Below are 56,323 nucleotides of genomic sequence, written 5' to 3'. Positions count from 1 at the left end.
CAAAGGCGCGCCCACTAACACACCGCCTTCGCCGTGGTCTTTGGCTTCTTTGCGATTGTAGGCAAACGGTACATTTACGCCTTTTTCCGCCAACATCATCGCTGTTGCCGCCGCCAAAATAATGCCTTTATAGGCTGGGCCGAACAACATATCGAACTTCACGCCGCTGGCAATAATGGCCTCAGCGTAAAACTTCGCCAGTTGCAAAGTCGATGCGCCGTCATTGAACAAACCGGCATTGAAAAAATAAGGCGACTGACGGCCGGCCTTAGTTGTAAATTCGCCGAATTTCAACACATTTTGTGCCAAAGCGAATTTAAGGAAGTCTTGACGGAAATCGGACATTTGGGTTCTCCCGAAAGATGTTGATTTATCAAAGAAACGATTATAAAGGATTCATGCGGAAAAATCAGGCCGTCTGAAAACAGGTTCAACCCCGCTTTAAACCGACTTGCCCTATTCCCTTTCAAACCGACAAGGCGGCATTGCCGTCTTATCCCTGCAATCAAAACGGATTATTCCCGATGATACGGATGATTGTGCAAAATCGAAACGGCGCGATAAAGCTGCTCGGTCAATAAAACGCGCACCATGCCGTGCGGCAAGGTCAGGCTGGAAAGGCGCATCATCATGTTTGCCTGCTGTTTCAAACGGTCGGTCATGCCGTCTGCACCGCCGATAATAAAGCAGACGTGTTCGCCGTTTTGCTGCCAGCCTTTCAAATGTTGTGCCAATTCGACCGAAGTCGGCGCTTTGCCGCGCTCATCCAATACCACCAAAAACGCGCCCTGCGGTATGGCTTCCAACAGGCGTTTTTCTTCAGCCGCCATACCCTGAGCCGCATTCACACCCGCGCCGCGTTTCTCTGGCTTGATTTCTTTCAGCGCATAATTGACATCGCGCCCGAAGCGTTTGGCGTACTCGCTGACGGCTTCATCCACCCAACGCGGCATTTTCGTGCCGACAGCCAAGACGGTGATATTCATGGAGTATCCTTTTGTTATCGAATTGTCGGTTGGGGATTATGGTCAAGCAAGTTCTTAACCTTTTCAAACCATGAGCCAATACCCACCTCAACCGACTGAAAATAAAAGGCCGTCTGAAAGCCGAATGTATCCCGTTCGGCTGTTTCAGACGGCCTTTCAATGATTAGCAGTGAACCAGTGTACCTTCGTTTTCGCCGATTACTACGCGCTTGAGCGAGCCTTCTTTAGCAATGCCGAATACCACGATATTGAGCTTGCGTTCACGGCAGAGGGCGAAAGCGGTGGCATCCATCACTTTGAGGTTTTTCAACAAGGCTTCGTCAAAAGTAATGGTTTCGTAGCGTGTTGCAGATGGGTCTTTTTTCGGGTCTGCGGTGTACACGCCGTCAACGTTGGTGGCTTTGAGCATCACGTCGCAGTTCATTTCCGCACCGCGCAATGCGGCGGCAGTGTCGGTCGTGAAGAACGGGTTACCGGTACCGGCGGCAAAAATCACAACTTTGCCTTCTTCCAAATATTGAATGGCTTTAGGACGGGCGTAAGTTTCAGCGATTTGCTGCATAGACAGTGCGGATTGTACGCGCGCTTTGATGCCCAAAGTTTCAAATGCGTCTTTGAGTGCCAACGCGTTCATTACGGTCGCCATCATGCCCATGTAGTCGGCAGTGGCGCGGTCCATGCTGCCTGCTTGTGCAGATACGCCGCGGAAAATGTTACCGCCGCCGACAACAATACCGACTTGCACTCCCATTTTAACGACTTCGGCAATTTCACCGACAGTTTGAACGATGGTATCGTGATTGATGCCGAACGGATCGGAACCCATCAGGGATTCGCCGGAGAGTTTCAGTAATACGCGTTTGTATTTGATTTGCTGTGTCATGGGATACCTTGCTTTCTTGAATGTCGTCGGTCGGAGTTGGGCCGTCTGAATTTCAAACGGTCGGATTAAAATGATATGGTGTGTCGTTCTATTATTGTTTTGTGTTCAGACGGCCTTTATATTCGGCCGTCTTAAAATAGGTACCGTAAACGGTTTTCTCAAAAAAAAGCACCCTGATTCGTTTGGAATCTAGGTGCTTTCTTTTTCATAAGTGCCTTACACTTTAGCAGCGGCAGCAACTTCGGCTGCGTAGTCAACAACGGCTTTCTCGATACCGTCGCCTACTTTGTAGCGTACGAAGCTAACCACTTCAGTGCCGTTTTCTTTAGCGAATTGGGCAACAGTTTGGTCAGGGTTCATCACGAATGCTTGGCCGTTCAGAGTGATTTCAGCCAAGAATTTGCGGATACGGCCTTCAACCATTTTAGCGGCGATGTCGGCAGGTTTGCCGGAAGCGATAGCTTGTTCGGTGTAGATGTGGCGTTCTTTTTCAACGGTTTCAGCATCTACTTCAGCTTCGCTTACGCATTGTGGTTTAGCGGCAACGATGTGCATACCGATTTTGCGTGCTACGTCTTCAGAGCCTTTGAACTCAACCAATACGCCTTCGGTAGCCAAAGCACCGTGGATGTAGGCAACCAGTTGGTTGGCAGTGTCGATCACTTGGAAGCGGCGAACAGACATGTTCTCGCCCAATTTAGCGATGATGGCTTTACGTTCTGCTTCAACCAGTTCGCTCAGTTCTTCAACAGAAGCCGGTTTTTTCTCGGCAGCAGTTTTAGCAACGAAGTTAGCAAATTCTACGAAGCCGGCGTCTTTAGCAACGAAGTCGGTTTCGCAGTTTACTTCAACCAATGCGCCGACATTGCCGTTGATCGCGTAAGCCAATACGCCTTCGGCAGCAGTACGGCCAGCCAGTTTACCGGCTTTCGCACCAGATTTAATACGCAGGATTTCTTCGGCTTTGTCGAAGTTGCCTTCAGCTTCAACCAAGGCTTTTTTGCATTCCATCATGCCCAGGCCGGTAGCGGCGCGCAGGTCGGCAACCATTTTTGCAGTAATTTCTGCCATTTTGAATCTCCTAGATTTTTGGGAACACGGCGATTGCCGTGTTTGGAAATAGTGGCCGTCTGAAACGGATTTCAGAACGGGATTTGAGAAAAGGGGCATAACGCCCCTCTTCTGTGTACCGGATTACTCGGCAGCAGCTTCTTGGGCAGCGGCTACAGTTTCTTGCAGCGCTTGGTTTTTGCCTTCCAAAACTGCGTCAGCGATGCCGCGGCAGTACAGGCGGATAGCTTTAGCGGAGTCATCGTTACCAGGGATAACGTATTTCACGCCGTCAGGGCTGTTGTTGGTATCGACTACGGCGATAACAGGGATGCCCAATTTTTCAGCTTCAACCAAAGTACCTTTTTGGTAGCCGGTATCGATAACGAAAATCGCGTCAGGCAGGCCTTTCATGTTTTTGATACCGCCCAAAGAACGTTCCAGTTTTTCAACGTCGCGTTGCATTTCCAGAATTTCTTTTTTGTTGAAACCGCCTTCAGCAGCGTTTTCCAGGGCAGCAGTTTTTTCTTCCAGGCGTTTGATGGATTGCTTAACGGTTTTGTAGTTAGTCAGCATACCACCCAACCAGCGGTAATCAACGAAAGGCATACCGGCACGGGTAGCTTCTTCGCGGATGATGTCGCGGGCTTGGCGTTTGGTACCTACGAACAATACTGTACCTTTGTTGGCAACCAGACGACGTACGGCTTCTTGCGCCTCTTGGAACATCGGCAGGGTTTTTTCCAAGTTTACGATATGGATTTTGTTGCGCGCACCGAAAATGTATTGAGCCATTTTCGGGTTCCAGAAACGGGTTTGGTGACCGAAGTGAACACCGGCTTCAATCATCTGACGCATAGTAATTTGAGACATGTTATTTCCTTGAAAGGGTTAAAGAGCACACATTCAATCGCATAGAACTTGATAGGCGGCGCCTATTGTCAAGCACCCTTCGGCGAAAGTGGGCATAAGTTTTAAAAATAAAAGAGTGTTTCCGAAATGGAAAACTGACGGATTATAGCGGATAAGAGGCCGTCTGAAAAGGGATTTTATACCTTTCCATCCTGTTTTTCATCCGCCTGTACCGCCTTTTGGCGGGCCGCTTCAAACTCCGCCTGCTCCTGCCGTTTCATCAGGCGGTTGCGGCGGCGGATGGTCACGACGAAGATCGTAAATACAGTGGGCAACACCGCCCAAAAAACCAAATAAATCAACGCGCGCGCAATACTCGGCTGCGCGGCGGAAAACATCACGGCGACAAAAAGATAGCCGATGGCGACAATATGCCACATTGTGTGCGTCCTGTTTGAATGTTAATAAAATCGTTATAATCGCAACATTCTACCGCAATCCCGAAAGGCCGTCTGAAAATGAGGAATCCCGAAAAATCGGCACTACGCAAACAGTTCCGCCGCGCACGCGCCCAAATGAGCGCAGACGAGCGCAACGCCGCCACCGAAACCATCAACCGCCTGCTCAAGCCCTACATCAAAAAAGGACGGAAAATCGGCGTGTATTGGCCGATGGGCAAGGAATTGCGATTGGACGGCTTTGTCCGTGCCGCACAAAAACGTGGCGCAAAACTCTACCTGCCCTATATCGAACCGAACACGCGGCGGATGTGGTTCACCCCCTACCCTGCCAACGGCACCAAACAAGAACGCAAACGCGGCCGCGCCAAATTGAGCGTCCCCCAATTTACCGGCAAGAAAATCCGCGTCCACCAACTCAGCCTGCTGCTGGTCCCCATCGTCGGCATCGACAAACGCGGCTACCGCCTCGGACAAGCCGGCGGCTATTACGACGCCACCCTCTCCGCCATGAAATACCGCCTACAAACCCAAACCCTGGGCGTAGGCTTTGGCTGCCAACTGACCGACACACTGCCGACCGAACCCCACGACCTGCCGCTGGACGGGTTTGTATCGGAGTTGGGCGTGCTGATGTTCAAACATCATTAATCAATAGCTTTCAGACGACCTCAGAGATGCCGTCCGTTAAGACACTATAAATGGTCGTCTGAAAACTCAAACCATCAAATACAAAAGAAGAAACCCCCATGACTGATTTTTCATCCACTCCCGTTTTATCCTTCGACCGCGTCCGTCTCGAACCTTTAACAACGGCACACGAAGCCGGTTTGCGCGAAGCAGTTTGCGACGGCGAAGTCTGGAAGCTCAATGTAACCACCGCGCCCGAACCCGAGCAAGTGGCGGACTATATCCGCACTGCTATGCAAACCCGTCTCGCCTTCGCCGTCATCGACGAAGACACAGGCAAAATTGTCGGCTCGACTTCGCTTTACCACATCGACCCCGCCATCCCACGCCTCTACATCGGTTTCACATGGTATGCCCTGTCGGCACGGCGCACGCGCATCAATACCGCCTGCAAAATCATGTTGCTCGACTACGTTTTTGACACTTTAAACTGCCGTTGCGCCTGCTGGCAGACCGACAACCTCAACACCGCCTCCCAACGCGCCATCGAACGCTTGGGCGCACACCAAGACGGCATCTTGCGCTGCCACAAGCTGCGGAAAGACGGCAGCGTGCGCGATACGGTTGAATACAGCCTGCTGCGTGAGGAATGGCCGCAGGCAAGGGCAAAACTGCTCGAAAAAGCGGCAGCTTACGACGCGTCCTGAAAAAACGTTTTCTTCTTCATTTTTTCATCAGAACACGCCCATCTTGCTGACAATCCGAACTCTTTAAGAAATTAATGAAACAAGGTGCAACACCGTCAATCCCCTGATAAATAAAGGCCGTCTGAAAGTTTCAGACGGCCTTTTTTCGGATTAAACCTTACTTGGCATCTTTAAATCCGCGTTTCAAATGCACCATCAGCAATGCCACTGCCGCAGGCGTTACTCCGGAAATGCGGCTGGCTTGGCCGACGGTTTCGGGTTTGTGCTGATTGAGTTTTTGCTGCACTTCGGCGGACAAACCTTTGACTTTGCTGTAATCGATATCCTCGGGCAGCTTTAGGGTTTCGATGTCGCGGCGGCTGTCAATTTCTTCGTTTTGGCGGTCGATATAGCCTTGGTATTTGACTTGGATTTCGACTTGTTCGACCACGCTGTCGGCAAGTGCGGTTTCAGGTTGTGCGTCGGGCAGGGTCATCAGCGCGGCATAGTCGAGGTTCGGTCGGCGCAGGAGGTCGTGCAGGTTGGCTTCGCGGCTGAGTTTTTGTCCGAACACGCGGATTTGTTCGCTTTCGGGCAGTTTTTGCGGCGTGTACCACGTTGTTTTCAAACGTTGGATTTCACGTTCGATGGCTTCGCGTTTTTCGTTGAACATGCGCCATTGCGCTTCACCCACCAAGCCGATTTTGTGGCCGTCTTCGGTCAGGCGCATGTCGGCGTTGTCTTCCCTGAGTTGGAGGCGGTATTCGGCGCGGCTGGTGAACATGCGGTAGGGTTCGTTCACGCCTTTGGTAATGAGGTCGTCCACCAATACGCCGAGGTAGGCTTGTTCGCGGCGCAGCAGGAGCGGGTCTTGTTCGCGGACGTATTGCACGGCGTTTGCGCCTGCGAGCAGGCCTTGTGCGGCGGCTTCTTCATAGCCGGTGGTGCCGTTGATTTGTCCGGCGAAGAAGAGGCCTTGGATGGTTTTGGTTTCGAGGCTGGCTTTGAGGTTGCGCGGGTCGAAGTAGTCGTATTCGATGGCGTAGCCGGGGCGCAAGATATGGGCATTTTCCAAACCTTTCATGCTGCGCACGAGGGCGATTTGAATATCGAACGGCAGGCTGGTGGAGATGCCGTTGGGGTAGTATTCGTTGGTGGTCAGGCCTTCGGGTTCGAGGAAAATCTGATGGCTGTCTTTGTCGGCGAAGCGGTTGATTTTGTCTTCGATGGACGGACAATAGCGCGGGCCGACGCCTTCGATTTTGCCGGTGAACATCGGGCTGCGGTCGAAGCCTGAGCGGATGATGTCGTGGGTTTGCGTGTTGGTATGCGTAATCCAGCAGGACACTTGGCGCGGGTGCATATCGGCGTTGCCGCGTACGGACATTACGGGAACGGGTGTGTCGCCGGGCTGTTCGGTCAATTGGGAGAAGTCAATCGTGCGTCCGTCGATACGCGGCGGCGTGCCGGTTTTCAGACGACCTTGCGGCAGGTTCAATTCGCGTAAACGGCCGCCCAAGGATTTGGCGGCGGGGTCGCCGGCGCGGCCGCCTTCGTAATTTTCCAAACCGATATGGATTTTGCCGGACAAAAACGTGCCGGCGGTCAACACGACGGCGCGGGCTTTGAATTCCACGCCCATCGCGGTGATTACGCCGCTGATGCGGTCGCCGTCGAGCGTTACGTCGTCAACCGACTGCTGGAACAGGTCGAGGTTTTCTTGGTTTTCCAGCATTTCGCGGATGGCGGCTTTATACAAAATGCGGTCCGCCTGCGCGCGCGTGGCACGAACTGCCGCGCCTTTGCTGGCGTTCAGGCGGCGGAACTGGATGCCGGACTTGTCGGTTGCCAACGCCATCGCGCCGCCCAATGCGTCGAGTTCGCGTACTAAATGTCCTTTGCCGATGCCGCCGATGGAGGGATTGCACGACATTTGTCCGAGGGTTTCGATGTTGTGCGAGAGCAGCAGGGTTTGCGCACCCATGCGTGCGGCGGCAAGCGCGGCTTCGGTACCGGCATGGCCGCCACCGACGACAATCACGTCGTAGGTTTTGGGGTAAATCATGTAAGTCATTTTTATGTGTTCTGTAAAGGTTTCAGACGGCCTTTTGTTGATCAGGCCGTCTGAAAAGTGGAATCAAATCTTAAAACCAAGCTTAAAAGGTATAGCCTGTTTCCAATTCGTCATCGCCGACCAATTCGACCAGCAACGCATACAGCGGCGCCAAATCGTTGTAACGGCGGGATACGCGGCGCAAGTAGTTCAAGAAGCGCGGAATTTCAGGACGGTATTTGCCTTTGCCGTCGCGGTAGTACAGGCGGGCAAAAATACCGGCCACTTTCAAATGGCGTTGTACACCCATCCATTCAAACCAGCGGTAGAACTCGTCAAACTCGGCAGGCACAGGCAGCTGGGCGGCGCGTGCTTTTTCCCAGTAACGGATGACCAAGTCCAATACAAATTCTTCTTCCCATTCGATAAATGCATCGCGCAACAGCGACACCAAATCATAGGAAATCGGGCCGTAAAGCGCGTCTTGGAAGTCCAACACGCCCGGACGGCCTTTCGCCAACATTAAGTTGCGGACAATAAAGTCGCGATGAACATACACTTTGGGCTGCGCCAACAGGGGCGGCAACAGCGTATCAACAGTTTGCTGCCACAACTGGCGTTGCTTGAAGGTCAGCTCACGGCCCAATTCTTTAGCCACAAACCATTCGGGGAACAAGTTAATCTCGCGCAGCATGACTTCGCGGTCGTATTCCGGCAGTTTGCCGGGCTGGCTGGCCTTTTGCAGTTCGATCAGTTCGTCAATGGCTTCGAGCAGCAGGGCTTTATGGGCGGTTTCGCTGTTTTCCTGATTCATGGCGGTCAGGAATGTGGTATTGCCCAAATCGTTCAATACCATAAAGCCCAACGCTTCATCCACATGAAGCACTTGCGGTACATTGACCATGTTAAACAGTTTTTGCACTTTCAAATACGGCGCAACACTCATCTTCTCAGGAGGCGCATCCATACAGATAACGGTCTGGCCGTCTGAAAACGTCGCACGGAAATAACGGCGGAAGTCGGCATCGGCTGCCGCAAAGCTCAATTCGAACGGCTGGTTCGGGTAAACAGACTCCAGCCAGTTTTGTAATTCGGTTTGTCGTTGCATAGCGGTATCGCAGAATTTCAGGTTACAATAACCGCTATTCTAACTGGCAAACCGATTTAAGGGGCGATTTTGGCTCGTTTATTTTCACTCAAACCCTTGGTACTCGCCTTAATTATGGGCTTTGGCGCAACAGCCGTGCGCGCGGAAGATGCTTCTGTTCCGCAGGCGGAAGACTATACCCCTGCCCACACCGCCGAATCCAAACCGGCAAAAACCGGCCAAAGCGAAGCCGATCCGCTTTCCTTGGGCAGCACTTGCCTGTTTTGCGACCACGAAGATGCCAAGCCGGCCGAAACCGCCGAAATCAAACGCAGCGGCGAGCCAGCCCTGCCTGCCGATTACACCCGCGTCAACGCCGATAAAATAGAAGGCCAGACCCAAGTCGGCGTCCGTGCCGAAGGCGACGTCATTGTCGAGCGCAATGCCGATGTTCTCAATGCCGATTGGGCGCAATACGACCAAGCCACCGATACCGTTACCGCCGGCGACCGCTTTACCCTGTATCAAAACGGTTCGACCGTATCCGGCGACCAATTGGTTTACAACCTCAAAAACCAAACCGGTTCCGGCACCGCCGTGCGCCTCAATACCGAACAAGGCGGCCGCCGCCTTCAAAGTGTCAGCGAAAAAGCCGAACTCAAAGGCAAAGGCCTCTATAAACTCATCAATACCAAATTCAACACCTGTTCGCCCGGTGATGCCAGCTGGTATATCCAAGCGCAAAGCATTGAAGCCGATGAATCGACTGGTATCGGCGTGGCCAAACACGCTTCGCTGGTATTCGGCGGCGTACCCGTCCTCTACACGCCTTGGGCGGACTTCCCCATCAACGGCAACCGCAAAAGCGGCCTGCTCGTTCCGACGATTGCCACAGGTTCAGACGGCCTTGAGCTGAGCCTGCCCTACTACTTCAACCTTGCGCCGAATTTGGATGCCACCATCCGTCCGGGCATTATCAGCAAACGCGGCGTGCAACTGGGCGGCCAAATCCGTTATCTGCAACCGAATTACAGCGGCGAAGTCGATGGCGACTGGATGCCGAACGACCAAAAAAGCGTCCACAACAACCGCTACCAGTTCAAATGGAAACACCAGCAGCAGCTGAACAGCAAAATCAGCGGCGGCATCAATTACAACCAAGTTTCCGACGACGATTACTACCGCGACTTCTACGGCCGCGAAGACATCGCGCGCAACGTCAACCTTGACCGTCAGGCATGGCTCAATTACAGCGACAAACTGTTGGGCGGCAGCTTCGACGGCTCGTTGCGCGTACAAAAATATCAAACGCTGGCCAACCAAGACGGTTATAAAGACGAGCCTTATGCCATCATGCCCCGCCTGACCGGCCGTTGGCAAAGCCATTTCGGCAAGGCTCAGCTTAACGTATTAGGCCAACTCACCCGCTTTGACCACGACACCAAGCAAGACGGCAGCCGCGTAGTACTCTACCCGAGCGTCAAATGGGATTTCCACAACCAATGGGGCTACATCCGACCTAAAGTCGGCGTACATGCCACTTATTACAGCCTCAACAGCTTCAACGGTCAAAGCGGCCGCAATGTCAGCCGCGTCCTGCCGATTATCAACGTCGACAGCGGCCTGACTTTCGAGCGCAGGGCCCGGCTCTTCGGCGGGGAATACCTGCAAACGCTTGAACCGCGCCTGTTTTACAACTATATTCCGACCAAGTCCCAAAACGACCTGCCCAATTTCGATAGCTCCGAAAACAGCTTTACCTATTCGCAGCTGTTCCGAGAAAACCTGTATTCGGGCAACGACCGCATCAATTCGGCCAACAGCCTGACGCTGGCCACACAAAGCCGTATCCTCAACCCCAATACCGGTGCAGAACTCTTCCGTGCAGGTATCGGCCAGAAGTTTTATTTCAAAAAAGACAACGTCCTGCCTGACGGCAACGTCAGCAATTATCCGCGCAGCCAATCCGACTGGGTAGCCTTTGCACACGGCAACCTTACTCCGAGTACCCGCATTGATTTGGACATCCACTACAACCAAAACCTAAGCCGTGCCGAAAGCTACGCCGCAGGGATTACCTACAACCCCGAACCCGGCAAAGTCTTAAGCGCGCGCTACAAATACGGACGCAACGAACGCATTTATCTGCAAGCCAACGGCAACTATTTCTACGACAGGCTCAGCCAAGTCGACCTTGCCGCCCAATGGCCGTTGAGTAAAAACCTGTACGCCGTTGCCCGTTACAACTACGAAATCGAAGCCAAAAAACCGCTGGAAATGCTCATCGGTGCAGAATACAAAAGCAACTGCGGCTGCTGGAGCGCAAGCTTGGTCGGCCAACGCTATGTTACCGGCGAAAACAGCCACAAAAACGCCGTATTCTTCAACCTCCAACTCAAAGACTTGAGCAATATCGGCAACAACCCATTCGAAAAACTCCGCTTAGCCATCCCCGGTTACAGCAAAACCAACGAGGTAGTCAAACAATGAACTTCAAACCCCTGATTCTCGTCGCCGCACTCACTCTCGCAGTAGGCGCACACGCCGCCCCTAAAGCCAAAGCGACCAAAGCGCGTGCCAACAAAACCCCAGTCGTCAGCGCCACTACCATGCCTGCCGTACAAAGCGGCGTACATCTTTCAGACGGCATTGCCGCGGTTGTCGACAACGAAGTCATTACCCACCGCCAAGTAGCGCAAGCCGTAGCACAAGCGCGTCAAACCATGCCTAAAGGCACACAAATGGACGCCAACGAGCTGCGCCAACAGGTTTTGGCACAAATGATCAACCAATCCCTGATCCTCCAAGTAGGCAAACGCCGCAACATCCAAGCGACCGATAGCGAAATCGAAGCCGTTATCGCGCACAACCCCAACATCAAAAATCCGTCTGCCGCCGTCCGTCAAGACATCGCCGACAGCATTATTGTTGAAAAAGTGCGCCAACAGGCCATCATGCAAAACAGCCGCGTCAGCGACTCCGAAGTGGCACGTTACATCGAGCAGGCCAAACAACAAGGCGTAACCCTGCCTGAAGCAGACCCTGTGCGCCAATACCATGCCCAACACATCCTCATTAAGGCCGACAACGACAATGCCGCCGTCGGCGCAGAAAGCACCATCCGCAAAATCTACTCACAAGCCCGCAGCGGCGCAGATTTCGGCGGTTTGGCACGCCAATACTCGCAAGACAGCAGCGCCGGCAATGGCGGCGACTTGGGCTGGTTTGCCGACGGCATGATGGTTGCCCCATTTGAAGAAGCCGTCCACAAACTCAAACCCGGCCAAATCAGCGCCCCTGTCCGCACCCAATTCGGCTGGCACATCATCAAGCTGAACGACGTCCGCGAAGCAGGTACGCCTGAAGAGCGCCAACAAAACGCCGTCCGCCAATACCTGTCCCAACAAAAAGCACAACAGGCGACCACCAACCTCCTGCGCGAACTGCACAGCAGCTCATACGTTGACGTACGCTAATCGCGCGTATTGTTAAAAAGGCAGAAATCCGTACAATAAGGCCGTCTGAAATCCATTGTTCAGACGGCCTTTTCTCCTTTTCCTCACGCAACCCATTGATTAAAGCACCCCATCATGCCCATCTGTCCCAACTGGCAAACCGCCACCCTGCTGCAAGCCGAAGAAACCTCCGTTACCTCCGCCCACACCGGCCGCACCTACCGCATTCAAGCCGCGGTACTCGGCGAGCGTCCGGCTGGCGGCTATCCCGTGCTGTATATTCTTGACGGGGATGCCTTTTTCCCCGCCATCCTTAATATGGCGCAATCCCTGCTCATCAACCCCATCACCAAAAGCCATGCCGCCTGTCTGATTGTCGGCATCGGTTACACCGGCGGCACCATCCGCGACTTAAGCCAACGCGCCCTCGACTACACGCCGCCGCTGCCCGACAGCGCGCCCGAATCCGAACGCAAACAATACGGCCAAGCCGACCGCTTCAGCCGCTTTATCGATGACGAACTCTCCGCCCTGCTCGACAGCAAATACCGCATCAATACCCAAAACCAAGCTGTCTTCGGCCATTCGTTCGGCGCCTTATACGGCCTCTATTCCCTGTTCACCCGCCCCGAACGCTTCCGCCATTATTTGCTGGTTTCCCCGTCCATCTGGTGGCAAGATCGCCGCGTACTCGATTGGCTGCCCGACGCTTTGCCGCAAGGAGTCGGCATCCGCCTCAGCGCAGGCGAACATGAAGGCAGAAACAACCGCCCCGACCAAACCAGCCGCGGCATGGTTGCACAAGCCAAAATCCTTGCCGGCACTTTGCACCACCTCGGCGCGGATGTCCGCTTTACCCTCTACCCTAACGCCAATCACGGCAACGCCCCGTTTTACGCCCTGACCGACAGCATCGAATATTTGCGCAGCGCATGGCAGCGTTAAAACAGGTTTGCCAAACATTGAGGCCGTCTGAAACGCAAACACCAAAGCGTATTGAACCTATCGGATCCATTTGAAACCCTCTAAAATTCAATCAAAAAAGGCCGTCTGAAATCCATTGTTCAGACGGCCTTTGATATACGGTTTGCCAATCAGCCACTATCCCTGCTTTTTCCATTCCAAAGCCAAATCATACAGCACCTTTTTATTCTCGCCGGTAATCTTGGCGGCAAGCTCAGCGGCCTGTTTGGTCGGCAACTCGGCCGCAAGGATTTTCATGGTGTTTTGCGCCGCCTCGGGCAAATCGCTGTGTTTCTCTTTCACCGCAGGGTGCAACACCAGCACCATCTCGCCGCGCGTTTGGTTGCTGTCGTTTTTAAGGGCGGCTTGGATTTCGGCAACCGTGCCGCTGAGGAAGGTTTCAAACGTTTTGGTGATTTCGCGCGCCAATGTCAAACGGCGGTCGGGGAACTGCGCGGCCATATCCGCAAGGCTTGCTTCGATACGGTGCGGCGTTTCAAACATTACAATCGGAAAATCGGCTTCCGCCCATTTGGCCAGCAGCTTTTGGCGTTCGCCAGCCTTAGGCGGCAGGAAACCATTGAAATAAAAATCGGATTCCGTCACCCCGGCCACGCTCAACGCCCCCATGACCGCGCTTGCGCCGACCACAGGCACCACTTTAAATCCGGCTTCGCGCACGCGGGCGGCAAGTTTCGCACCGGGATCGCAAACCGCAGGCGTGCCCGCATCCGAAACTTGGGCGACGCTCAGGCCGTCTGAAAGATGGGCGATGATTTTATCGGCCATTTGCTGCTCGTTGTGTTCGCGCACGCTCACGAGTTTGCCCTGAATGCCGTACGCACTCAAAAGCTGGGCGGTAACACGGGTGTCCTCGGCGCAGATAATATCGGCCTTTTGCAGAACGGCCAGCGCGCGCAGCGTTATGTCGGCTAAATTGCCGATGGGTGTGGCGACAACGTATAATGTCTGTTTTTCGATGCTGTCGACGGCTTTTTGCAGGTGTTTTGTGTACATAGATTCAAGGCCGTCTGAAACGGCGTCTCTTTAAAAACAATGATTATATAACGGGTAAACTTTTCATGCGCTTAAACCACAAACAGGGAGTGGCGGCCGAAGATGCGGCGCTGGCATTCCTGCTGGGCAAAGGCTGCTCTCTGCTGGCGCGGAACTGGCATTGCGCCTACGGCGAAATCGATTTAATCGTCAAAAACGGCGGTACGATTGTGTTTGTTGAAGTAAAATACCGCAAAAACCGAGGTTTCGGTGGTGCCGCATACAGCATCTCGCCGTCCAAATTATTGAAATTGCAACGAAGTGTAGAGTATTATCTGCAAAAGCACGGGTTAAACCATGCGCCCTGCCGCCTGGATGCGGTACTGATTGAGGGCGACGGCCAACCCGAATGGATTCAAAATATTACAGGTTAACCTCATGACAACATTACAAGAACGCGTTTCCGCGCATTTTGCCGAGAGCATCCGCGCCAAGCAGGAAGCCGAAAAAGTACTGGTCGAGCCGACCGTACAGGCTGCCGAGCTGATGCTGCAATGCCTGATGAACGACGGCAAAATTCTGGCCTGCGGCAACGGCGGTTCGGCTGCCGACGCGCAGCACTTCGCCGCAGAAATGACCGGCCGTTTTGAAAAAGAACGCATGGAATTGGCCGCTGTCGCGCTGACGACAGACACTTCCGCCCTGACCGCCATCGGCAACGACTACGGTTTCGACCATGTATTCAGCAAACAAGTGCGCGCACTCGGACGTGCCGGCGACGTATTGGTCGGCATCTCCACCTCCGGCAATTCCGCCAACGTTATCGAAGCCATCAAAGCGGCACACGAACATGACATGCACGTCATCGCCATGACCGGTCGCGACGGCGGAAAAATCGCTGCCATGCTCAAAGATACCGATGTTTTGCTCAACGTCCCTTATCCGCGCACTGCCCGCATTCAGGAAAACCATATTTTGCTGATTCACGCCATGTGCGACTGCATCGACTCCGTCCTGCTTGAAGGCATGTAACCCTTTCTTTTCAGACGGCCCATCCCTTAAAGGCCGTCTGAACACCCAACCGTCCATACCCAAGGAAAAGGATATGAAGAATATCAAACGCTACGCCCTCCCCGTTCTGACTGCGACCCTCTTAAGCCTGAGTCTGAGCGGCTGCGTCGGCGCACTGATCGGCGGTGCAGCCGTCGGCACCAAATCCGCCGTCGACCGCCGCACCACCGGCGCGCAAACAGACGACAACGTTATGGCACTGCGCGTCGAAACCACCGCACGCTCCTACCTGCGCCAAAACAACCAGGTCCAAGGCTACACGCCCAAACTGAACGTTGTCGGCTACAACCGCCACCTGCTCCTGCTCGGCCAAGTGGCTACCGAAGGCGAAAAACAATTTGTTGAACGCATCGCCCGTTCCGAACAAGCCGCAGAAGGCGTTTACAACTACATCACCGTTGCCTCACAAGCGCGTTCGTTCGGCGATGTGACCAACGATACCTGGGGCACATCCAAAGTCCGCGCCTCCCTGTTGGGCCTCAGCCCGGCCACCCAAGCACGCGTCAAAATCGTAACTTACGGCAACGTGACCTATGTGATGGGCATCCTTACACCTGACGAACAAGCCCGCGTGACCCAAAAAGTCAGCACGACCGTCGGCGTACAAAAAGTCGTGACCCTCTATCAAAACTACGTTGCCAACTGATTCACAGGCAACCCGGGGCCGTCTGAATATTCAGACGGCCATTCCTCCAACGATTACCCGACCCATCATGTCCAAGAATAATAAAACCCCTTTCCAACTTAAGCCCAAACACCTAATCCGCGCTTTATTCCTTGTCAGCTTTATCGCCGTCGCCGCCCTTGTTGCCGGCGTATTCAGCACCCTACACTCCGGTAAAACCGACGTACCCGAAAAAAGCCCTGCCGAACAAACCGACACACGCATTGAAGTTTGGCGCCCCAACGGCACAGTCGAACCTGAAACCGTTCAGCCTGCCAAGGACGGCGACGCAAAAACTGCCTCCGGCAATCCTGTCGTCCCACAAAATGAAAAAGGTGAAAAAGCGAAAGAAGGTGTAAAAAACGACCGCGCCGCTGCACACCGCGGCAAACGCACAGAAAACAAACGCACTGAAGCCGACAAATCAGAAAACACACCATCCGACAACAGCAGCCCTGCCGCTCAAAACAAACCTAAAGCAGACAGCCAGCCGGTAGAAAACAAAGCCGCAAGCAACAAACCTGCCGCACAAGCGGTAGAAAACAAACCGGAAAAAGCCAAAGCCCCCGAGTCCAAACCGACTCCGAAAGCCGAGTCTGGGGCAAAACCACAAGCCAAACCGCGCAATAAAGACAATCTCGACAACCTGTTTTAAACAGACGGCACACCCGTCCCGTTCAGATGGCCTCCATGCTGTCTGAAACAAGAAGGAAACCTCATGGACAAAGTCATCATCAAAACCCCCGAAGAAATCGAAAAAATGCGCGAACTCGGCCGCTTGGTCGCCGAAGCCCTCGATTACATCGGCCAATTCGTCAAACCCGGCGTCACCACCAACGAAATCGACAAACTCGTTTATGACTACCACGTCAACGTTCAAGGCGGTTATCCAGCCCCCCTCAACTACGGCAACCCGCCCTACCCGAAATCCTGCTGCACCTCCGTCAACCACGTCATCTGCCACGGTATTCCCGACGACAAGCCGCTGAAAGAAGGCGACATCGTCAACATCGACCTGACCATTAAAAAAGACGGTTTCCACGGTGACTCCAGCCGTATGTTTACCGTCGGCAAAGTCTCCCCGATTGCCCAACGCCTGATCGACGTGACCCACGCCTCCATGATGGCGGGTATAGAAGCGGTCAAACCCGGCGCCACCCTCGGCGACGTCGGCTATGCCTGCCAACAGGTTGCCGAAAATGCCGGCTACTCCGTCGTGCAGGAATTCTGCGGACACGGCATCGGCCGCGGCTTCCACGAAGCACCTCAAGTAGTCCACTACGGCCGCAAAGGTGAGGGCCTCGTCCTCAAACCGGGCATGATTTTTACCATCGAGCCGATGATCAACCAAGGCAAACGCCATCTGCGCATCCTGAACGACGGTTGGACAGTGGTTACCAAAGACCGCTCCCTCTCCGCCCAATGGGAACACGAAGTTTTGGTTACCGAAACCGGCTACGAAATCCTCACCATCAGCCCTGCCAGCGGTAAGCCTTAACCTTGAAAAAACCTTCAGGCCGTCTGAAAACATAGATTCAGACGGCCTGAAGTTTATTCGCATTCTCAATCTAGAAAACCGAATAAAAACTCGAAATTAAGTTTTCACCCAAATTGAATTGTTTAATTATGTAAAAATTTGCTTACGCCATATTTAAGATAAGCACATAATTTAATGATTTATATAATGAAATTTTACTGAAATAATGAATTAAGAAATATTTACACAAATTATGGCAGACAGCGGAAAACTTCTTTCGAATATACTGTCTAATTATCTAGATCAGTCATTTGCAATACGCCCACATATCACCCCAAAAGCCTACAGGAAAGGGATGCCGGCATTCTTGCAGACCCATTTTTATGCCTAGAGGCATGCAACAAATACCACAATAAGGAAGATTCATGAAATCGTTCGAAAAAATTGAAAACATCCGCGATATCCGTAAAAAACTCGGCCTGAACCAAATGGACTTCTGGAGCCGCATTGGTGTGACTCAATCCGGCGGTTCCCGTTACGAATCTGGCCGCAATATGCCTAAACCTGTACGCGAATTGCTGCGTTTGGTACACATCGAGCGCGTAGATTTGGCTAAAGTTAACCGTGACGACTTGGCCGTTGCTTCCCTGCTGAAAAACCGCGACCCTGAGTTGTACGCTTCTCTGAAAAAAGAAGCCAAAGCCGACAAAAGTAAATAATCAAGCTATTCAAAAGGCCGTCTGAAACTCGTTTTCAGACGGCCTTTTTACTTTCTACACCCTAAGGGCATGTCTGCATACATGCCCTTTTCCATTTACGGCTGATACTGTTTGAAATAGTCCAACACGATTTGCGGCAGCCATTGCAGATTCAGACGGCCTTGATCGCGGCTGACAAAACCGACATGCCCGCCGTATGCCGGTTGCAGCAGCGTAACGGCCGAGGACACGTCCCGCCCGGTCGGCAGGGCTTCTGGTGGCAGGAAAGGGTCATTGACGGCATTGAGCAGCAGTAACGGCGTACCCACGCCTTTCAGAAACGGTTTGCAGGAATTACGGCGGTAGTAATCGTGGCGGTCGGCAAAACCGTGTAGCGGCGCGGTAAAGCGGTCGTCAAAGTCGCCAAGCGTTTTGCAGTTTTGCTGGCTTAAGGCCGTCTGAAACTGAGGAATCGCCTGGGCTTTCGGCAACAGCGAATTTAAAAAATAGCGCGTGTAAATCAAGCGCGTCATGCCCTGATCAAATCGCGTACCTGCCGCTACGGCATCAACGGGCGCGGAAACGACGGCAGATGCGCGTGGAACGGCATTACTGCCCTGCTCGCCCAAATATTTGGCCAAGGCATTACCCCCCAAAGAAACGCCGACAGCGTAGATGGTTGAATAGCGTCGGGCCAGCGTGTTGAGCATAAAGGCAATTTCGGGCGTATCGCCGAGGTGGTAGAACACGGGCGCGGTGTTTTCTATACCGCCGCAACTGCGGAAATGGGCAACCACGCCGTTCCAACCGCGCTGCTGCACGGCTTTCATCAGCTCGACTGCGTAATGACTCTCGCTGCTGCCTTCCAGTCCGTGGAACAAAACCACCAACGGCGCATCAGGATTGGCGCTGTCGACAAAATCGTAGGCAACTTGGGTTTTGCCGGTACTGTCGGGCAGAAGCTCGCGGCGGTAGTCGGGCGCCTTGCCTTGCAGTAGCTTGGCAAACAGAGTATCGGCATGGCCGTTTCTGAGCCAATAAGGCGTGTTGGGTGAACGTGTATTCATGATTTATTTCTTCTATTTTTCAGACGGCCTGAAGATGATCATATACACCAGCAATGCAGTCAGCGTGCCGTTTGTCCAGCCTGCCCAAACGTCGGTGGGATAATGCACGCCCAAATAAATGCGTGAAAACCCGGTCAGCAGGGCAAAGGAAATGCCGCCTACCCAAGCAGCACGGCGGTAGCGCGTGCGACGGCAAAGCAATATCAACATGACGGCAATGGCAGCGGAAAACGTACTGTGGCCGCTGGGAAAGGAAAAATTACTCTCCTCAATCAGGCGCGGCCAAAGCAACGGGCGTTCGCGGGCAAACCATACCTTCACAATCAGCATGTTCAAAGTCGGCACCAATGCCGCCAACACGCAAAACAGCGCTTCGCGCTTCTTATCGGCAAAATACAGGGCGGCGGCAACCGCGCCGATCAGCGGCACGGCAATCGCGGTTTTGCCCAGATAGTGCAACACGGTGGCAATCGGATCAAACCATGTGCCCGCGTGGGCATGGACGGCGTGCATCAGCGGCAGCTCAAAAGCGAAGCCGCCATATTGCGCCAGCCAAATGCCAATAATGAGGGTCGGCGGTAAAAACAGCAAAGAGGCAAAAGTCAGTGCGCGTCTGGATTGGGCTGGGGATAAATGCATTATTCCACCGTTTCTTTCAAAGTCGCGCCAATCGCCTGCAAACCCTGCAACGCATCTTCCCACGCCGCATCCAGCAAGCGGCAGGCCTCGCCTTCCGCTTTGATGCCGAACTCGATATGCGGCGGAGTATAACGGCCGTCTGAATCGGTACGGCCCACGGTGGGCAGGCTGTACGAACGGATACCAGCGTAGGTACGCTCAAGATGTTCCATAATCGGCGTAATGCGCGACTCGGGTTGGTCGAACACATACACACTGCGGCTGCCGCGTTCGGTTTGGTTAAAGCGGTCGGCGTAATAAGTTTCCAATACCCATTCCGCCATCGGGTGCGCCATCACAGGGAAGCCGGGGAAGAAATAATGCTCGCGGATGGAAAATCCGGCGATGTTGTTGAACGGGTTGGGCACAAGCTCTACGCCTGCGGGAAAATCCGCCATTTTCAGGCGCTGGGCGTGTTCGGGGGCGTCAAGCGGTTCGCCGCGTTTCAGGGTAACGGTTTCGATGAACTTGGCGGCTTCGGGATGGCGGACGACGGGCAAATCCAAAGCGGCGGCGGCCGCTTGGCGGGTATGGTCGTCGGGCGTGGAGCCGATGCCGCCGGTAACGAAAGTCGGCAGGCCGTCTGAAAAGCTGCGGCGCAGTTGTTTGACCAACAATTCAGGTTCGTCGGGCAGGTATTGCACCTGATTGAGCTTCAGCCCGCGCGATTCCAGCAGGGATTTGAAAAAGGCGAAATGCTTGTCTTGGCGGCTGCCGTGCAGGATTTCGTCGCCGATGATAATAAGGTTAAAAGCGTTCATGATGAGGTTTCTTTAATATGGCCCTCCGAACATTCAGACGGCCTAATTGCTGACAATGTATTCCATTTATAAGATAATGGTTTCAACTTTTCAAGTCTGGAGAAATCCCAATGAGCCAAAACCATACTATTTTACAAAATCTCCCCATCGGTCAAAAAGTCGGCATCGCCTTCTCCGGCGGTCTTGATACCTCTGCCGCACTGTTGTGGATGAAACTCAAAGGCGCACTGCCTTACGCCTACACCGCCAACCTCGGCCAACCTGACGAAGACGACTACAACGCCATTCCCAAAAGAGCGATGGAATACGGCGCAGAAAACGCCCGCCTGATCGACTGCCGCGCGCAGTTGGCACACGAAGGCATCGCCGCCATCCAATGCGGCGCGTTCCACGTTTCCACCGGCGGCATCGCCTACTTCAACACCACGCCTTTGGGCCGCGCCGTTACCGGCACCATGCTCGTTTCCGCCATGAAAGAAGACGACGTCAACATCTGGGGCGACGGCAGCACCTACAAAGGCAACGACATCGAGCGTTTCTACCGCTACGGCTTGCTTACCAATCCCGCGCTGAAAATCTACAAACCCTGGCTCGACCAACAATTTATCGACGAACTCGGCGGCCGTCACGAAATGAGCGAATTTCTGATTGCCAACGGCTTCAACTACAAAATGTCGGTTGAAAAAGCCTACTCTACTGACTCCAATATGCTCGGCGCAACGCATGAAGCCAAAGATTTGGAGTTCCTCAACAGCGGCATCAAAATCGTCAAACCCATCATGGGCGTTGCCTTCTGGGACGAAAACGTCGAAGTCAAACCCGAAGAAGTCAGCGTGCGCTTTGAAGAAGGCGTGCCGGTTGCATTGAACGGCAAAGAATACGCCGATCCTGTCGAACTCTTCCTCGAAGCCAACCGCATCGGCGGCCGTCACGGCTTGGGCATGAGCGACCAAATCGAAAACCGCATCATCGAAGCCAAATCACGCGGCATCTACGAAGCCCCGGGCATGGCGTTGTTCCACATCGCCTACGAACGCTTGGTAACCGGCATCCACAACGAAGACACCATCGAACAATACCGCATCAACGGCCTGCGCCTCGGTCGTCTGCTCTATCAAGGACGCTGGTTTGACAGCCAAGCACTCATGTTGCGCGAAACCGCACAACGCTGGGTCGCCAAAGCCATCACCGGCGAAGTAACCCTCGAACTGCGCCGCGGCAACGACTACTCGATTCTGAACACCGAGTCGCCCAATCTGACCTACCAACCCGAACGCCTGAGCATGGAAAAAGTCGAAGACGCCGCGTTCACACCGCTCGACCGCATCGGCCAGCTTACCATGCGCAACCTCGACATCACCGACACCCGCGCCAAACTGGGTATCTACTCGCAAAGCGGTTTGTTGTCGCTGGGCGAAGGTTCGGTATTGCCGCAGTTGGGTAATAAGAAATAAAGCAACCCTGCCATTTGGGACCGTTTCAAACGGGAAAGGTCGTCTGAAATTTAGTTTTCAGACGACCTTTCTATTTTTCCTCAGATTAGATGGATATTTTATGTTTAATTTTGTAAATCAACATCTTAGGTAAAGGCAACCTCGCACCGACCTCCGCCATGGATCAAGTACAAAACTTTGTACTCGGCGGCATCATCAGCGACGTGATTTACAGCGACAGCATCGGCCTGTTGCAATTTTTCCCCGTACTGATTTTGTGGACGCTATTGGTATTGAGCCTGAAATTCATCAAAAACCACAACCGCTGGGTCAAATCCGTGATTGACGGCAAATCCGTTTGGATCATCGTCAACGGCAAAGTACAAGCAGAAGAATGTATGAAAAACGGCATCAGCGTGCATGACCTCACGTTCAAACTCCGCGCCGCCGGCATCTATGAAATCTCTTCGGTCAAATGCGCCGTCATGGAGCAAAACGTCCAGTTCACCGTCATTCAGTACGGCGACGAAAGCCTACGCTATCCGCTGATTACAGACGGCCAAGTCGACCCCGACATCCTCGAAATCATTAAGCGTGATGAAGCGTGGCTGCAACAAGAGCTTGACCGCCTCCACCTTGAAGCCTCGCAAGTCTATATCGGCGAATACATAGACGGAAAATTGGTGGCACACCGTTATCCTTCTTAATTTGAAAATAGCAGGCCGTCTGAAACCCTGATTTCAGACGGCCTTTTTGCATTCAGCCCAAACACTGATGTTTTAATCGCGGTATTCAAACCTTGCACCCAAAAATTGAGCCAGCGCAGAAACGTGGGAATGTCGCGTATCTTTGACGGCGGTCAGCAGCAGGATATTGCCGTGTTGCCGCTCCAAATCCAACAACTGCTTGATGGCGGCTTGTGCAGTTTCATTGTGCAACTCTTCATGATAACGGCTGACAAAACTGTCGAAATTTTGAGTCGGATTTTCGTGATACCAGCGGCGCAGGTTTGCACTGGGCGTAATGTCTTTCAGCCAAATAGCAGTGGCGAAGACCTCTTTGCGGACGCCGCGCGGATAGAGGCGGTCGATAAAAACGGCGGTCTGTTCGGGATTCGGCTGATAAGCGTAAATGCGTTGTACGGTAAACATTATGTCTGCCTTCAAATCGATTCAGGCCGTCTGAAAATTCAGACGACCTGATGTTTTTTAGGGTTTAAAACAGTTTTTTGACTTCGGCTTCGATATCGTCGGCTCGCATAAAGGTTTCGCCGATCAGGAAAGTATGCACGCCGTGGCTGCGCATGAAATCGACGTCTTCTTTGTTGCGGATGCCGCTTTCGGTTACAACGGTTTTGCCGTTCAATTCAGGCAAGAGGTCGAGGGTTTGTTGCAGGGTCACTTCAAACGTACGCAGGTTGCGGTTGTTGACGCCCCACAACGGCGTGGTCATGTTGCGGCATTTTTCCAGCTCGGACGCATCGTGTAACTCCAACAAGACAGTCATGCCCAATTCGTGGGCAACGGCTTCAAAACGCTCAAGCTGCTCTGCTTCCAAGGCGGCGGCAATCAGAAGAACCGCATCCGCACCCCACGCGCGCGCCTGATAGATTTGGTATTCGTCAATGATGAAATCTTTACGCAAGACCGGCAACGCCACAGCCGCACGCGCCTGTTTCAAATACTCGGGCGAGCCTTGGAAATAAGGTTCGTCCGTCAACACGGACAAACAGGCCGCGCCGGCTTTTTCATAGGCAACGGCGATTTCGGCAGGATGAAAATCAGGACGGATCAGGCCTTTGCTCGGGCTGGCTTTTTTGACTTCGGCAATAATGGCAGACAGATTCTGCGCGTGTTTTTCACGGATCGAGCCGATAAAGCTGCGAACCGACGCAGCAGCCTGCGCTTGGGCTTTGATGTCTTCCAAGGAAACGGCGGCTTTTTGGACGGCCACTTCTTCTGCTTTGGTGGCAAGGATTTTGTTGAGAATATCGGTCATGGCGTTTTTCTATTGGGGCTGATTTCGGGTTTGAATCGTGCAACATGCTGTCGCAGATTAGATTTCAGACGGCCTGAATGCCACTATTTTAATGGTTTGAAAAAAGGCGGGCAAGAATGCCCGCCTTTGTGTCTGCTTCAATTAGTGATGAATACCCAAAACGGTCGCGTTGTGGCTGATGATTTCGTCCGCCAAAGTCGGATTGTCGTTCAGCTTGATACCGTAGCCGGGCACCAATTCTTTCAGACGGCCTGACCATGACTCGATACGGCCAGGGAAGCATTGGTTAATCAGCTTAATCATCAAAGGCACGGCGGTTGATGCGCCTGGGGATGCGCCCAGCAATGCGGCCAGCGAGCCGTCGGCATGAGCGACGATTTCGGTACCGAATTGGAGTACGCCGCCTTTTTTCGGGTCTTTTTTGATAATTTGTACGCGTTGACCGGCGGTAATCAGTTCCCAATTGTCAGGATTGGCTTCCGGATAATACTCTAAGAGCGAATTAAAGCGTTCTTCTTTGGTTTTACGTAATTCGCCCAAGAGGTATTTGGTCAGCGGCATATTAGCCCAACCGGCGCGGAGCATAGGATAGAGGTTGTCCATTTGGATGGACATCGGCAGATCCATGAGCGAGCCTTGTTTGAGGAAGTTGGGGCGGAAGCCTGCATATGGGCCGAACATCAGATGACGCTCGCCGTTTACATTGCGGGTATCCAAGTGTGGAACGGACATAGGAGGCGCGCCAACGGAAGCTTGACCGTACACTTTGGCATTGTGTTGGGCAACGGTTTCAGGGTTGCTGTTGCGGAAGAACAGGCCGGAAACAGGGAAGCCGCCGTAGCCTTTGCCTTCCGGAATACCGGATTTTTGCAGCAGGGTCAGTGCACCGCCGCCTGCGCCGAGGAACACGAAACGGCTGCGGAGGGTCAAATGGTCTTCATGGTTTTCAGTGTTGCAGGTTTTGAGTACCCACGCGCCGTCAGATTCGCGTTTGATGTCTTCAACATGGCGGTTGAATTCCATTTTCACGCCTTTTTCGCGCAGATATTGCACCATTTGACGGGTCAAGTTACCGAAATCAACGTCCGTACCTTCGGCGGAATAGTTGGCGGCAATGGGTTGGCTTTCATCACGACCGTTGACAACCAGCGGCGCCCATTCGGCGATTTTGGCGCGGTCGGTAGAAAACTCCATTTTTTCAAAGAGTTTTTGGTTTTTGAACACGTCGAAACGTTTTTGCAGATAACTGCAATGGTCGGCGTTCATCACCAGCGACATATGAGGGACGGAATTGATGAAAGTGCGGTCGGTCAGTTTGCCTTCTTCGACCAAAGTCGCCCAAAATTGGCGGCTGATATGGAATTGTTCGGCAATATTGAGGGCACGGGTCGGATCGATCGTGCCGTCGGCAGTCAGAGGCGCATAGTTCAATTCGCACAGCGCAGAGTGTCCCGTACCGGCATTGTTCCATGCATTTGATGATTCCAACGCTACATCTTCCAAGCGTTCGATCAGGGTGATTTCCCAAGATGGTTCGAGTTCTTTGAGCAATACGCCCAAAGTGGCGCTCATAATGCCGCCGCCTACTAATACGACATCGGTTGCTTCAGCCATGGTTTTACTCCTACTAAAGTCAGGCATGGTTTGCCTTGTGGTTATCTATCATTATAAACAACTGATTTCAGAGGAATTATTTTGTATTTTATCGTGTGTGAAACTTTTGTTGCCTGCTGAGTTTCCGAGCGTAAATGGCGGAAGGCAGTTTCGGTTTGGGTTCCAGATTTCAGGTCTTTATAATATGTTATTAAGAATTTAGTAGATTTTACGGAGAAATGCAAAGATTTTCTGTTCGGTTCATATAAAAATAATAGATTAGGCCGTCTGAAAACGTTTTCTCACCCTTTATCTACCAATGTTTGCCAAGAAAAAATAATTTTTCATTTCTTTTTTAATTGACTGTTTTTGTCAGCAATTTCGGTGGCAAACTAACGTGAATCAACCGCCGATCTGCTATCATTTCAACTTATTTTCCCAAGGCAAGCTGCCATGTACCTGACTCAAGAAAAGCCCTACCGCCCCCTATTGGTTGCACTGATGTTCCTCACCCTGCCGCTGGCGATGATATTGCACAATATCGTGCAAATTGCCTTTTCAGACGGCCAAGGGCTGTTGGTCACAGTCAAAGACGGCGCGTGGACATGGCAAAGCGGTTGGCAGGATTCCGTCGCATGGTTCGTCTGCGGCATGTTTGCCTTCCTCAACCTGCCTATTGCCGGCGGACTGACCAAGCTGGCGTATAAAAAAATGATGCGCCGGCATTCGCGTTACGCCATCTTCCTTGCCGGTGTCGCAGCGTGTGCCTCGGCGACGGCAGGCTTGATTTTTGAAGTCATCTTAGGCAATGCCGCATTGGCCGGTATGCGCGGACAAGGCGTGTTCTACTACACCCTCTCCGTGTGGATTATCGCCATGCTGACCCTGCCCAAACAGCTCACGCGCGCGCCGGAGCAGCCCATCGTCTTTCACAAGATGAAACGTTGATTCAACAGGCACAAACATTTTCAGACGGCATGCTTTCCGTTACCATTACATCCAACGCGTTTTAACCAATAAGGAATAACAAATGAATCAGGCGCAACAGCTCCGCGACGGCATACAGGCACTGGGTTTGGACATCGACGAAGCCAAACAGGCCAAACTGCTAGACTATGCCGCCCTGCTGCAAAAGTGGAACAAAACCTACAACCTGACCGCCCTGCGCGACCCCGCCCAAACCGTCAGCCACCACCTGCTCGACAGCCTGACCCTCCTGCCCTATATCGAACACGCACAAACCATGCTCGACGTCGGCTCCGGTGGCGGACAGCCCGGCATACCCACCGCCATCTGCCGCCCCGACCTCGACATCACCCTCCTCGATGCCAACACCAAAAAAACCGCCTTTTTGCAACAAGCCGTTATCGAACTCGGCCTTAAAAACGTCCGCGTCATCAGCGGCCGCGTAGAAGCCGCCGCCGACTGCCGCGCCGACGTCATCACCAGCCGCGCCTTTGCCGAACTCGCCGACTTCGTCAACTGGACCGAGCACCTCCTCAAAGACGGCGGCTACTGGGCGGCCATGAAAGGCGTATACCCGCAAGAAGAAATCGACAAACTGCCCGAAAGCGTCGCCGTCGAAAAAGTCGAAGCATTGCACGTCCCCCAACTCAATGCCGAACGCCATATCGTCATCATCCGCAAAAAGGCCGTCTGAAAACAACCCAAGCATACCGAATAACGGTACAATCCAGCCATCCACACTTAACACGACAGCAAAGCACATGAGCGCACAAATCCTCGCCGTCGCCAACCAAAAAGGCGGAGTCGGCAAAACCACCACCACCGTCAACCTAGCCGCCTCCCTGGCCTCCAAAGGCCGCCGCGTCCTTGTCGTCGACCTCGACCCCCAAGGCAACGCCACCACAGGCAGCGGCATCAACAAAGCCACCATCGAAAACGGCGTATATCAAGTTGTCCTCGGCGAAACCGACATCCCCAACGCCGTCGTCCGCAGCAAAGAAGGCGGCTACGACGTATTGGGCGCCAACCGCACACTGGCCGGCGCAGAAGTCGAACTCGTCCAAGAAATCGCACGCGAAATCCGCCTCAAAAACGCCCTGCAGCTCGTTGCCGACGACTACGACTACGTCCTCATCGACTGCCCCCCGTCCCTGACCCTGCTCACCCTCAACGGCCTGGTCGCCGCCAACGGCGTCATCGTCCCCATGCTTTGCGAATACTACGCCCTCGAAGGCATTTCCGACTTAGTGGCCACCGTCCGCAAAATCCGCCAAGCCATCAACCCCAACCTCGACGTAACCGGCATCGTCCGCACCATGTACGACAGCCGCAGCCGCCTCGTCGTCGAAGTCAGCGAACAGCTCAAACAACACTTCGGCAACCTGCTCTTCGATACCGTCATTCCCCGCAACATCCGCCTCGCCGAAGCCCCCAGCCACGGCCTCCCCGCCCTCGCCTACGACGCCCACGCCAAAGGCACCCAGGCTTATCTCGACTTGGCCGATGAACTGATTGCACGGTTGGAAAAATAAATAGGGATATAAATATAAAAAGGCCGTCTGAAAGTTAGGAAATACTTTCAGACGGCCTTTGGTTTGATTGGAAAGAACATTTTAAAAAAACCGCGTGCGTGCGTACCGCACACACCCTACGCATAAATTTCAAATTCTTTGTGATTCATAGGTAGGGTGTGTGCCCGAAGGCACGCACGCGGTTTGATGTAGGCTACAGCTTGCTTATCTGGACTTAGCCGATGAACTGATTGCGCGTTTGGAAAAATAAACAGGAATATGAATATAAAAAGGCCGTCTGAAAGTTGGGAAATACTTTCAGACGGCCTTTGGTTTGATTGGGAAGAACATTTTAAAAAAGACCGCGTGCGTGCGTACCGCACACACCCTACGCATAAATTTCAAATTCTTTGTGATTCATAGGTAGGGTGTGTGCCCGAAGGCACGCACGCGGTTTGATGCAGGCTACAGCTTGCTATTTAGAAAGATCTATTACAAGGTATAGATGAACAGCTTTTTCCTAAAACCCCGCCCGATCTAATTCCTCCAGCAGCGCAGGCCGACGTGGTTTTTCGCTATATCGCTCCCTGATTTCGTCGGCAAAGTCTTCCATCGCCTGCCGTTGTGCGGAATATTGGCGGCGGAGGGTCTTTAATTGGTTCAAGAGCTGACGGTATTGCTTACGGTTGCTTGCTTCGTCAATTTCAACTGCAAAGATTTTCAGGTAGCAAGCTACGATTTGATCGTGATACGGCTCGGGGAAAGACGGGGCAAAACGTTCCATCATGTACAACGAAAGGTGTTGCTGCAATAGGGCGAGCAGCCGGTCAAATTCCTGTTCATGCTCGAATATTTCAGCTTGCAGCGAATATTGACCCGACAAGCGCGCAAGCAGGCGGTTGAATTCATCCTGCCATTCGGCGGAGGAAAACGTGGCTTTCCACGCTTCATAATGCGGCAATGAAAGGCTGGTGGAAAACGCCAAATCCGCTGCGATTTCGCGTACATTTTTACCGGTTTCCTTCAATACATCGAAAAGTTGCAGCTTCCATTTGTGCGCTGTGCCGGGGGTTCCCTCAGCTTTGGCAATCTTGATTCCTTCACGCAAGAGGTGTTCCGCTTCCGCCCAATCTCGCTGCCCGACAGCTTGTTCTACCGCGATTTGTCTGAATTGCGGCAGGTGCAGATGTCGTCTGAAATAATCCTGCGCGGCAGCAGTATCGCCTTTCGCCTGCAAAACCTGCCAACCCTCAAATGCCCAAAATTCATGTTCCCAACCCGACTCGGTAGCAGCCAAACGTTTAGCCACATAATCTTGCCACGCCTGCCATTCGCCGCGCAACCGCCAGATTCGGGCGCGGATTTGGTAGATTTTATTGCCTGCCTCGGAGAAATCAAAATAGCGGCTGTCGTCCAAACATTTGTCCAAAAAATTAATCAAACGCTTCGGGACATTTTCCATGACCGCTTCTTCCAGCAGATCAAGTGCCATATACATGGCATCGCCCAACATACCGTCCGAATCGTCTGCCTTTTCAAAAGCATCCTGCAAACGCGGTATCAACAGAGGCAAAGCCTGCTGCAACGCCGCCGTCCCCTCCTGCGCCACATCTTCTAACCAATTTTGCAGCCTGAAGCCCAAATCGGCGGCTTCGTAGTAATCATAATATCGGGTTCGGGAAAAGATTTTGGAGAGCTGCTGCCGATACGGATTGCCGCCCTGTTTAGGCTGCTGCGCGTCAGATTCGTCAGGCTGCCCGTCCGGCGTTTGAGCGCGCACCGCATACCACAACGCCGCCATATGCTTGCACGCCCCGCCATAAGGACAATCGCAGCCCCCGTCCTTAATGTACAAATCACTATCCAGCTTCAGCCATACCGAATAGTTTTCCGAACCGCACACCTCCGCCCGATAACGCCCTACGGAAGTTTTTTGGACATCGCGAACCTTGCCCTGCTGAAAATACAGCAATCCACGTTCGACGATGTGGGGCGGAAATAGGCGGGGTAGGTAGATACCGGACATGGTTTGCTTCCAAGAAGTTGTTGAAACATGGGGAGTTTACTGGTTCGGGCGACGTTTGGGGAGAGGGCGGCGGGAATTCTTGTTTTGCGAAGTGGCAAAAGGTCGTCTGAAAATGGGTTTCAGACGACCTTTGGTTTAGTTTGGAAAGGGAAGTAGTTTAGAAAGACCGCGTGTGTGCGTACCGCACACACGCTACATGCGGATTCCAAGTTTTGCGTGATTTGCAGGTAGAGTTTGTGCCGAAAGGCACGCATGCATTTGGACACAGGCTAAGACTTGCTTGTTAACAAAACAGGATTTGTAAGAACTTCAATTTTAGGAATTTCATACTCTAAAGCTATATTTTCTTTGATAGCTTGTATTCTCTTACGAGCTAAAAAACATAACGTTGTTTTGGCTTCCTGTATTAATTCTTGTTTTTCTTCTTTATTTTTAGTAAAAAATAAGCCGGAATGAGGGGAATCGATTAATTCATAAAATACAATTATAGGATCTTGTTCATCATTAACTTCTCTGAGTGCTTCTTCTATATTTAGTATACATATCGCTCCTGAAACATTAGAATCTCTGTAACCTTTCTTAATAAGTTCAAATGCATACGAAAAATCAATAGGATTACAATTCCCTGTTAAATAAAAAGAAACAAATAACTCTGGGGGATCTCCATCTCTTAGATCAAAAGCAGCGGTAGAGATGATAATATTATTCCCGTTTTTACTAAGCCAACTTGGTTTCAATCTCCGAGCAAGATAACCAGAAGTTAATTCTCTACACATACTATTAAAACGCCTACAGTTATAAATTCAATACTTATAATAAATTACAAACTCTATTTAATTCAATAAGATCATAATCACTTTTTAGTTTTATTTTTCCAGTTATTTTGAAGATTTTGTCATTTTCGCCCACATAAGAAAAATATATTAATTTGCCACTTGCTACTTGAAGGTTTAATATTCCATTTGAATTATGGTTAATATCTATATTTACATTACCATTACTTGAGTCAATATGGATATCAATATTATTTCTGCACGCCAATATTGAGAGTATACGTAAGACGCACTCTTGCGACTCTTTGGAAATATCAGCAAAGAAAGTATTTTTTATTTTACTTGACTCGTATTCTTCTATAGCTTGAGATAGGTTTTTATATAAATCATTATCAAAATGGTACAAATAATTTTTAAATTCTTTGTTACTAATTATTTCTTTAAGCTTCTCTTTAAAATCCAAATTTTCAAGGGAAGTTGTAAACAGATTACACCAATTTCTCCAATCTTTGTTGGAATAACAATTTGTCAACATCTCGTCCGAAGCAATTTTATGCTTTCGGTGGAAGGTGCTAGTAAATACACTGCGCGCATTGCTATCCAACATACATAGTCGAGTTGGTTGATCTTGGATATTTTTTAGCATATCTTTATCTCTATTTAAACTCAATATTTTCATTTTGCTAAAAAAGTAAATCTGAAGGTTTTTTTACTTAATATTCATTTGTTGATTTCTTGAAGTGCTTTTTGCAAAGCACCTACTAAACTCATTGTTTTATTTTTGGTTAACGCAATTGATTCAACAATAACATTTTCACCATTCAATCTATCCACAAACTCAATCAAAATTAAGTCATCGTCAACTAATCCGATAGAAAAACCAAATGGAAGAATACTAGTTTTAAGCTTTTTGGTAGCTTCTTGTTCTTGTTGAACTTTAGAATCAAATTTAGCCATTACTCTTCTCCAATTTAAAATATAAACTCTTAGGCTAATTATGCCTCTTAGAATAAAAAATTTCAATATAACATCTTATCCCATTCTTTCATCAATCTCTTCACCGACACCGGATACGGCGTCTTCAATTCCTGCGCAAACAGCGACACTCTCAATTCTTCAATCATCCATTTAAACGCGGCGAGGTCGTCTGAAACGGGTAGTCCTTGTTTCACCAAGCTGTCGGTTTTTTCCTGCCACATTTGTTTCAGCTCTTGAATATCGGCTTCGCGGGCTGCGTCGCGAGCGGGGTTGCCGCTGTATTTTTCGAGGCGCAGGGTCATGGCTTTGAGGTAGATGGGGAGGCGCGGCCATTGTGCCCACGGGGTGCGGGTGGCAAAACCGGCGGCGAGCAGGGTTTGCAGGCGTTGGCGCATGAGGTGGGTGAGCGGGTGTTTGCCGAGTTTGCCGTTCAGTTCGGCGTAGGCGGCGGCGGTTTCCTGCAGGTAGCGGCTGAGGGCTTCTTTGACGGCGGGCAGGCGGCTGCGGGCGCGTTTGATTTGTTCTTTGAAGGCTTTTTCGTTGCGCGGCAGCTCGTCTTCGCCGATAAAGGCGCGGTCGCAGACGGCTTGGGTGAGGTCGTCGCGCAGGGTGTCGGCGTTGATGTGTTTGAGCAGCATGGCGGCTTGGGTGAAGCCTTGGATGCCTTTGTTCAGGTCTTTAACTTGTTCTTTTAGTTGTAGTTTCATGAGTTCGATCACGCCTAACCTGTGGGCTTGTTCGGCGGCGGCAGACGTGTCGAACAGGCGCAGGGCGATGCGGCCGTCTTTTTCTTTTTGCAGGCCGAGGTAGCCGGTGAGCTGTTGTTTGCCGCGTGCGAATTTGATGGATTCGGGCAGGGTGCCGATATCCCACGTGGTAACGTTGTCGCGCTCGAATTCTTGGGTGTTGTCGCGGAAGGTGGTGGCGGCGGCTTTGCCAAGTTGTTGTTGGATTTGGATTAAATCGCGCCCCATGGCTAATTCTTGTCCGCCGTCGTCGATGATGCGCAGATTCAGATAGCAGTGTTCGGGCAATTCTTGCGCCGCCCATGCGTCTTGGTCGATTTGCTCGAGAATCCTCATATCGCCGGCACTTTTGGCGATAAAGTGCGCCAACTGGGGAATAATGGCCGCTTGGCGGTCGGGATTGCTTCCGAGAAATTTGGTGATGAAATCGGGGACGGGCACGCAAATGCGGCGGATTTGCTTCGGCAGTGCTTTAATCAGCAGCTGGATTTTCTCGCGCAACATACCGGGCACCAGCCATTCAAGCGACGGCGCGTGCAGGCGGTTGAGGACGGTCAACGGCACGGTCATGGTCACGCCGTCGAGCGGATGGTGCGGCTCGAAGCGGTAGCTGAGTTTGAATTTGCCGTCTGCGGTTTGCCAGTGTTTGGGGAATTGTTCTTCGGTAATGTGCGCGGCGGCGTGCTGCATGAGGTCGTCGCGGCTGAGGAACAGCAGGCGCGGGTTGTCGCGCTCGGCGGTTTTGAGCCAGGCTTGGAAGGTGCGGATGTCGGCAAGGGGTAGGGGTTTCAGACGGACTTTTGGGAGTGCAGGCTGCTTTTTGGGTTTGGGGTCGTCTGAAACATTTTGTAGGGTGTGTGAACTCGGTTCACGCACGCGGTTGTCCTTTTGAGATTTTAGGACATCTGCTGCATCCGCTCGTGCCAATAAGATGAGTTCGCCGGCAGTCTCAACATCGGGATAGTGCACCAAACCTGCTTCATCAAATTGCGCCATTACGCCGCTTTGTAATGTCGCCCATTCTTCGGCGGAACCGATGGACGGGTCGTATTGCTGCTCGGCAATCAAGGCAACGATTTTGCCGTGCCATTGTTTGCTGGTGATAGTTACACGATCACCCAGCAGTATCGGTTGACCGTCGGCGTAGCATAGGGAGTTTTCAGGTAGCTTTTGGGCTTTGGGGTCGTCTGAAAGTGTTGAAGCTGCGGCACCTTGTTCCCTCTCCTGCGGGAGAGGGTTAGGGAGAGGGTTTGCTGCAGTTGCGGAAAAGTTGGTTTGTGCGGCCGCATCAATGCTGTCGGTTTGCAAAATCATGCGGTAATTGATTAAAACCAAGCCGTTTCGCTGAATTTGGTTTTGGTGTTGCAGTATAAATCCCTGTTTTTTAAAAAAGGGCAACGCGGCTGCGGACACATCTGCCGTTACCGTTTTATCTGCATCCGCCTGCGGCAAAACGGCAGACAACAGCGCGGAAGCAACGCCTTGCCGCTGGTGGACAGGGTCGGTAAATAGGCAGTCCAAATGATTTTGCTCGGGCAGGTATTCGATAAAGCCGAGTATGCGGTCATTTTGCGCTGCCAATCGGATACAGCCGCGTCCAATCCGTTTTTGCCAAAAGGCGGCATTGTCCGCGCCCTGTATCCATGCGGCTTTTTCGCTGTCGCTATAATGGCTTGCTTCAATGTGCAGGACGGCGCGGCGGAACAGTTCGGCAATTTGGGCTGCGTCATTATGTGTGGCGGGGCGTATGCGGAATGTTGCTGTGGACGATTTCAGACTGCCTGAAACCGTTGAAACTGCGGTACTCTGTTCCCTCTCCTGTGGGAGAGGGTTAGGGAGAGGGTTTGCTGCGGCTGCGGAAAAGTTGGTTTGTGCGGCAACTGTTTTGTCCTCTCCCCAACCCTCCCCCACGGGGGAGGGGGCGGGTTGCTGCGGATTTGCAGGATGCAGGCCGTCTGAAACCGCGTCCGCCGTATAAAAATCGGGCAGTCGTTCGTTATAAAACGCAAACAGGGCTTCGTCATCGACCAGCACGTCTTGCTTGCGCGATTTGTGTTCGAGTTCGGTAATTTCGTTAATCAGCTTTTTGTTGTGGGCAAAAAAATCCGCTTTCAAATCGCATTCCTGCGCCACCAGCGCGCTACGGATAAAGATTTCTCGGGCTTCTTCGGGGGCGATTCTGCCGTAGGATACGGGGCGGCGCGGCAAGACGGTCAGGCCGTAGAGCGTTACCCGTTCGCTGGCGATGACTTCGCCGCGTTTTTGTTCCCAGTGCGGCTCGAAATAGTGGTAGCGGACGAGGTGCGGCGCTTCCTGCTCGATCCATTCGGGCTGGATGGCGGCCACATCGCGGGCATAAAGTTTTGTCGTTTCAACGAGTTCTGCCGCCATCACCCATTTGGGTTTGGCTTTGAACAGGGCGGAGGCGGGGAAAAGGTGGAAGCGGCTGCCGCGCGCGCCGGTGTAGTCGTTGCCGTCGGGCGATTTCATGCCGACGTTGGCGATGAGGCCGGTGAGTAGGGCGCGGTGGATTTGTTCGTAGCCCGCCTCTTTGGCGGCGCGGATTTGGGCGCGGTGTTGTTTCTTATCCAGTTGTTTTTGTTTGAGTTTGGCGGATAGGTCTTGGTCGCCCGCGTTTTCAGACGACGTAAGCTGCCTGATTTCGGGAGGCCGTCTGAAAGCGGCTTCCTTGGTGGTCAAACCCATTTCAATCGCGGTTTGGGCAAGCTGGTGGTGCAGCTCGCGCCACTCGCGCATCCGCAGGTGCGACAGGAAATATTGACGGCACCACTGCACCAGCTGCTTGTTGGACAAACCTTTGTCGCGCTCGCGCTGGAAGCTGTCCCAAATGTTCAGGTAGGCAAGGAAATCGGATTGCTTGTCGATAAACCGCTCGTGCGCCTTGGCGGCAGCATCGCGCGCTTCCAGCGGCCGCTCGCGTGGGTCTTGAATCGACAGCGCGGACGCGATCACCAATATTTCCGCCATGCAGTCGTGTTTCTTTGCCGCCAGCAAAATGCGCGCGATTTTCGGGTCGATGGGTAGGAGCGCCATTTGTTCGCCGAGTTTGGTCAGTCCGTTATGTTCATTAACCGCCCCCAATTCCAACAACACCTGAAACCCATCATTGATATACCGCGAATCGGGCATTTCTAAAAACGGGAATGCTGCCACGTCGCCCAGTTTTAATGCTGCCATGCGCAGGATGACGGCGGCCAAGTTGCTGCGGATGATTTCGGGGTCGGTGAATTCGGTGCGGCTGTTGAAATCTTCTTCTGAAAACAGTCGGATACATACGCCTGCGGAGACGCGTCCGCAGCGTCCGGAGCGTTGGCGGGCGGCGGCTTGGGAGATTTTTTCGACATGAAGCTGCTCCACTTTTGCCCGTGCGGAATAGCGTTTGACGCGCGCGAGACCGGTGTCGATGACGTATTTGATGCCCGGCACGGTGAGCGAGGTTTCTGCGACGTTGGTTGCCAGCACGATGCGTCGTTTTACGCCTGTGGGGTGGAAGATTTTGTGCTGTTCGGCGTGCGACAGGCGTGCGAACAGGGGCAGGATTTCGTCGTTGCGGCGCAGCGGGGATTTGCGCAGGGCTTCGGCGGCTTCGCGGATTTCGCGTTCGCCCGGCAGGAACACCAAAATATCGCCTTCGCCGTGTCGCGCCAATTCGTCCGCCGCATCGACAATCGCGTCGGTCAGCTCGACTTCTGCATCGTCTTCGTCTTTGCTGGTCAGCGGGCGGTAGAGGATTTCGACGGGATAGGTGCGCCCGCTCACTTCCAGCACGGGCGCGCCGTTGAAGTGTTGGGAGAAGCGTTCTGCGTCTATGGTTGCCGAGGTGATGATGACTTTCAAATCGGGGCGGCGCGGCAGGAGCTGTTTCAAATAGCCCAAGAGGAAGTCGATATTCAGGCTGCGTTCGTGTGCTTCGTCGATGATAATCGTGTCGTAGGCAGCGAGATAACGGTCGGTTTGCGTTTCCGCCAGCAGGATGCCGTCGGTCATCAGCTTGACGCAGGCATCGCGCGAGGTGTGGTCGGTGAAGCGCACCTTATAGCCGACCGCGCTGCCGATTTCCGATTTCAGCTCTTCGGCAATCCGCTCTGCCACCGAACGCGCGGCTAAACGGCGCGGCTGGGTATGCCCGATCAGCCCCGCCGCCCCGCGCCCGAGTTCCAAACAAATCTTGGGCAACTGCGTGGTTTTGCCCGAACCGGTTTCGCCGCAAATAATCGTTACCTGATTCTCGGCAATGGCTTTTTTGATTTCATCGAGTTTTTCGTGAACAGGCAGCGTGTTGTCGAATTCGGGCTTGGGCAGTTTGGACAGGCGTTGCAGATAGAGGTCGTGCGATTTTTTGTATTTTTCCTCAACCTTGGCTAAGCCGCCGTATTTATTGGGGTTTTTAAAGGCAGATCGCAGAAAATGGCGGTCTTTGGAGAGGGTTTGGGCGAAATCGGGTTGCGGCATGATGGTGCAATAATTTGAATAATGTGAAAAGAATGGAATTATAGCAAAAGGCCGTCTGAAACTTGCTTGCTTTCAAGTTTCAGACGGCCTTTGTATGGATAAACCGTTTTAGTCGGCGGCGTGCCAAGGTTTTTGCATACCGGCGTGGAAACTCGGTTTTTCTCCGCCCCACAAGGTGTCGATGTCGTAGAAGTCGCGCACGGCAGGGAGCATGACGTGGACAACAAGGTCGCCTGCGTCGACGAGCGTCCATTCGCCGCTGTCGCCTTCGGTGCTGAGGATTTCGAAACCGGCTTCTTTCAAATCGACGGCAACGTTGTTCGCCAGTGCTTTGACTTGGCGTGTGCTGTCGCCGCTGGCAATAATCATGCGGGCGAACAGGGAGGTTTTGTCTTGGGTTTCCAAAACAGAGATGTCTTTGGCTTTAATGTCTTCGAGGGCGTTTACGGCCACTTCGACCATTTTTTGCAGGTCTTGCAATTCTTGTTCGTTCATTGTTTTCCTAGTTGAAATGTTTTCAGACGGCATTATAGCTTATCTGCCTGAATAAACGCTATTTTTCATAGAGTTTGTGTTGACGGATGTATTGTGCGACGGGTTGCGGCAGGCCGTCTGAATGGTGGGTTTTGGCGAGATCGGCACGGATTTGGGTGGAGCTGGTGTTGTGCAGCGGCGCATTGAGGATGCGGACGCTGCCGTTTTGCAGGGCTTCGCCAAGCCATGCGTGTAATTCGCGCGGGGTTTTGTTGAGGTTGTCGCCTTGGCGCATGGCGATGGCGATATGGGTCTGGCGAACGAGGGTTTGCCATTTTTTCCATGTGTGCAGCTGCATCAGGCTGTCGCTGCCCATCAGCCACCACAGTTGCGCGCCGGGAAACTGCTGGCGGAAGATTTGGACGGTGTCAAACGTATAAGTCGCGCCGTCGCGGACGATATCGCAGTCGCTGGCAGCGAATTTCGGCTCGTCGGCGATGGCGAGTTCGACCATGTTGAGGCGCTCTTGTGCCGGCGTGCGCGTGCTGTCTTTGTGGTACGGGTCGCCTGCCGGCAGGAAGACGACGAGATCTAAACCGATTTCGTCGGCGAAGGCGCGGGCGATGTGGAGGTGGCCGTTGTGGATGGGGTCAAACGTGCCGCCGAATAATCCGATGTTTTTCATTTCGTGGTGGTGTCTGCGTTAGATGTTTTGGCCGTCTGAAGCAGGCAGGCTGCCGTCAACAATCAGGTTGAGCTTGCCTGTGGTCGGGTGGATGACCAGGCCGTGGATGGCGATGTTGTCGGGCATCAGCGGATGTTTGCGAATCAGCTCGACGGTATGGCGCACGCTGTCTTCGACGTTGTCAAAACCGGTCAGCCAGCCGTCCAAATCGATACCGGCATTGCGCAGGGTTTCAATGCGGTCGTCGGGGATATTGCTGTCGTGTACGCGTTGGAGGAACTCTTCGGCATGCAATCCGCGCATACCGCAGTCGTGGTGGGCAATGACCATGATTTCTTTGACTTTGAGTTCAAATACGGCCACCAACAAACTGCGCATCACCGAACCCCAAGGGTGGGTCACCAGCGCGCCGGCGTTTTTGATGAGCTTGGCGTCACCGTTTTTCAAGCCCAAGGCATTGGGTAGCAGCTCGATAATGCGTGCGTCCATGCAGGAGAGGATGGCCAGCTCGCGGCCGGGGTATTTGTTGGTAAAGTATTTTTCGTATTCGCCCGTTTCGACGAAATGTTGGTTATAGGCGAGGATTTCGCTCAATTCGCTCATGATGTGCTCGTTTCGGATGATTTACTCTATTATAGCGGTTTTCGGGTAGTGCGGTTATTTTGCAAATTCGCCGTAAACGGCTAAAATCGACGTATCTTTAGTTCTTTTGGAGGATGCGCCATGTCTCAGTCTTTCCGTTTTGAACAAGTATTCACACCCGATGTCCACGACGCATTGTGGGATTGGGCGCAGACAAGTTATGGCGCATCCGACGATTGGTGCATTCTGTATCTCAACGGCCTGCCTTTAGGCCGTCTGAACCCGTTATGGCGCGAACGCCTCGGGCAAGATTGGACAGGCAGGCAGTCAACCCTTTCAGACGGCCTGAATTTGGAAACCGACAGCTGGGCTCAAATGGGCGACAGTTTGCAAACGCTGGCGCAACAATGGCGCGAGTGCGGTTGGCTCAAAGGTTGGCGCGGTGAAAAGTTCGACATCTGCGACCAGTCGGGCAAGCCTTTATGCGCACTCGAACGCGCCGCCTTCCGTCCGTTCAGCCTGATGAGTCAGGCAGTGCATTTGAACGGATTGGTCGAAACAGAAGACGGTTTGCGCTTTTGGATAGGCCGCCGCAGTCCGCACAAAGCCGTCGATCCAAACAAACTCGACAATCTGACCGGCGGCGGCATCAGCAGCGGCGAGAGGCCGTCTGAAGCCGTCTGCCGCGAAGGCGAAGAAGAAGCCGGCATTCCCGCTTCGTTAACACCCCATATCCGACCGACCGCCCAAATATATAGTTTGCGCCCCGTTAATCGCGGTGTCCACAACGAAATCCTGTATATCTTCGACATCGTCCTGCCCGAAGGCTTCCAACCCGCCAACCAAGACGGCGAAGTCGCCGGTTTTGAACTGATGGACATCCCCACCCTGCTCGATGCCATGTTGGGCGGACACATGATGCACGATGCCCAGTTGGTCACGATCGAAGCCTGCCGGCGATACGGCCTGATCGACCCCAAACATCCGCTGTCCGCATGGCTTGACAGCATCCGTTGCTGACCCCATTTTTAAAGGCCGTCTGAAACCATGTTGCAACTCAAAAACATCAACAAACGCTTCGGCAGCAAAACCGTTGCCCAAGACATCAACCTAAACGTCGAAGCAGGCGAAATCCTCGCCGTACTCGGCCGCTCCGGCTGCGGCAAATCCACCCTGCTCAAAACCATCGTCGGCCTGGTGCGCCCCGACAGCGGCGAAGTCTGGCTCAACGGCGACAACATCACCGACATGCCGTCTGAAAAGCGCAATATCTCGCTGATGTTTCAAGACTACGCCCTTTTGCCGCATTTAACCGCCCTCGACAACGTCGGTTTCGGCCTCAAAATGCGCCGTCTGCCCAAAGCCGAAATCGAAGAACAATCCATGCAGGCCTTGCGCGACATCGGTTTGGAACACGAAGCGCAACGCAAACCCGAAAGCCTCTCCGGCGGCGAACAGCAACGCCTCGCCCTCGCGCGCTCCCTAATCACGCGCCCGTCGCTGTTGCTCTTGGACGAAGCCTTCTCCAGCCTCGACACCCACCTGCGCCACCACCTGCGCACCCTGACCGCCGAACGCATCCGCGGTCAAAACATCCCCGCCATCCTCGTGACCCACTCCGCCGAAGAAGCCTGCACCATGGCCGACACCATCGCCATCATGCACGAAGGCCGCATCCTCCAACACGGCACGCCGGAAACCCTTATCCGCCGCCCCGTCAACGCCCAAGCCGCCCTGCTGCTCGGTTTGGCCAACACCGGCGACACACGCTACATCCCCCAACACGCCATCCGATTCGACCCGAACGGCACGGCCGTCCGCATCAGCGAAGCCGTCCCCCTCGCCGAAGGCACACGCCTTACCCTCGCCCATCCGCAATACGGCGATTTGATTTGGTATCCCCATGCCGACCACGATACGGACAAACCGCAAACCGGACAGGAAATCCGCATCAGCGTGGATGAAAGTCAGATTGTTTGGTTTGACTCAAATTGTTTGATTTGATTGTAAATTATTATTGAAAATACTTTAAAGAGTAGTTATATTCTTCTTGAGGTTTTCTATAAGGTTTGATATATATTACAGTTTTATCTATACATTTTTTAGGAAAATTGGAATGAGTGTTCTAAAAACAGCCTTCGGCTTGGTTAAACAGGTTGCTAATCCAAAAAATTATGGACTTTTTGACGATACTCAAAACCGTACTGAAATAGATACTCTGATTTTAGATAGCAGTGGGCGGGTAAAGGTCGATTACGGTAATGAGAAAGTACGTCGCAGGGTTCATGTGGTTTTATCCGATTTTAAAAAATTTCAACTAACAGAGACTGCCAGTTCACGACACATGCAGCAGGAGTAATAGGTAATGGCGGTTCTGTTTACCATGCTAATCTTGGTTGTTGGCTACCACTATGTCCGTAGCCTTCCATCAGAAAAAGTAAATTTAAAACGGAGCGCAGGCTGGGAAACCTATGTTTATTTGGGATTTCACGGTTTGCGTTTTCTTGTTATGGCGCTCGTCATAGCTATTATTTTGTGGATAGTGGCTTTTCTTGTCCTTAACTTTTTCGATTGGGTTTGTAATTGGGTTTGTAATAATTTATCGAAGGTTTGTAATTTATCGAAGGTTTGTAATTTATCGGTAAGAATTTGGCTTCAAAGAAAGGTAACATTCATTCTTTTTGATGATATTCAGGTTTATCATGTTCTTGTTGCGGTATTTGCATGGGCTCTTTGTCAGAGTGAAATTAAAGATAAAGAAAAGCAAGGCAATACGTTGATCGTTGAAAACATCAGGAATTATGATGGTTTGCTTCGGCTTGTGATTGAGGCAGCTTCCATGCAAAAACCGTTACGCCTGTCGTTAAAATCCCGAAAGGTATATGTCGGGCTGGTGATGGAAGAACAGTTTGAATCAGGTGATTTGGATTATGTACTGATTATCCCTCTGGTCAGCGGATATCGCGATAAGGATACGCTGGATATTTTCTTTGATTGCAACTACGTCAGTGTTTATGAAAAGCATGGCTTAGTTTCTGAAGATGAATTAAGCGAGGAGAAACTATTGAAACTCAATGATTTTCGATTGGCAATTAAGGCCAGCGAAATCGAAAGTGTAGCATTTTTTGAATTTAGCGTGCTTAACGAATTTGAAAGATACAAAAAGCCTCCTGAAGTGCCAGAGAAATAATTTATAAATAGACAAGGCCGTCTGAAAAAACATTTTTCAGACGGCCTTGTCTATTCAATCAAATCAGTCTTTCAACTTCGCCAACTGATTTTGAACTTTCGCCATTTTGTCTTCCAATTCCGCCAAATCGGCTTTGTCTTTTTCCACCAGATGCGCGGGGGCTTTTTCGGTGTAGCCGGGTTTGGAGAGTTTGGCGTTGAGTTTGTCCAAGGCTTTTTGCAGCTTCTCGGCCTCTTTACTCAAACGGGCGGTTTCGGCGGCTTTGTCGATTTCGACTTTCAGCATCAGGCGCGCGCCGTTGCAGACGGCGACGGGGGCGTCTTCGCTTTCGGGCAGGGCGGCGACTTGCTGTGCTTCGGTCAGGCGGGTCATCATCGGCAGGTATTTGAGGTAGTCCGCTAGGTCGTCCGCGCTTTCGACAAACAGCGGGGCTTTCACGTTGGGCTGGATGCCCATTTCGCCGCGCAGGTTGCGGACGGCGCCGATCAAATCCTGCAACACGGTCATTTGCTCGAAGGTCGTCTGAACGATTTGTTCGCGGTCGGCTTCGGGGAAGCGGGCGAGCATGATGCTGTCGGCGGTTTTGGCATCGCACATGGGGGCGACGGTTTGCCACAATTCTTCGGTGATGAACGGGATAATCGGATGCAGCAGGCGCAGGGCGGCTTCGAGTACGCGCAATAAGGTATGGCGTGTGGCGCGTTGGCGGCTGGCGCAGCCGGTTTGGAGCTGTACTTTGGCGAGTTCCAGATACCAGTCGCAATAGTCGTTCCACACGAAGCTGTACAGGGTTTCCGCTGCTAAATCAAAGCGGTAGGTTTCGTAGGCTTGCGTTACTTGCTCAATGGTCTGATTCAGACGACCTATGATCCACATATCGGGGAAGGAGTAGCCACGCGGCTCGGTGGCGGTTGCGCCGTAGCCGCAGTCTTGGTTTTCGGTGTTCATCAAGACGAAGTTGGTGGCGTTCCAGATTTTGTTGCAGAAGTTGCGGTAGCCTTCGGCGCGTTTGAAGTCGAAGTTCACGCTGCGGCCCAAGCTGGCGTAACTCGCCATGGTGAAGCGCAATGCGTCCGCGCCCATGCTGGGGATGCCTTCGGGGAAGAGTTTTTTCGTGGCTTCTTCCACTTTCGGCGCGGTTTCGGGTTTGCGCAGACCGGTCGTGCGTTTCACCAGCAGCTTGTCCAAGTCGATGCCGTCAATCAAATCCACAGGGTCGATGACGTTGCCTTCTGATTTGGACATTTTTTTGCCTTCGTGGTCGCGCACGATGCCGTGGATGTACACGTCTTTAAACGGTACTTTGCCGGTGAAGTGGGTGGTCATCATAATCATGCGCGCCACCCAGAAGAAGATGATTTCGTAGCCGGTGACCAAGACATTGGACGGCAGGAAGGCTTTGAGTTCGTCGGTTTCAGACGGCCAGCCGAGCGTGGAGAACGGCACGAGCGCGGAGGAGAACCATGTGTCCAATACGTCTTCTTCGCGGGTCAAACCGGTTTTGCCGGCTTGTTTTTCGGCTTCTTCCTGATTGCGGGCAACGTAAACATTGCCTGCTTCGTCGTACCACGCGGGGATTTGATGCCCCCACCACAGTTGGCGCGAGATACACCAGTCTTGGATGTTGTTCATCCATTGGTTGTAAGTATTGACCCAGTTTTCAGGGATGAAGCGCACCGCGCCGCTGTCGACGGCTTTTTTGGCTTTGTCGGCAAGGCTCAAGCCTTTGAATTCGCTGTCAGGCTCGCCGCCGTTTGGCGTGGCGGACATGGCGACAAACCATTGGTTGGTCAGCATCGGCTCAATCACCGAACCTGTACGGTCGCCTTTCGGTGTCATCAGCGTGTGCGGTTTGATTTCGACCAAGAAGCCTTGTTCCTGCAAATCGGCAACCATTTGTTTGCGCGCGGCAAAACGGTCCAAGCCTGCGTATTTTTCAGGCAGGGCAAAGCCTTGTTGCGCTTCGCCTTTGAAGTTGAACACTTCGGCGTTTGCCAACACTTTGGCTTCCAAATCGAACACATTAATCAGGCGCGTGTCGTGGCGTTTGCCGACTTCGTAGTCGTTGAAGTCGTGCGCAGGCGTGATTTTCACGCAGCCGGTGCCGAAGTCTTTTTCAACGTATTCGTCGGCGATAACGGGGATGGTGCGGCCGGTCAGCGGCAGGATTAATTCTTTACCAATCAAATGGGTATAACGTTCGTCTTCAGGATTGACGGCAACGGCCACGTCGCCCAGCAGCGTTTCAGGGCGGGTGGTCGCAACGATGACGGCTTCGGCAGGATTGTCCGCCAGCGGATAGCGGATGTGCCACATAGAGCCTTGTTCTTCCACGCTTTCCACTTCCAAATCAGACACTGCGGTACCCAATACCGGATCCCAGTTCACCAAACGTTTGCCGCGGTAAATCAAGCCTTGTTCAAACAGGCGCACGAACACTTCGGTTACGGTTTCGGCACGCACGTCGTCCATCGTGAAATACTCGCGCGTCCAGTCGGCAGAGCAGCCCACGCGGCGCATCTGCTGCGTAATCGTACCGCCGGAAACTTCTTTCCATTCCCACACTTTTTCCAAGAATTTTTCACGGCCCAAGTCATGACGGGACACGTTTTGCGCGGCAAGCTGACGCTCGACCACGATTTGCGTGGCAATGCCCGCGTGGTCGGTGCCCGGAATCCAGGCGGTGTTGCAGCCTTTCATGCGGTAGTAGCGGGTCAGACCGTCCATGATGGTTTGGTTGAAGGCATGACCCATGTGCAGCGTGCCGGTTACGTTGGGCGGCGGCAGTTGGATGGAGAAAGACGGTTTCGTCAAATCCATATCAGGTTGGAAATAGCCCTGCTCTTCCCAGTTTTGATAATGTTTGGATTCGATTTCGGCTGGATTGTATTTGTCTAACATGATGGAACTTTGTGAAATTAAGGTTATTTTTGATGTGCGGATTATAACGCAAAAAGGCCGTCTGAATCATTTCAGACGGCCTTTGGCATACGGGTTTTAAAAATGGAACAATACCAGGCTGACAGCAATCACCGCCATACCCGTTGTCAGGCCGTAAACAGTTTCGTGGCCGTCTGAATAGCGTTTGGCGGCCGGCAGCAGCTCGTCCAACGCCAAAAACACCATCACGCCGGCTATCACGCCGAACACCGAACCGAACACGGCAGGCGACAAAAACGGCTGTAAAACCAAATAGCCCAAGGCCGCTCCCAAAGGCTCGGCCAAGCCGGATAGCAGGCACGCCCATACCGTTTTCTTACGGCTGCGGGTGGCAAAATAAACCGGCGCGGCGATGGAAATGCCCTCCGGAATATTATGGATGGCAATCGCAAAGGCCAAAGGCATCCCGACCGCCGGATTTTCCAAGGTGGCAAAAAATGTCGCCAAGCCTTCGGGAAAGTTGTGCGCCGTAATCGCAAACGCCGCCATCATGCCAACTCGCGCAATATGGTGGCGTTTACTTTCTTGAAACGACGGGTCTTGCGCGTCTAAGGTTTCATGCGGGTTCGGCACCAGGCGGTCAATCAGCGCAATGCCGCCCATACCGGCCAAAAATGCCATGGTCGCCGCCGCAAACGCGTGGTCTTTATCATAAATTTCAGCGAACGCCTCACTGGATTTACTGAAAATCTCCGTCAGGGAAACATACACCATCGCACCACCGGCAAATGCCAAACCGAACGACAACACGCGCGGATTGGGCGTTTTGGAAAACATCACCAAGCCGCTGCCTAATACGGTAAACAAACCGGCAGCCAACGTGATGGAAAAGGCAACGGCCAAATTGGACATCGAAAAATCGGGCATGAGAAAACCTGCGCTAAAAGCTGGGACAGGTTCAGACTAACACTTTTAATGCGCATGATAATAGTTATTATTTATTTTATTGATTGGATACACGGATTTTGAAATATAAGGCCGTCTGAAAAATGGTTTTCAGACGGCCTTTAAATTTGAAATATCGCTAAACCTTATCGCTTTCCAGCTTAAGCCTGATAGCGCGACAGGCTCAAATCGTCGCTGCGGATTTCGGTGTCTTTGCCGCTCACGATATCGGCGGTTAATTTTGCCGAACCCAGCGACATGGTCCAGCCCAAAGTACCGTGGCCAGTATTCAGGAAGAGATTATCAAAGCGGGTGCGCCCGATTAACGGCGTGCTGTCGGGCGTCATCGGTCTGAGGCCGCTCCAGAACAATGCTTGGCTCAAATCGCCGCCTTCAGGGAACAAGTCGTTGACGACCAAAGCCAAGGTTTCGCGGCGTTGTTCGGGCAGTTTGATTTCGTAGCCCGACAATTCCGCCATGCCGCCGACACGGATTCTGTTATCAAAGCGCGTGATGGCGACTTTGTAGCTTTCATCCAAAACGGTGGAAACCGGAGCGCCGTCTGAATTGGTGACCGGCAGGGTCAAGGAATAGCCTTTGACGGGATAAATCGGCAGATTGAGATCCAACTGCGCCAAAACCGTCCTGCTGAAGCAGCCGAGCGCGCAGACGAAGGCATCTGCTTCAAAGCGTTCTTTTTCGGTTTCGACTGCGCTGATGCGCTGCCCATTGTGTTCGATGCGGCGGATGGTTTGGTTGAAATGGAACTGTACGCCTTTTTCCAGACAGAGTTGGTACAGGTTTTGGGTGAAGAGGTGGCAGTCGCCGGTCGCGTCTGCAGGCAGGTGCAGGCCGCCGGCAATTTTGGCGGTAACGCGTGCCAGCGCAGGCTCAAACTCTGCGCATTCTTCGGGTTTCAGACGGCGGTACGGCACGCCGTAGCGTTCCAAAACGGCAATGTCTTGTTCTGCTGCTTCGACTTCTTTAGCCTGACGGAAAATCTGCAACGTCCCTTTTTTGCGCCCTTCAAAATTCATGCCGGTTTGCGCTTCAAAACGGCGGAACATTTCACGGCTGTATTCGGAAATCCTGACCATGCGCTCTTTGTTGGTTTGATAGCGTGCTGCCGTGCAGTTTTGCAGCATTTGCCACAGCCATTCGATTTGATACAGGCTGCCGTCAGGGCGAAACAGCAAAGGCGGATGGCTTTTAAACAGCCATTTCAGCGCTTTGGTTGGGATACCGGGTGCAGCCCAAGGCGTGGTATAGCCGTAAGAAAGCTGGCCTGCATTGGCAAAACTGGTTTCCATCGCCACGCCCTCGGCGCGGTCGATGACTGTTACTTCATGTCCTGCCTCTGCCAGATACCACGCGGAAGATACGCCGGCCACACCAGCACCTAAAACAAGCACTTTCATTTTTCTCCTCCTCTGACTTTTTTCAAAACAAACTTAATATACATCGGGCCGTCTGAATGTTCAGGTTCAGACGGCCTTGGACATTAATGCGGCAATTCGCCGTTTTTGATTTTTTGTTTGAAGTCGCGTGTTTCATTGACGATGACTTTCGCCATCAACAGAAGCGCAATCAGATTGGGCAAGGCCATCAAGCCGTTGAATGTGTCTGAAGCCAGCCACACCAAATCAAGGCTCAACACGGTTCCCAGCATAACCGAAGAAACATAACCGACGCGGTACAGGGCGGCAAACTTCTCGCCGAAGACGTAAACCGCGCATTTCTCGCCGTAATAACACCAGCCGAGAATGGTTGAGTAAGCAAAGAAAATCAGGCCGATGGTCACAATCCAGCCGCCGATGCCGGGCAGCATTTTTTGGAAAGTGACGGTTGTCAGCGCCGCGCCGCTCAATTCAGGTTTCACAAACTCGCCGCCTGCGCCGAGCAGACCCATGACCAACACGATACCGGTAATCGAGCAGACAACGATGGTGTCCAAAAAAGTACCGGTCATGGAAACCAAAGCCTGACGGACGGGGTGGTCGGTTTTCGCGGCGGCGGCGGCAATCGGCGCAGAACCCATACCCGCCTCATTGGAGAATACCCCGCGCGCCACGCCGTAGCGGATGACCGTACCGATGGCACCGCCGGCCACGGCCTGCGCGCTAAACGCATCGGAGAAAATCAGTTTGACGGCGGGCATCAGTGCGTCAGAATTCACGACAATAATGGAAATACCGCCTACTACATAAAACACAGCCATGGCAGGTACGATAAAGGATGCGGCTTTGGCAATGCCCTTAATGCCGCCCAAAAGCACAATGGCCGTTAATACGGTCAAGACTATGCCGGTGTAGGCAGGTTCGACACTGAAGCTGGTTTGTACTGCCTGCGCAACCGAGTTGGACTGCACCGAGCTGCCGATACCGAAGGAAGCGAATGTGCCGAACAGCGCAAATGCAACGGCCATCCATTTCCAGTTTTTGCCCAAGCCTTTTTCGATGTAATACATCGGGCCGCCGGACATTTCGCCTTTAGAATTGGTGACACGGTATTTCACCGCCAACACGCCCTCGCCGTATTTGGTGGCCATACCGAAAATGGCGGTCATCCACATCCAAAATACCGCGCCCGGGCCGCCGGTTACCACCGCAGTCGCCACACCGGCGATGTTGCCCGTGCCGATGGTGGCAGACAGAGCGGTCATCAACGCCGCGAAATGGGAAATATCGCCTTCGTGGTCTTCGCCGTCTTCATGCTTCTTTGACGGCACAAACGCCTGTTTCAGCGCATAACCCAACATGGTGAACTGCAAGCCTTTCAGCAAAACGGTCAGCAAAATGCCCGTACCGACCAGCAGCATCAACATAATAGGTCCCCAGACCCAGCCGCTGATGGTTTCGAAAAAGGCTTTGAGATTGTCTAAAAAAAATTGCATGGCTTTCTCCTTTGTCTGTTTTATTTTTTATGCACTACTTTTTGTAGTGTCATGTAATTTCAGCACAGAATATTCAATAAGACAATATCTTTCTTTTTAAAAAGATTTTTGAGGTTTTACCCTAAAAAGATATCTATTTAGACCGGACAGATTGTTTACAATCCGCTAAAAATAAAGGCTGCAGCCGAGATAAAATGCCAAATGAAAGTTAATCAACCATCAATTAAAACTGCAACAATTAAAATGACACAATCGACAAATGGCACATTATTGAAAAATACAAACACGCAAATCTTGTTTAAAAAAAGCCTCAGGCCGTCTGAAAGATGGTTTCCAGGCGGCCTGAGGCTTGTTAATTATATTGATAAAGTCAGGTTGATGAATGTTGCCCAAGCAACTGCGCCAACACTCGGGCAAAGCGTTCCGGCGCGCCTTCGCTGGTGTGCAAATACAGGGCGGGCTCGATGAGTTCCAATTCATTGAGCAGGAAGGTGTCGCCGACCAATGTGCCGTCCACTCGGGCGTAAACCGGCATTTGCGGCAAAGCGGCCAGTGCGTCTTGCGCGGCACGGATGGCAAACTCGGGCGGCTCGATACCAAATACCGACACGCCATAGGCCGAGTTGGCGCGCCATTCGCCTTGAGGCGGCTGACGGCGTACGGCATGGCTGAATACGCCGTTGAAAAACACCAGCGAGGTTTCACCCGCCGTTTCGATTTCGCGGATATAAGGTTGAACAATCATGCCTTGCGGATAATCCGCCATATCCACGTCCAATACCTCCGCACAAACTTTGACCACGCCTTTGCCGCTCTGCCCGAATGCCGGCTTGATGACTGCTTCCGTCCAGCCTTGTCGGTTCAAAATGTCGGCCAATTCGGCTTTTTGCGGCGGAACGAACACGCTGGGAATCACTTGCACGCCGCGTTCTGCTAAATCGCACAAATAAGTCTTTTCCATATTCCAAGCCATCAGCTCGGGGGGATTGATAAAACGCTGCCCCGCCTGCTCGGCTTGCTCCAACCATTGGCGGAAAGCTTCGGGTTCAGCGGCATAATCCCATGCACACAAAGGCAGCAAAAATGGCGCGGACGGATGGTTTTGCCACGCATCAAATACGGTTTTCACGCCTATGTTTTCCAAGCATGCCGCCAATGTTTTCAGGTTGTCCGATGGTTCGGGATAAGTTTGGCAGGTAATGAGTGCCAAAACGGTTTTCTCGGTCATGATTGCCACCTCATTGCTAAAACCAAAATTATATAGCAAAATCAAACCAAAAGATTTTTCAGACGGCCTGATACATGAGGCCGATTCTGATAAAATGGTCTCCCCTTTTTCGTCGGAACATGCTCATGAAATCTGCTCACGTCCTTGTCTGGTTCCGCCGTAACCTCCGCCTGCACGACAATGCCGCGCTTAATGCCGCCGTTGCAAACGGTTTGCCCATCGCCTGCGTCTGGGTCAGCCAAAGGCCGTCTGAAAACCACAATCCGCGTCAAAGCCTGTTCCACTATCAAGCCGCACAAGAGCTGCATACCCGTCTGGCGGCGCACCATATTCCTTTATATGTCGTCGCTTCCGACGAAGACCTCCTCCCCTTGGTTGTTGCGCTCAATGCCCATACCGTCATCACAGACGAAGCCTACACCGAAGCCGAAATCCGCCAAGACAACCACCTCTGGCACAATTTCGACCGGGCAGGCATTACCCTGCAACACGCCAACGACCGCGGTATTTTGGCCAAATCCCCCCTCATGGATGCCAACGGCCTGCCCTACACCGATTTTGCCGCCTATAAACAAGCATGGTTGCAGGCTTATTCAGGACAAAGGCCGTCTGAAACCGAATTGCCTGTTCAAACCGGACAAAACGTTCCACTGTTTCCAGCCCATACCGGCGCAGTATTGCCTGCCTATCAACAGGGCGGCGAAACCGCAGCCTTAACGCAATGGCACGCGTTCAAACAGAATTTGGTTCACTACCCGATTACCCAAAATTTTCCGGCACGAAAAAACACCAGCCTCCTCAATGCCTACCTGTCCGCAGGCTGCATTTCACCGCGCCTGCTGGCTGCCGAAGGCTTGGCAAACCGACATTTCGAATGGCTGGACAAGCTTATTTTCCGCGACTACTGCTACCAACTCGCCTACCACCGCCGCCTACCCGAAACAACCGATGCCGCTCCGGTACGCGAATACTGGCGACTCGGCCAAACCGGCGTACCCATCATCGACGCCTCCATCCGCGGCCTCAAAGCCACCGGCCACTTACACCCCGTTCTCCAGCAGCTGTGTGCCCACTATTTCTGCCATGCGCTCAACTTCGACCCCAACCAAGGCATCGCGTGGACAGCCTCCGTCCAAACCGGCACCGACCCCGCACTCAACCAAGCCAACTGGCACCTCGCCGCACAAGACACGGCTACCGTCCGCTATGCCCACCGTTCGCATCAAATCGATCCCGACGGCAGCTACATCCGCAGTTACGTCCCCGAATTGGCGCACCTACCGTCCACCCTCATCCACACGCCGTGGGCCGCCGCCGATGACATCGACACACACGGCTACCCCTTTCCCAAGGCCGTCTGAAACCTGCATTCACACCAAAAAACCACACTAAATACAGTTGAAAAACGTTCAAACAAAATATTTTGGTTTCAGATGGTCAAACAGATTGAATAGCCAAGATTTACACGGTAAACTTACGTCATTAAAAAATTTTATTATTTCATTACAATGAAACCCGCATTCGACATAAAAACGTCACGTTTGGACGTCTTATCCATCCATCTGCACACCGCAGATTTAACCGAATTGGAAGAATTCCTGCGCCAACTGGCAGGCCAATCCCAAGACGAATTCGTTCCCTTCATTTTAGACGTACAAGATTTCGACCACCCCGAATCCATCGATTTGGGCGGCATGATTTCCCTGTTTGCCCGTTACGGTATGCAAATCTTAGGGCTGCACCACACCAGCGACACATGGGCGGCAGCAGCGGCGCGTTACCACTTGGTATTCAAACAAGGCAACTCCACCCAAGCAGCCGACACACAGGCAGCGCCTGCCTCGCGCCAAGCACCGCAGCCGCAAGACGTACAGGCCACCGTTATCAACAATCCGACTGTATTGGTCAGCACGCCCGTGCGTACCGGCCAGCAGGTTTACGCTGAAAACGGCGACCTCATCGTTACCGGCATCGTCAGCCAAGGTGCGGAACTTATCGCCGACGGCAACATCCATATTTATGCCCCCATGCGCGGCAGAGCGTTGGCCGGTGCCAAAGGCAATACCAACGCGCGCATCTTTATTCATTCCATGCAGGCCGAATTAGTCTCCGTTGCCGGTATCTACCGCAACTTCGAGCAAGACCTGCCCGAGCATCTGCACAAAAAACCCGTACAAGTATCATTGCAAGACAACCGACTGGTTATCAGCGCAATCGACGCCGAATAAACATCAGTACTTAAAAAGGAAATATCGTGTCCAAAATCATCGTAGTAACTTCAGGTAAAGGCGGCGTAGGCAAGACCACTACCAGCGCCAGCATCGCAACCGGCCTGGCCCTGCGCGGCCACAAAACTGCCGTAATCGACTTCGACGTCGGTTTGCGCAACCTTGACCTGATTATGGGTTGCGAACGCCGCGTCGTATACGACCTCATCAACGTTATCCACGGCGAAGCGACTCTCAACCAAGCCCTTATTAAAGACAAAAACTGCGAAAACCTCTACATCCTGCCTGCATCGCAAACCCGCGATAAAGACGCACTGACCCGCGAAGGTGTAGACAACGTGATGAAAGAGTTAGCCAGCGAAAAAATGGGCTTCGAATTCATCATCTGCGACTCTCCTGCCGGTATCGAACAAGGCGCACTGATGGCGCTCTACTTTGCCGACGAAGCCATCATTACCACCAATCCGGAAGTATCCAGCGTCCGCGACTCCGACCGCATCCTGGGCATTTTGCAAAGCAAATCCCGCAAAGCCGAACAAGGCGGTACTGTTAAAGAGCACCTGCTGATTACCCGCTACTCCCCTGAGCGCGTAGCCAAGGGTGAAATGCTGTCTGTACAAGACATCTGCGACATCTTGCGTATTCCGTTGATCGGTGTGATTCCCGAATCACAAAACGTTCTGCAAGCTTCCAACGCCGGCGAACCTGTTATCCACCAAGACAATGCCGCAGCAGCAGAAGCCTATAAAGACGTTATCGCCCGCCTCTTGGGTGAAAACCGCGAAATGCGTTTCCTCGAAGCTGAGAAGAAAAGCTTCTTAAAACGACTGTTCGGAGGTTAATACATGTCACTGCTCGATATGCTGTTCGGCAGAAAGCCGAAAACCGCCACAGTCGCGCGCGACCGCCTGCAAATCATCATCGCACAAGAACGCGCACAAGAAGGCCAAGCTCCAGACTATCTGCCGACCTTGCGTAAAGAGTTGTTGGAAGTCCTGTCCAAATACGTCAACGTATCATTGGACGACATCCGCATCTCCCAAGAGAAACAAGACGGCTTGGACGTTCTTGAGCTGAACATCACCCTGCCGGAACAAAAAAAGGCTTAACACATGACCTTGACCGAATTGCGTTACATCGTAGCCGTCGCACAAGAACGTCACTTCGGACGTGCCGCACGACGCTGCTTTGTCAGCCAGCCCACCCTCTCCATCGCCATCAAAAAGCTGGAGGAAGAGCTGTCGGTATCCCTGTTCGACCGTAGCAGCAACGATATCATCACGACCGAAGCGGGAGAGCGCATTGTCGCCCAAGCCCGCCGGGTTCTGGAAGAAGCAGAACTCATCAAGCACCTTGCCAATGAAGAGCAAAACGAATTGGAAGGCGCGTTCAAACTCGGCCTGATTTTCACCGTTGCCCCCTACCTTCTGCCCAAGCTCATTACCGCGCTGCGTGAAACCGCGCCGAAAATGCCGCTGATGCTGGAAGAGAACTATACCCACATCCTGACCGAGTCGCTCAAACGTGGCGATGTCGATGCAATCGTCGTTGCCGAACCGTTCCAAGAGCCGGGCATCGTAACCGAGCCTCTGTATGACGAACCTTTCTTCGTCATTGTTCCCAAAGGCCATCACTTTGAAGAACTCGATGCCGTTACGCCTCAGCTTTTGAGCGAAGAACAAGTGTTGCTGCTGTCCGAAGGTAACTGTATGCGCGACCAAGTGTTGGCGAGCTGTTCCGAATTGGCTTCCAAACAGAAAATCCAAGGTTTGACCAATACCCTGCAAGGCAGCTCCATCAACACCATCCGCCACATGGTTGCCAGCGGTTTGGCCATCAGCGTCATGCCGGCTACCGCCTTGACCGAAAACGACCATATGCTTTTCAGCATTATCCCGTTTGAAGGCAATGCGCCGCACCGCCGTGTCGTTTTGGCCTATCGCCGCAACTTTGTCCGTCCGAAAGCACTGACTGCTTTGCGCACTGCCATTTTGCAATCGCAACTGACCGGTGTAACCTTCGTCAACGAATAAACCGCAAAACAAAAGGCCGTCTGAATGTTCAGACGGCCTTTTTATTTCTAACCGAATAAAGGATTAATAGCGGGTATGAACCTGACTGCCGATAACGCCACCCAAAGCCGCACCACCCAAGGTAGAGCCGGTATCGCCACCAATCAAGTTACCTGCCACGCCACCCAATACCGCACCAGCAGCAGTGTTGCGTTGGGTTTGAGTCATATTGGCACATGCACCCAAAGAGGCAGCCAGCATGATCAAGGTCACAGTTTTTGCAAAAGTTTTCTTCATGGTTTGATTCTCCATCAGGGGTTAAGCTGTATATAGAACAGTATGGCACAACATTTCATTAATATATTTTCTGATAAGTAAAGACAGATTAAACTAAGATAATGCTTTTGATGAACGGTTAACTTCAAAAATTAACGGCAATTCCAATAGAATATTTATAAAATTTAATATATTTGGCATAAAATTGCGCATATATCAACCGCATTCGGTAGTGATACAATGACGACTTGTCTGAACTACCGGAAACACCCGTCATGAGTACCTACGCACTGGCACACATCATCCACGTTTATTGCGCGATTGCCTTTGTCGGCGGCGTATTTTTCGAAATGCTGGTTCTCTCCGTTTTGCACACCGGCCGCGTTTCGCGCGAATCGCGCCGCGAAGTCGAACGTGCCATGTCCCATCGTGCCGTCCGCGTGATGCCGATTATCGTCATCACCCTTTTTATCAGCGGCATCGTTATGGTGTACAACCGTTATCTGCCAATGCTGCACCATCCTCTCGACAGTTCCTTCAACATTATGTTGAGCGTCAAAATCCTGTTGGCAGTAAGCGTTTTGGTGCATTTTGCCATCGCCGTTGTCAAAATGGCCCGACACACCCTCACCGTCGGCTGGTCGAAATACATACACGCCGTTGTCTTCAGCCATATGCTGTTTATTGTCTTTTTTGCCAAGGCAATGTTCTACCTGTCTTGGTAAACCTTACCCATACCCCACACAAGGATTGTTTATGACCCAATACCCGTCCGTCGGCTCGCCGATGTTTTACGGCATCTTCTTTATTGCCGTCTTAATCATGATCGCCATCGATATGGTATCTCTGAAAAAAAACGGCGCCCACAAAGTCAGCATCAAAGAAGCCCTCGCCTGGAGCGGCATTTGGGTGGCCGTATCCTGCGCATTTGCAGGCTGGCTCTATTTTGAACTGGCGGGCAACCCAACTTATGGGGCCATTGTTGCCAAAGAAAAAGTCCTCGAATTCTTCACCGGCTATGTGCTTGAAAAATCCCTTGCCGTTGATAACATCTTCGTTTTCCTGATGATTTTCGGCTATTTCAAAGTCGAACCCAAATTCCAACACCGCGTCTTACTCTATGGCGTATTCGGCGCCATCGTCCTGCGCGCCATCATGATCTTCATCGGCGCGGCACTGGTACAGCAATTCGAATGGATTCTCTACCTTTTCGGCGCATTCCTGCTCTATACCGGCATCCACATGATGAAACCCGAATCGGACGAAGAGGAAGACCTTTCCCAAAACAAGATCCTGACCCTACTCAAAAAAGTCATCCCGACCAGCCCACAGTTTGACGGTGAAAAATTCTTTACCATCGAAAACGGCAAACGCATCGCTACGCCGCTTTTACTGGTATTAATTATGATCGAATTGAGCGACGTCATCTTCGCCGTGGACAGCATTCCCGCTATTTTTGCCGTAACCACCGACCCTTTCATCGTCCTCACTTCCAACATTTTTGCCATTTTAGGCCTGCGTGCCATGTACTTCTTACTGGCAGACTTTGCCGAACGCTTTATTTTCCTCAAATACGGCTTGGCTTTCGTATTGAGCTTTATCGGTATCAAGATGCTGATTATGCACTGGGTACATATCCCGATTTCCATTTCCCTGTCCGTCGTCTTCGGCGCACTGGGCGCGTCCATCCTGACTTCTTTGGTGTACACGCGTCAGCAAGAGAAAAAATAATCTGCCAATATAAAAAGGCCGTCTGAACATTGAACTGCACCCCAAAAGTTGGACATCCCCCCCCTCCAACTCACAAGGTGCAGTTTTTTTATGAGCAAATATACATTACACTTCAAATACCAAGCCGTACTCCACTACCTGCATATACGCAGCCAGCAGCGTACCGCAGACCACTACGGCATTTCCC

At 52.4% G+C, this 56,323-nt stretch carries 56 protein-coding genes (1 of these 56 cut by a window edge); 27 read left to right on the top strand and 29 right to left on the bottom strand.

The features are described 5' to 3' along the window. The 6 genes from pyrE to ACTHTQ_RS07835 all read right to left on the bottom strand — a co-directional run. On the bottom strand, positions 1–345 hold the 5' portion of the coding sequence (gene pyrE / locus ACTHTQ_RS07860; RefSeq protein WP_440363593.1) for an orotate phosphoribosyltransferase. The gene continues 297 nt to the left of window position 1, outside the view; 345 of the gene's 642 nt are visible here — the first part of the coding sequence; its start codon is at positions 343–345; its stop codon lies off the left edge, out of view. 170 nt (positions 346–515) lie between these two features. Further along, a complete protein-coding gene (gene rlmH, locus ACTHTQ_RS07855; protein WP_049329270.1) occupies positions 516–986 on the bottom strand; it encodes a 23S rRNA (pseudouridine(1915)-N(3))-methyltransferase RlmH in 471 nt (156 codons plus the stop codon). A gap of 163 nt (positions 987–1,149) precedes the next feature. After that, complete coding sequence (gene pyrH, locus ACTHTQ_RS07850) at positions 1,150–1,869, bottom strand: UMP kinase (protein ID WP_283121763.1); 720 nt, start codon at positions 1,867–1,869, stop codon at positions 1,150–1,152. Positions 1,870–2,085: 216 nt separating this feature from the next. After that, positions 2,086–2,940 carry a translation elongation factor Ts gene (gene tsf / locus ACTHTQ_RS07845; RefSeq protein ID WP_012779539.1) on the bottom strand — a complete coding sequence of 285 codons (855 nt, stop codon included), beginning with the start codon at positions 2,938–2,940 and terminating at the stop codon, positions 2,086–2,088. Between the two features lie 123 nt (positions 2,941–3,063). Next, positions 3,064–3,792 (bottom strand): 30S ribosomal protein S2, encoded by a 729-nt coding sequence (gene rpsB / locus ACTHTQ_RS07840; protein ID WP_002230071.1) that lies wholly within the window; start codon positions 3,790–3,792, stop codon positions 3,064–3,066. Between the two features lie 176 nt (positions 3,793–3,968). After that, positions 3,969–4,211 (bottom strand): hypothetical protein, encoded by a 243-nt coding sequence (locus tag ACTHTQ_RS07835; RefSeq protein ID WP_440363592.1) that lies wholly within the window; start codon positions 4,209–4,211, stop codon positions 3,969–3,971. Positions 4,212–4,289: 78 nt separating this feature from the next. On the opposite strand from ACTHTQ_RS07835, the gene ACTHTQ_RS07830 reads away from it, so the two are divergent. Both ACTHTQ_RS07830 and ACTHTQ_RS07825 read left to right on the top strand, forming a co-directional pair. Next, a complete protein-coding gene (locus ACTHTQ_RS07830) occupies positions 4,290–4,880 on the top strand; it encodes a 5-formyltetrahydrofolate cyclo-ligase (RefSeq protein WP_440363591.1) in 591 nt (196 codons plus the stop codon). A gap of 98 nt (positions 4,881–4,978) precedes the next feature. Then, positions 4,979–5,566: a GNAT family N-acetyltransferase gene (locus ACTHTQ_RS07825; protein ID WP_440363590.1), complete on the top strand. Its 588-nt coding sequence runs from the start codon at positions 4,979–4,981 to the stop codon at positions 5,564–5,566. A 157-nt stretch (positions 5,567–5,723) separates the two neighbouring features. On the opposite strand, the gene mnmG is transcribed toward ACTHTQ_RS07825, so the two are convergent. Together mnmG and amgK are read right to left on the bottom strand one after the other, a co-directional pair. Continuing rightward, positions 5,724–7,619 carry a tRNA uridine-5-carboxymethylaminomethyl(34) synthesis enzyme MnmG gene (mnmG, locus tag ACTHTQ_RS07820; protein WP_440363589.1) on the bottom strand — a complete coding sequence of 632 codons (1,896 nt, stop codon included), beginning with the start codon at positions 7,617–7,619 and terminating at the stop codon, positions 5,724–5,726. 82 nt (positions 7,620–7,701) lie between these two features. Then, on the bottom strand, positions 7,702–8,706 hold the full coding sequence (gene amgK / locus ACTHTQ_RS07815) for an N-acetylmuramate/N-acetylglucosamine kinase AmgK (RefSeq protein WP_440363588.1): 1,005 nt from the start codon (positions 8,704–8,706) through the stop codon (positions 7,702–7,704). A 69-nt stretch (positions 8,707–8,775) separates the two neighbouring features. Here amgK and ACTHTQ_RS07810 point away from each other — a divergent pair, with 69 nt between their 5' ends. The 3 genes from ACTHTQ_RS07810 to ACTHTQ_RS07800 all read left to right on the top strand — a co-directional run bounded on the left by ACTHTQ_RS07810 (position 8,776) and on the right by ACTHTQ_RS07800 (position 13,085). Further along, positions 8,776–11,175, top strand: a complete 2,400-nt coding sequence (locus ACTHTQ_RS07810) for an LPS-assembly protein LptD (protein ID WP_440363587.1) — start codon at positions 8,776–8,778, stop codon at positions 11,173–11,175. Then, positions 11,172–12,161 carry a peptidylprolyl isomerase gene (locus tag ACTHTQ_RS07805; RefSeq protein WP_308904874.1) on the top strand — a complete coding sequence of 330 codons (990 nt, stop codon included), beginning with the start codon at positions 11,172–11,174 and terminating at the stop codon, positions 12,159–12,161. The genes ACTHTQ_RS07810 and ACTHTQ_RS07805 overlap by 4 nt, the downstream gene beginning before the upstream one ends. A gap of 114 nt (positions 12,162–12,275) precedes the next feature. Next, complete coding sequence (locus tag ACTHTQ_RS07800; protein WP_440363586.1) at positions 12,276–13,085, top strand: alpha/beta hydrolase; 810 nt, start codon at positions 12,276–12,278, stop codon at positions 13,083–13,085. Positions 13,086–13,241: 156 nt separating this feature from the next. Here the strand turns inward: ACTHTQ_RS07800 and rsmI are convergent, their stop codons facing one another. Next, positions 13,242–14,120, bottom strand: coding sequence for a 16S rRNA (cytidine(1402)-2'-O)-methyltransferase (rsmI, locus tag ACTHTQ_RS07795; protein ID WP_440363585.1), 879 nt, complete (start codon positions 14,118–14,120; stop codon positions 13,242–13,244). 65 nt (positions 14,121–14,185) lie between these two features. Here rsmI and ACTHTQ_RS07790 point away from each other — a divergent pair, with 65 nt between their 5' ends. From ACTHTQ_RS07790 to ACTHTQ_RS07765, 6 genes are all read left to right on the top strand, one after another. Then, complete coding sequence (locus ACTHTQ_RS07790; RefSeq protein ID WP_440363584.1) at positions 14,186–14,533, top strand: YraN family protein; 348 nt, start codon at positions 14,186–14,188, stop codon at positions 14,531–14,533. A gap of 4 nt (positions 14,534–14,537) precedes the next feature. Continuing rightward, positions 14,538–15,131, top strand: coding sequence for a phosphoheptose isomerase (locus ACTHTQ_RS07785; protein ID WP_440363583.1), 594 nt, complete (start codon positions 14,538–14,540; stop codon positions 15,129–15,131). Between the two features lie 73 nt (positions 15,132–15,204). Further along, positions 15,205–15,816, top strand: a complete 612-nt coding sequence (locus ACTHTQ_RS07780) for a BON domain-containing protein (protein WP_440363582.1) — start codon at positions 15,205–15,207, stop codon at positions 15,814–15,816. A gap of 67 nt (positions 15,817–15,883) precedes the next feature. Then, a complete protein-coding gene (locus tag ACTHTQ_RS07775) occupies positions 15,884–16,489 on the top strand; it encodes a hypothetical protein (RefSeq protein ID WP_440363581.1) in 606 nt (201 codons plus the stop codon). A gap of 42 nt (positions 16,490–16,531) precedes the next feature. After that, entirely contained in the window at positions 16,532–17,332 is an 801-nt protein-coding gene (map, locus tag ACTHTQ_RS07770) for a type I methionyl aminopeptidase (protein ID WP_223168821.1), read from the top strand. 404 nt (positions 17,333–17,736) lie between these two features. Beyond that, positions 17,737–18,030, top strand: a complete 294-nt coding sequence (locus ACTHTQ_RS07765; RefSeq protein ID WP_154954141.1) for a helix-turn-helix domain-containing protein — start codon at positions 17,737–17,739, stop codon at positions 18,028–18,030. A gap of 95 nt (positions 18,031–18,125) precedes the next feature. Here ACTHTQ_RS07765 and ACTHTQ_RS07760 read toward each other — a convergent pair whose 3' ends face one another. The 3 genes from ACTHTQ_RS07760 to ACTHTQ_RS07750 are packed head-to-tail and all read right to left on the bottom strand — an operon-like array spanning position 18,126 to position 20,515. Continuing rightward, positions 18,126–19,076: a YheT family hydrolase gene (locus ACTHTQ_RS07760; protein ID WP_049352667.1), complete on the bottom strand. Its 951-nt coding sequence runs from the start codon at positions 19,074–19,076 to the stop codon at positions 18,126–18,128. 12 nt (positions 19,077–19,088) lie between these two features. Continuing rightward, a complete protein-coding gene (locus ACTHTQ_RS07755) occupies positions 19,089–19,715 on the bottom strand; it encodes a phosphatase PAP2 family protein (protein ID WP_440363580.1) in 627 nt (208 codons plus the stop codon). Continuing rightward, complete coding sequence (locus ACTHTQ_RS07750) at positions 19,715–20,515, bottom strand: competence/damage-inducible protein A (RefSeq protein WP_440363579.1); 801 nt, start codon at positions 20,513–20,515, stop codon at positions 19,715–19,717. The genes ACTHTQ_RS07755 and ACTHTQ_RS07750 overlap by 1 nt, the downstream gene beginning before the upstream one ends. Positions 20,516–20,625: 110 nt before the next feature. Between ACTHTQ_RS07750 and argG the strand changes: the two genes are divergently transcribed. Together argG and ACTHTQ_RS07740 are read left to right on the top strand one after the other, a co-directional pair. After that, on the top strand, positions 20,626–21,969 hold the full coding sequence (argG, locus tag ACTHTQ_RS07745) for an argininosuccinate synthase (protein WP_440363578.1): 1,344 nt from the start codon (positions 20,626–20,628) through the stop codon (positions 21,967–21,969). A gap of 116 nt (positions 21,970–22,085) precedes the next feature. Then, entirely contained in the window at positions 22,086–22,655 is a 570-nt protein-coding gene (locus tag ACTHTQ_RS07740) for a DUF421 domain-containing protein (protein WP_440363597.1), read from the top strand. Between the two features lie 72 nt (positions 22,656–22,727). On the opposite strand, the gene ACTHTQ_RS07735 is transcribed toward ACTHTQ_RS07740, so the two are convergent. From ACTHTQ_RS07735 to ACTHTQ_RS07725, 3 genes are all read right to left on the bottom strand, one after another. Then, positions 22,728–23,099, bottom strand: coding sequence for a DUF488 domain-containing protein (locus tag ACTHTQ_RS07735; RefSeq protein WP_308904862.1), 372 nt, complete (start codon positions 23,097–23,099; stop codon positions 22,728–22,730). 64 nt (positions 23,100–23,163) lie between these two features. Then, positions 23,164–23,946 carry an indole-3-glycerol phosphate synthase TrpC gene (trpC, locus tag ACTHTQ_RS07730; RefSeq protein WP_308904861.1) on the bottom strand — a complete coding sequence of 261 codons (783 nt, stop codon included), beginning with the start codon at positions 23,944–23,946 and terminating at the stop codon, positions 23,164–23,166. A gap of 141 nt (positions 23,947–24,087) precedes the next feature. Next, entirely contained in the window at positions 24,088–25,560 is a 1,473-nt protein-coding gene (locus ACTHTQ_RS07725) for a malate:quinone oxidoreductase (RefSeq protein WP_308904860.1), read from the bottom strand. A gap of 432 nt (positions 25,561–25,992) precedes the next feature. On the opposite strand from ACTHTQ_RS07725, the gene ACTHTQ_RS07720 reads away from it, so the two are divergent. From ACTHTQ_RS07720 to ACTHTQ_RS07710, 3 genes are all read left to right on the top strand, one after another. Continuing rightward, complete coding sequence (locus tag ACTHTQ_RS07720) at positions 25,993–26,487, top strand: hypothetical protein (protein ID WP_440363577.1); 495 nt, start codon at positions 25,993–25,995, stop codon at positions 26,485–26,487. An 82-nt stretch (positions 26,488–26,569) separates the two neighbouring features. Continuing rightward, a complete protein-coding gene (gene rsmG, locus ACTHTQ_RS07715) occupies positions 26,570–27,199 on the top strand; it encodes a 16S rRNA (guanine(527)-N(7))-methyltransferase RsmG (protein ID WP_036493627.1) in 630 nt (209 codons plus the stop codon). A 67-nt stretch (positions 27,200–27,266) separates the two neighbouring features. Then, a complete protein-coding gene (locus ACTHTQ_RS07710; protein ID WP_070695186.1) occupies positions 27,267–28,037 on the top strand; it encodes a ParA family protein in 771 nt (256 codons plus the stop codon). Between the two features lie 499 nt (positions 28,038–28,536). On the opposite strand, the gene ACTHTQ_RS07705 is transcribed toward ACTHTQ_RS07710, so the two are convergent. The 8 genes from ACTHTQ_RS07705 to ACTHTQ_RS07670 form a co-directional block, all read right to left on the bottom strand. Further along, complete coding sequence (locus ACTHTQ_RS07705; protein ID WP_440363576.1) at positions 28,537–30,042, bottom strand: SWIM zinc finger family protein; 1,506 nt, start codon at positions 30,040–30,042, stop codon at positions 28,537–28,539. A 269-nt stretch (positions 30,043–30,311) separates the two neighbouring features. Further along, positions 30,312–30,818, bottom strand: a complete 507-nt coding sequence (locus ACTHTQ_RS07700; RefSeq protein WP_440363575.1) for a hypothetical protein — start codon at positions 30,816–30,818, stop codon at positions 30,312–30,314. A gap of 34 nt (positions 30,819–30,852) precedes the next feature. Then, the gene (locus ACTHTQ_RS07695; protein WP_440363574.1) at positions 30,853–31,461 is read right to left on the bottom strand and encodes a hypothetical protein; all 609 of its coding nucleotides are present in this window, start codon (positions 31,459–31,461) and stop codon (positions 30,853–30,855) included. Between the two features lie 74 nt (positions 31,462–31,535). Continuing rightward, positions 31,536–31,772: a hypothetical protein gene (locus ACTHTQ_RS07690; RefSeq protein WP_440363573.1), complete on the bottom strand. Its 237-nt coding sequence runs from the start codon at positions 31,770–31,772 to the stop codon at positions 31,536–31,538. Positions 31,773–31,834: 62 nt separating this feature from the next. Continuing rightward, positions 31,835–37,012, bottom strand: a complete 5,178-nt coding sequence (hrpA, locus tag ACTHTQ_RS07685) for an ATP-dependent RNA helicase HrpA (protein ID WP_440363572.1) — start codon at positions 37,010–37,012, stop codon at positions 31,835–31,837. A 108-nt stretch (positions 37,013–37,120) separates the two neighbouring features. Then, the gene (gene rsfS / locus ACTHTQ_RS07680; RefSeq protein ID WP_002246503.1) at positions 37,121–37,507 is read right to left on the bottom strand and encodes a ribosome silencing factor; all 387 of its coding nucleotides are present in this window, start codon (positions 37,505–37,507) and stop codon (positions 37,121–37,123) included. Between the two features lie 58 nt (positions 37,508–37,565). Then, a complete protein-coding gene (nadD, locus tag ACTHTQ_RS07675) occupies positions 37,566–38,171 on the bottom strand; it encodes a nicotinate-nucleotide adenylyltransferase (protein ID WP_003684732.1) in 606 nt (201 codons plus the stop codon). Between the two features lie 18 nt (positions 38,172–38,189). Further along, on the bottom strand, positions 38,190–38,774 hold the full coding sequence (locus ACTHTQ_RS07670) for a beta-class carbonic anhydrase (RefSeq protein WP_049322449.1): 585 nt from the start codon (positions 38,772–38,774) through the stop codon (positions 38,190–38,192). 120 nt (positions 38,775–38,894) lie between these two features. Here ACTHTQ_RS07670 and ACTHTQ_RS07665 point away from each other — a divergent pair, with 120 nt between their 5' ends. The 4 genes from ACTHTQ_RS07665 (at position 38,895) to ACTHTQ_RS07650 (ending at position 41,943) form a co-directional block, all read left to right on the top strand. Then, positions 38,895–39,773 carry an NUDIX domain-containing protein gene (locus ACTHTQ_RS07665; protein ID WP_440363571.1) on the top strand — a complete coding sequence of 293 codons (879 nt, stop codon included), beginning with the start codon at positions 38,895–38,897 and terminating at the stop codon, positions 39,771–39,773. A 27-nt stretch (positions 39,774–39,800) separates the two neighbouring features. Beyond that, positions 39,801–40,757 (top strand): ABC transporter ATP-binding protein, encoded by a 957-nt coding sequence (locus ACTHTQ_RS07660; protein WP_440363570.1) that lies wholly within the window; start codon positions 39,801–39,803, stop codon positions 40,755–40,757. 112 nt (positions 40,758–40,869) lie between these two features. Beyond that, positions 40,870–41,112, top strand: a complete 243-nt coding sequence (locus ACTHTQ_RS07655) for a hypothetical protein (RefSeq protein WP_440363569.1) — start codon at positions 40,870–40,872, stop codon at positions 41,110–41,112. Between the two features lie 6 nt (positions 41,113–41,118). Further along, positions 41,119–41,943 (top strand): hypothetical protein, encoded by an 825-nt coding sequence (locus ACTHTQ_RS07650; RefSeq protein WP_440363568.1) that lies wholly within the window; start codon positions 41,119–41,121, stop codon positions 41,941–41,943. 63 nt (positions 41,944–42,006) lie between these two features. Here the strand turns inward: ACTHTQ_RS07650 and ACTHTQ_RS07645 are convergent, their stop codons facing one another. From ACTHTQ_RS07645 to ACTHTQ_RS07625, 5 genes are all read right to left on the bottom strand, one after another. Beyond that, the gene (locus ACTHTQ_RS07645; protein WP_440363567.1) at positions 42,007–44,844 is read right to left on the bottom strand and encodes a valine--tRNA ligase; all 2,838 of its coding nucleotides are present in this window, start codon (positions 44,842–44,844) and stop codon (positions 42,007–42,009) included. Between the two features lie 96 nt (positions 44,845–44,940). Next, complete coding sequence (gene zupT, locus ACTHTQ_RS07640) at positions 44,941–45,750, bottom strand: zinc transporter ZupT (RefSeq protein WP_070748597.1); 810 nt, start codon at positions 45,748–45,750, stop codon at positions 44,941–44,943. Positions 45,751–45,929: 179 nt separating this feature from the next. Then, complete coding sequence (locus ACTHTQ_RS07635; RefSeq protein WP_440363566.1) at positions 45,930–47,186, bottom strand: D-amino acid dehydrogenase; 1,257 nt, start codon at positions 47,184–47,186, stop codon at positions 45,930–45,932. Between the two features lie 83 nt (positions 47,187–47,269). Next, positions 47,270–48,661, bottom strand: coding sequence for an alanine/glycine:cation symporter family protein (locus ACTHTQ_RS07630; protein WP_440363565.1), 1,392 nt, complete (start codon positions 48,659–48,661; stop codon positions 47,270–47,272). Between the two features lie 370 nt (positions 48,662–49,031). After that, positions 49,032–49,889 (bottom strand): ATP-grasp domain-containing protein, encoded by an 858-nt coding sequence (locus tag ACTHTQ_RS07625; protein ID WP_440363564.1) that lies wholly within the window; start codon positions 49,887–49,889, stop codon positions 49,032–49,034. Between the two features lie 125 nt (positions 49,890–50,014). On the opposite strand from ACTHTQ_RS07625, the gene ACTHTQ_RS07620 reads away from it, so the two are divergent. The 5 genes from ACTHTQ_RS07620 (at position 50,015) to ACTHTQ_RS07600 (ending at position 54,150) form a co-directional block, all read left to right on the top strand. Continuing rightward, positions 50,015–51,250, top strand: a complete 1,236-nt coding sequence (locus ACTHTQ_RS07620; RefSeq protein ID WP_440363563.1) for an FAD-binding domain-containing protein — start codon at positions 50,015–50,017, stop codon at positions 51,248–51,250. A gap of 147 nt (positions 51,251–51,397) precedes the next feature. Beyond that, entirely contained in the window at positions 51,398–52,117 is a 720-nt protein-coding gene (gene minC / locus ACTHTQ_RS07615) for a septum site-determining protein MinC (RefSeq protein ID WP_003684756.1), read from the top strand. A gap of 26 nt (positions 52,118–52,143) precedes the next feature. Beyond that, on the top strand, positions 52,144–52,959 hold the full coding sequence (minD, locus tag ACTHTQ_RS07610; RefSeq protein ID WP_070590544.1) for a septum site-determining protein MinD: 816 nt from the start codon (positions 52,144–52,146) through the stop codon (positions 52,957–52,959). A 3-nt stretch (positions 52,960–52,962) separates the two neighbouring features. Beyond that, entirely contained in the window at positions 52,963–53,226 is a 264-nt protein-coding gene (gene minE / locus ACTHTQ_RS07605; protein WP_003680625.1) for a cell division topological specificity factor MinE, read from the top strand. A gap of 3 nt (positions 53,227–53,229) precedes the next feature. Further along, positions 53,230–54,150 carry a hydrogen peroxide-inducible genes activator gene (locus tag ACTHTQ_RS07600; protein ID WP_003680626.1) on the top strand — a complete coding sequence of 307 codons (921 nt, stop codon included), beginning with the start codon at positions 53,230–53,232 and terminating at the stop codon, positions 54,148–54,150. A gap of 63 nt (positions 54,151–54,213) precedes the next feature. Here ACTHTQ_RS07600 and ACTHTQ_RS07595 read toward each other — a convergent pair whose 3' ends face one another. After that, positions 54,214–54,426, bottom strand: a complete 213-nt coding sequence (locus ACTHTQ_RS07595; protein ID WP_003684747.1) for a glycine zipper 2TM domain-containing protein — start codon at positions 54,424–54,426, stop codon at positions 54,214–54,216. Between the two features lie 254 nt (positions 54,427–54,680). Here ACTHTQ_RS07595 and ACTHTQ_RS07590 point away from each other — a divergent pair, with 254 nt between their 5' ends. Beyond that, the gene (locus ACTHTQ_RS07590; RefSeq protein WP_250591444.1) at positions 54,681–55,130 is read left to right on the top strand and encodes a CopD family copper resistance protein; all 450 of its coding nucleotides are present in this window, start codon (positions 54,681–54,683) and stop codon (positions 55,128–55,130) included. A 31-nt stretch (positions 55,131–55,161) separates the two neighbouring features. Beyond that, positions 55,162–56,136 (top strand): TerC family protein, encoded by a 975-nt coding sequence (locus tag ACTHTQ_RS07585; protein ID WP_440363562.1) that lies wholly within the window; start codon positions 55,162–55,164, stop codon positions 56,134–56,136. Positions 56,137–56,323: the final 187 nt, after the last annotated feature.

This window comes from Neisseria sp. P0020.S003 (genome assembly GCF_051957095.1).
GTDB lineage: Bacteria > Pseudomonadota > Gammaproteobacteria > Burkholderiales > Neisseriaceae > Neisseria > Neisseria subflava.
This window is presented reverse-complemented; position numbering and strand designations above follow the sequence as displayed.

Bases quoted from the DNA above. Each gene is read 5' to 3' on its own strand.
- rlmH (WP_049329270.1), bottom strand. From the start codon at position 986: ATGAATATCACCGTCTTGGCTGTCGGCACGAAAATGCCGCGTTGGGTG.
- pyrH (WP_283121763.1), bottom strand. From the start codon at position 1,869: ATGACACAGCAAATCAAATACAAACGCGTATTACTGAAACTCTCCGGC.
- tsf (WP_012779539.1), bottom strand. From the start codon at position 2,940: ATGGCAGAAATTACTGCAAAAATGGTTGCCGACCTGCGCGCCGCTACC.
- rpsB (WP_002230071.1), bottom strand. From the start codon at position 3,792: ATGTCTCAAATTACTATGCGTCAGATGATTGAAGCCGGTGTTCACTTC.
- ACTHTQ_RS07835 (WP_440363592.1), bottom strand. From the start codon at position 4,211: ATGTGGCATATTGTCGCCATCGGCTATCTTTTTGTCGCCGTGATGTTT.
- ACTHTQ_RS07830 (WP_440363591.1), top strand. From the start codon at position 4,290: ATGAGGAATCCCGAAAAATCGGCACTACGCAAACAGTTCCGCCGCGCA.
- ACTHTQ_RS07825 (WP_440363590.1), top strand. From the start codon at position 4,979: ATGACTGATTTTTCATCCACTCCCGTTTTATCCTTCGACCGCGTCCGT.
- mnmG (WP_440363589.1), bottom strand. From the start codon at position 7,619: ATGACTTACATGATTTACCCCAAAACCTACGACGTGATTGTCGTCGGT.
- amgK (WP_440363588.1), bottom strand. From the start codon at position 8,706: ATGCAACGACAAACCGAATTACAAAACTGGCTGGAGTCTGTTTACCCG.
- ACTHTQ_RS07805 (WP_308904874.1), top strand. From the start codon at position 11,172: ATGAACTTCAAACCCCTGATTCTCGTCGCCGCACTCACTCTCGCAGTA.
- ACTHTQ_RS07800 (WP_440363586.1), top strand. From the start codon at position 12,276: ATGCCCATCTGTCCCAACTGGCAAACCGCCACCCTGCTGCAAGCCGAA.
- rsmI (WP_440363585.1), bottom strand. From the start codon at position 14,120: ATGTACACAAAACACCTGCAAAAAGCCGTCGACAGCATCGAAAAACAG.
- ACTHTQ_RS07790 (WP_440363584.1), top strand. From the start codon at position 14,186: ATGCGCTTAAACCACAAACAGGGAGTGGCGGCCGAAGATGCGGCGCTG.
- ACTHTQ_RS07785 (WP_440363583.1), top strand. From the start codon at position 14,538: ATGACAACATTACAAGAACGCGTTTCCGCGCATTTTGCCGAGAGCATC.
- ACTHTQ_RS07780 (WP_440363582.1), top strand. From the start codon at position 15,205: ATGAAGAATATCAAACGCTACGCCCTCCCCGTTCTGACTGCGACCCTC.
- ACTHTQ_RS07775 (WP_440363581.1), top strand. From the start codon at position 15,884: ATGTCCAAGAATAATAAAACCCCTTTCCAACTTAAGCCCAAACACCTA.
- ACTHTQ_RS07765 (WP_154954141.1), top strand. From the start codon at position 17,737: ATGAAATCGTTCGAAAAAATTGAAAACATCCGCGATATCCGTAAAAAA.
- ACTHTQ_RS07760 (WP_049352667.1), bottom strand. From the start codon at position 19,076: ATGAATACACGTTCACCCAACACGCCTTATTGGCTCAGAAACGGCCAT.
- ACTHTQ_RS07755 (WP_440363580.1), bottom strand. From the start codon at position 19,715: ATGCATTTATCCCCAGCCCAATCCAGACGCGCACTGACTTTTGCCTCT.
- ACTHTQ_RS07750 (WP_440363579.1), bottom strand. From the start codon at position 20,515: ATGAACGCTTTTAACCTTATTATCATCGGCGACGAAATCCTGCACGGC.
- argG (WP_440363578.1), top strand. From the start codon at position 20,626: ATGAGCCAAAACCATACTATTTTACAAAATCTCCCCATCGGTCAAAAA.
- ACTHTQ_RS07735 (WP_308904862.1), bottom strand. From the start codon at position 23,099: ATGTTTACCGTACAACGCATTTACGCTTATCAGCCGAATCCCGAACAG.
- trpC (WP_308904861.1), bottom strand. From the start codon at position 23,946: ATGACCGATATTCTCAACAAAATCCTTGCCACCAAAGCAGAAGAAGTG.
- ACTHTQ_RS07725 (WP_308904860.1), bottom strand. From the start codon at position 25,560: ATGGCTGAAGCAACCGATGTCGTATTAGTAGGCGGCGGCATTATGAGC.
- ACTHTQ_RS07720 (WP_440363577.1), top strand. From the start codon at position 25,993: ATGTACCTGACTCAAGAAAAGCCCTACCGCCCCCTATTGGTTGCACTG.
- rsmG (WP_036493627.1), top strand. From the start codon at position 26,570: ATGAATCAGGCGCAACAGCTCCGCGACGGCATACAGGCACTGGGTTTG.
- ACTHTQ_RS07710 (WP_070695186.1), top strand. From the start codon at position 27,267: ATGAGCGCACAAATCCTCGCCGTCGCCAACCAAAAAGGCGGAGTCGGC.
- ACTHTQ_RS07705 (WP_440363576.1), bottom strand. From the start codon at position 30,042: ATGTCCGGTATCTACCTACCCCGCCTATTTCCGCCCCACATCGTCGAA.
- ACTHTQ_RS07700 (WP_440363575.1), bottom strand. From the start codon at position 30,818: ATGTGTAGAGAATTAACTTCTGGTTATCTTGCTCGGAGATTGAAACCA.
- ACTHTQ_RS07695 (WP_440363574.1), bottom strand. From the start codon at position 31,461: ATGCTAAAAAATATCCAAGATCAACCAACTCGACTATGTATGTTGGAT.
- ACTHTQ_RS07690 (WP_440363573.1), bottom strand. From the start codon at position 31,772: ATGGCTAAATTTGATTCTAAAGTTCAACAAGAACAAGAAGCTACCAAA.
- hrpA (WP_440363572.1), bottom strand. From the start codon at position 37,012: ATGCCGCAACCCGATTTCGCCCAAACCCTCTCCAAAGACCGCCATTTT.
- rsfS (WP_002246503.1), bottom strand. From the start codon at position 37,507: ATGAACGAACAAGAATTGCAAGACCTGCAAAAAATGGTCGAAGTGGCC.
- nadD (WP_003684732.1), bottom strand. From the start codon at position 38,171: ATGAAAAACATCGGATTATTCGGCGGCACGTTTGACCCCATCCACAAC.
- ACTHTQ_RS07670 (WP_049322449.1), bottom strand. From the start codon at position 38,774: ATGAGCGAATTGAGCGAAATCCTCGCCTATAACCAACATTTCGTCGAA.
- ACTHTQ_RS07665 (WP_440363571.1), top strand. From the start codon at position 38,895: ATGTCTCAGTCTTTCCGTTTTGAACAAGTATTCACACCCGATGTCCAC.
- ACTHTQ_RS07660 (WP_440363570.1), top strand. From the start codon at position 39,801: ATGTTGCAACTCAAAAACATCAACAAACGCTTCGGCAGCAAAACCGTT.
- ACTHTQ_RS07655 (WP_440363569.1), top strand. From the start codon at position 40,870: ATGAGTGTTCTAAAAACAGCCTTCGGCTTGGTTAAACAGGTTGCTAAT.
- ACTHTQ_RS07650 (WP_440363568.1), top strand. From the start codon at position 41,119: ATGGCGGTTCTGTTTACCATGCTAATCTTGGTTGTTGGCTACCACTAT.
- ACTHTQ_RS07645 (WP_440363567.1), bottom strand. From the start codon at position 44,844: ATGTTAGACAAATACAATCCAGCCGAAATCGAATCCAAACATTATCAA.
- zupT (WP_070748597.1), bottom strand. From the start codon at position 45,750: ATGCCCGATTTTTCGATGTCCAATTTGGCCGTTGCCTTTTCCATCACG.
- ACTHTQ_RS07635 (WP_440363566.1), bottom strand. From the start codon at position 47,186: ATGAAAGTGCTTGTTTTAGGTGCTGGTGTGGCCGGCGTATCTTCCGCG.
- ACTHTQ_RS07630 (WP_440363565.1), bottom strand. From the start codon at position 48,661: ATGCAATTTTTTTTAGACAATCTCAAAGCCTTTTTCGAAACCATCAGC.
- ACTHTQ_RS07625 (WP_440363564.1), bottom strand. From the start codon at position 49,889: ATGACCGAGAAAACCGTTTTGGCACTCATTACCTGCCAAACTTATCCC.
- ACTHTQ_RS07620 (WP_440363563.1), top strand. From the start codon at position 50,015: ATGAAATCTGCTCACGTCCTTGTCTGGTTCCGCCGTAACCTCCGCCTG.
- minC (WP_003684756.1), top strand. From the start codon at position 51,398: ATGAAACCCGCATTCGACATAAAAACGTCACGTTTGGACGTCTTATCC.
- minE (WP_003680625.1), top strand. From the start codon at position 52,963: ATGTCACTGCTCGATATGCTGTTCGGCAGAAAGCCGAAAACCGCCACA.
- ACTHTQ_RS07600 (WP_003680626.1), top strand. From the start codon at position 53,230: ATGACCTTGACCGAATTGCGTTACATCGTAGCCGTCGCACAAGAACGT.
- ACTHTQ_RS07595 (WP_003684747.1), bottom strand. From the start codon at position 54,426: ATGAAGAAAACTTTTGCAAAAACTGTGACCTTGATCATGCTGGCTGCC.
- ACTHTQ_RS07590 (WP_250591444.1), top strand. From the start codon at position 54,681: ATGAGTACCTACGCACTGGCACACATCATCCACGTTTATTGCGCGATT.
- ACTHTQ_RS07585 (WP_440363562.1), top strand. From the start codon at position 55,162: ATGACCCAATACCCGTCCGTCGGCTCGCCGATGTTTTACGGCATCTTC.